This is a genomic window from Microbacterium sp. SLBN-111 (assembly GCF_049739645.1).
Classification (GTDB): Bacteria; Actinomycetota; Actinomycetes; order Actinomycetales; family Microbacteriaceae; genus Microbacterium.
Genome location: NZ_JBMGQH010000001.1, coordinates 737992 through 795662, shown reverse-complemented (window position 1 = coordinate 795662; position 57671 = coordinate 737992). Strand labels below are relative to the sequence as shown.

The window sequence follows — 57671 nt, the reverse complement described above, 5'->3', positions numbered from 1 at the left end:
GCCTCGCCCCCGGCCAGGGGCGCCCGGTGCGCCTGATCGTGATGAACCCCGCGGCGCACGCGGCGTGGGAGGTCACCGGCTGGACCTCGGGCATCGACCGCGCCGAGGCCTCGCTGGCATCCTGGAGCCCCGTGGATGCCAAGCGCCCCGGCGTCTCGAGCGATGAGGCGCGCGCGATCGCCCGCGCCGCGCGCGAGCACCCCCTGCTCAAGGAGGCCCTCGCCAAGCGCGGCATCACCGACACCACGCACGTGTGGGTCGACCCCGAGTCCATCACCGGGTTCGAGCCCGAGGACCTCGCCGACCGCCGTCTGTCGTGGGGGACCGTCTGGTACCGCGAGAGCGCCGACGACAACGGCTACGCGCGTCCGGTCGCAGGGCTCGTGCCGATCCTCGACCTCGAGACGCTCGACATCATCCGGCTCGAGGACCACGGCGTCCTCCCGATGGCGAGCGAGGGCGGCAACTATCGCTCGGGCACCTGGGGTCCCGACCGCCACGTCGCGCCGCTCGAGATCACGCAGCCCGAGGGCCCCGGCTTCACCGTCGAGGGTCACAAGGTCACGTGGCAGAACTGGTCGTTCCGCATCGGCTTCACGCACCGCGAGGGACTCGTCCTGCACGACATCGCCTACCGTGACGGCGACGTCGAGCGTCCCGTCCTCCGCCGCGCCGCGGTCAACGAGATGTACGTGCCGTACCTCGACTCCGACCCGACGGCGTACCGCAAGAACTTCTTCGACTGGGGCGAGTACGGGGCCGGTCCCCTCACGGCATCCCTGGAACTCGGATGCGACTGCCTCGGCGAGATCCACTACTTCGACGCCCACGTGCTCGACGGCGTCGGCGAGGCGCAGACCATCACGAACGGCGTGTGCCTGCACGAGGAGGACTCGTCGATCCTTTGGAAGCACGTCAACACCCGCACGGGCGAGGCGGACGTCCGCCGCTCGCGGCGCCTCGTCATCTCGTTCTTCGCCACCGTCGCGAACTACGACTACGGCTTCTACTGGTCGCTCTACCAGGACGGCTCGATCGAACTGGAGATCAAGCTCACCGGCATCCTGTCGGTGTCCGGGATCGACGACGGCAAGATGCCCGCGTACGGTCGCATGGTCAGCCCGAACGTCCAGGCCCCCACGCACCAGCACTACTTCGCGGTGCGCATGGACACCGCGATCGACGGACCGAAGAACCGCCTGGTCGAGGTGCACGCCGAGGTCGAGGAGGACGAGGAGCTCAACCCCTGGGGCAACGCGGTCAAGATGGTCTCCGAAGTAATCGCGTCCGAGAAGGATGCCGGTCGGATGGCCGACGCGTCCCGCGCCGTGCACTGGCGGGTGGAGAACACCGAGCGCACCAACCGTTTCGGCGAGAGCACCGCGTACCGCCTGTCGGCGATGCACACGACGCGTCTGTTCGCGAAGCCCGGCAGCATCGTCGCGCGCAAGGCGCCGTTCGTCTCGAAGCACCTCTGGGCCACCGCGTACGACCCGAACGAGCGCTTCATCACGGGCGACTACCCCAACCAGGCTCCGCTCGAGGCCGAGGGCATCACGGCCTGGCAGCAGGCCGATCGCCCGCTCGACGGCGCCGAGCTCGTGCTGTGGCCGATCGTCGGCGTGCACCACTACCCGAAGCCCGAGGAGTGGCCGATCATGCCGGTGCACCGCATCGGTCTGCGCTTCGAGCCGGACGGCTTCTTCACGCGGAACCCGTCGCTCGACCTGCCGCCGTCTTCGGGCGGCGATCACTGCCACGCTCCGAGCGCCGGGTCCGGCGGGGCGGTGGCCGAGGGCCACGCGTTCCACGGGCACGACGCCGGCGGGCACGAGCACCACGACCACTCCGGGCACGGACACCACGGGCACGAGCACCACGGGCACTGATGGGGGAGGTCCTGCACGTCGGCGCGCTGGTGGCGACGGCGGCGGGCGCGTGCTGCGTCGCCGCCGACCGCCCCGCCGCGCGCGTGCGTGAGCTGTTCATCGCGGCGCTCATGCTCCTCGCGATGGGCGACATGGTCGTCGGCGGCGGTCGCGTGCCGCCGGTGTTCTGGGCGGCGGCGCTGCTGTTCGCGGCGCTCGTCGCGGTTGCTCCGGGGCGCGCGCGGCGGGGGAACGACCGGCGGATGCGGGCGTTCGACGCGCTCGGCGCCGTGCTCATGGCATCCCTTCTGCTGGCCGCGCACGTCCCGGCATCCCCGGGCTCGTCCCATCACGGGGCGGGGGCCATGCCGTTGGTGGTGCTGACCCTCGCCGGGGTGGCCGCGTACGCCGTCGGCGGCGTGGTACTGTTCGCCACGGCGCACCGCGACCGGCCGCTCGTCACACGGCTGCCGCCGCTCGCGATGGGAGCCTCGGCCGTGCTGATGGCGGCGCCGCTCGTGGTCGGCTGAGGGAGCCACTTACCACGACCCGCGTGGTCCCGGAGCGGTCATCGCCGACCTTCCGCCGCGCGCCGGGGCGCGTTTCGCGCGTCTCCGGAGAGAAAAAGCGACACCGTCGTACCCATTTGTCGCCAATCCGCGAGCGCGTCTTGCGAGGGCATCGGTGCCGCCTCAGGCTGGTGGCCACGATTCGCAGCCGCGTTCTGAAAGACGTCTCGCGGGCTGGATCACGACCCCTGAGGAATCATCGATGGATACTCACGAACCCCAGATCTCCCTCGATCTCCGCGAGGCGCGAACCGGGGGGCGTTCATGAGGAGCGGTGCACTGTCGGGTCAGCGCCCATCCATCGCCGGTACGGCGCTGGTGCCGTCGCCGACGCTGTCGGCGGGCCTGGTGCCCGCGCCTCGGCTGAGGCAGACGGTCGGCCGCGGTCGAGTTCGAGTCGTGGTGGTGGACGCCTTCGGGATGCCGCCTCAGTACCTTGCGCCTCTGCCCTCGGGCACCCGTGTCACGGAGGTGCGCTCCCTCGTCGATCCGTCGGGTGTCCGCGTTCTCTTCGCGCTCGAAGCGACGGGTGTCCTGCGCCGCCTGGTGCCGGGGCAGGAGGACTGGGACGAGGTGGCCCGCGGCATCCGCGGGTATCGTGCCGACGGTGACGACGGGCATGAGCCCGGTCCCGAGGTCGTGGCCGAGTCGATCCCCCGCCGTGCCCGCCCCGCGCGCGTGCGGACCGCGACGCTCCCGAACGGCCGCACCGCCGTCTACGCGCTCGGGGCCGACGCGCGGCTCTACGCCCGTGGCTCGACGTCCCGGCGTTGGCGGGTCGTCAGGGAGAACGTCGCCGCGTTCGATGTGTTGCCCCACGGCGCGGCCGTCGTGGCGAGCCGATAGCCCATGTCCGCACCCGCCGACACTCGCTCCCTCGATCGTCTCCTCGCCGCGCGCGACGCCGGCGGGGGTCATGCGGTGCTGCGGGTTCTGGCGGATCACTGGGACGAGCTGCGGAGCGAGCACCCGAGGGAACTTCTCCTCACCCTGGACGCCATGTCGGAGCAGGTGCTCCGCGGGAACCCGCAGCTGCGCCACTACCGCCGATATCTCGAGGACCATCTCGATCAGGCCACCGTCCGCGGGGTCTCCGGCGGCGGGCCGCTGCACCGACTTCGGTCGCTCACGCGGCATGCCGTCGCCGCCCGCACACTCGGACGGACGGCGATCGCCGCCCGACGCGTGGACGCCGCGCGCCACTTCCTGTCGACCCTTCCTCGTGACGTCGTGGCCGGGCTCGCGCCCTCGCTTCCGTCCCTGCAGTACGAGTGGGCGGCGACGTACGTGCAGGTCGGACGGTTCTCGGACGCGCTCGCGCAGTTCACCGACGCTCTGGAGTCGGCGCGTCGAGCGGGCGATCGCGGGTCGGCTGCCGCCTCGGGCGGTGGCGCGGCGCTGCTGTCCGTACTGGAGGGGCGCGGGCGGGATGCGTCCGCCGTCCTCGACGCGGTCGCTCCGGGGTCGGGATCGGACGTGGCGGATCCGTCGTCGGGACCGGGCCTGATCGCGCAGGCGTGGATCCACCTGGACCGGCTGGATCACACGCGCGCCTCCGCCCTGCTCGCCGGGGTGTGCATCGCCGACACCCCGGCGTATTGGGTGCCGTACTTCGTCGCCCGCATCTCGCTGGCCGCCGCGCGGCGGGAGGGGCGAGAGGCCCTCCTGGCCGACTTCGACGGCTTCGTCCACTCGCTCGCGGCGCGGGGCGCCGGATCCTCCGCGCACGCCGAGATGGTCGCGGCCGTGCGCCAGCTCCTGATCGTCCAGCTCCAACGGCCCGCGCAGAGCGGCAGCGAGCCCACGGCGGACGCGGCATCGGACCGTACGTGGCTCCTCCCGCAGTTGGAAGCGATCGTCCGGGCGCGCCATCTCGTCGACCGCGGGCGGGCGGATCAGGCGCGCAAGGTCCTGCCTCCCCTCCTCGAGGTCGACGAGTCCGTTCCGCGTGTCCTCATCCCCGCCCTGCTCCTGGCCGCCGAGATCGATCCCGGTCGGAACGTGGACGCGCACCTCCGGCGAGCCGCGCGGCTCGCGCTCTCGCACGGTCACTTCTCACCGTTCCTGAACAGCCCTCCGGAGATCCGTCGGCAGGCGGCGGATGTCGTCGCCGCCGGGGGAGAGGAAGAAATGGCCGATCGCATCCGGTCGCTCCCGCCCCGCACGCTCGTGCGAGACCCGGGTGAGCTGAGCGGACGGGAGATGGATGTCGTCGAGCTCGCGGTGGACGGGTTGAAGAACCTCGAGATCGCCGCCCGGCTCCACCTCAGCCCCAACACGGTCAAGTCGCACCTGCGCAGCGCTTACGGGAAGCTCGGTGTGTCGACGAAGAAGCACCTGGCCGAGCGCTTGGGCGCGCGGGCGTAGGTACAGGCGCCCGGTGACGGACGTGTCCGCAGGCGTCCCGCCGGTGACTTACTGAGACTGACGTGACACCAGGTGTCACGCTGGTCTCAGTGGGACCTAGCCCGTGAACACCGTCGCGGAGCGCCGCTCGTACCAGCGGGCCAGCTGCTCGCCGGCCTTCAGGACGTGCTCGCGCATCTCGCGGCGGGCGGCTTCGGCGTCGCCGCGCTCGATCGCGTCGATGATGCGGACGTGCTCCTGGAAGTTCTCCTCGCGGTGGCGGTCGTCGCCCACGAGCAGCTGAGCCGAGACGTTGCGGGGGAAGGTCTCGTTGATCTCCTCGATCGCGCGGGCGAGGCGCGCGTTGGCGGAGACCTGCGCGATCGTGTTGTGGAACACGTCGTTCTCGCGGCGGCTGGCGAGGGCCGGGTCGCTCTGGCCGCGCTCGCGCTCGACGGAGCGGTCGTACATGTCCTGGTTGGCCGCGCGGAGGCGCGTCACGTCGTTGCGCGAGATGCGCTCGACGGCGCGGGCCGCCGCGAGGGCTTCGAGCTCGGCGCGCACCTCGTAGGCCTCGCGCACCTCCCACGGCGCCGGCACGCGGACGACGGCACCGCGGTTGGGCAGCACCTCGATGAGGCCGCCGGTCTGAAGCTGGCGCAGCGCTTCGCGCACGGGGGTGCGGCTGACGCCGAAGTCGTTGGCAAGCTCCGCCTGCCGTAGCTGCGCGCCGATGGGGATGTCGCCGGACATGATGCGTTCCCGGATCTTGGCGGCGATCTCGTCGACGAGCGCGTGCCCCCCGGCCGCCGTGATCTCGGTTTCCCCCCGTGCGGCCATGGTGCCCCTCTCGGTCGATCGTGGTCGCGATCCCACGAGGTGCGAACCTAGCAGAACGGGTGACGGATGCCACGCAATCCACGCGGTACTGGCTCCCAGGCGAATGATTCGGGATCCAATATGCATCTGTTAGGATCCAAACATGACGACTCGAGAGGATGCCGGAGAGCTGCGCGCTCGCGTGCGCTCCCTGACCCTCGAGACCGCCGACGTGATGTCCGTGGAACTCGAGGGCATCGACGGACCGCTGCCCGAATGGACGCCCGGCGCCCACATCGACCTCGCCCTTCCCGGCGCCCCCGTCCGCCAGTACTCGCTGTGCGGCGAGCCCGGCTCGGCGCGCTACCGCATCGCCGTCCTGCGCGAGGAGCAGAGCCGCGGCGGTTCCCGAGCCGTGCACGAGCGCCTCCGCCCGGGCGACGTCGTGTCGCTCCGCGGTCCCCGCAATCATTTCGGCCTCGTCCCCGCCGACGAGTACCTGTTCCTCGCGGGCGGCATCGGCATCACGCCGGTTCTGCCCATGGTGCGCGCCGCCGCCGCGGCGGGCGTGCCGTGGCGGGTGCTGTACCTCGGTGCCTCGCGCACCCGCATGGCCTTCCTCGACGTCCTCGCCACGATCCCCGGGGGAGCCGTCGATGTCGTCGCCCGTGACGAGGGCGTCCGCGCCGACCTCGAGGCCGAGCTCGCGGCCCACCCGAACGCCGCGGTCTACGCGTGCGGCCCGGCGCGCATGCTCGAAGAGGTCACGCGCATCGTGCCCGAGGCATCCGGTCGTCTGCACCTGGAGTACTTCACCGCGCCAGTCGTGGAGTACGAACCCGGCGGGCCGTTCGCCGTGCGCCTCGCGCTCACGGGCGTCGAGGTGACCGTCGAACCCGAGCAGACCGTGCTCGAGGTGCTGCGCGGGGCGGGAGTCGAGGTGCTCTCCGACTGCGAAGAGGGCATCTGCGGCAGCTGCGAGACGGGCGTGCTCGAGGGCGAGGTGGAGCACCGCGACTTCGTCCTGACGGCCCAGGAGCGGGCCGCCAACGACTGCATGATGGTGTGCGTCTCGCGTTCGGCGTGCCCCGTCCTCGTCCTCCAGGCCTGACCCGCCCGGAACACCCACGAAACCGACCACGACAGAGCACGAGAGGCGACGGCGATGCTGAAGCAGGAAGACAACGAGAAGATCACCCGGTCCGGTCCCGGCACTCCGCTCGGCAACCTGCTGCGCTCGTACTGGCAGCCCGCCGCGCTCGTGTCCGAGATGCCGGGGGAGCGGCCGGTGAAGGCCGTCCGCATCATGAGCGAGGACCTCGTGCTGTTCAAGAAGCGCGAGGGCTGGGGTCTCATCAGCCGCTACTGCGCCCACCGCGGGGTCGACCTGTCGTACGGCCGCCTCGAGGAGGACGGCATCCGGTGCCTGTATCACGGGTGGCTCTACGACGGTGAGGGCAAGTGCGTCGAGCAGCCGGCCGAGCCCGAGCACAGCCAGTTCCTCGGCAAGATCCGCATCGCCAACTACCCGTGCGTGGAGAAGAACGGGATCATCTTCACCTACATGGGCGCGGGCGACCCGCCGCCGTTCCCGGACTACGACTGCTTCATCGCGCCGGAGGAGTACACCTTCGCCTTCAAGGGCATGTGGGAGTGCAACTGGCTGCAGGGCCTCGAGGGCGGCATCGACCCGAGCCACGTGTCGTTCCTGCACCGCTTCATTCAGGAGGACCCGCGCGAGATGTACGGGCAGCAGTTCGCCGAGGAGGTCGAGGGCACCGGCAAGAAGCTCTCGATGCTCGTGGGCGAGAGCTACCGTCCCGACATCGAGGTCGAGAGCGCCGAGCACGGCCTCCGCGTCTTCGCGCTGCGCCAGCTCACCGAGGACATCAAGCACGTCCGCGTGACGAACCTCATGTTCCCCAATGCCTTCGTCGTGCCGTTCGGCAACACCAAGGTGTTCACGCAGTGGCACGTGCCGATCGACGACGAGCACCACTACTGGTACATGATCTGGTACGACTTCGCCGAGGTCACCGACAAGGAGACCCTGCTGCAGCAGCGGCTCGAGGGCGTGACGCTGCCGGACTACCGGCCGATCCGCAACCGCGACAACAACTGGGGTTTCGACCCGCAGGAGCAGAAGGACCTCACGTACACGGGCATGGGCCTCGACATCAACGTCCACGACCAGTGGGCAGTGGAGAGCATGGGTCCGATCCAGGACCGCACGGTCGAGCGCCTCGGCGTCTCGGACCGCGCCGTCACCGCCAACCGCCGCCTGCTCCTCCGCGCGATCGATTCGTTCGCCGCGGGCGGGCGGACGCCCTCGCACCCCGTGAGCGACGAGGAGGCCGCGAAGCTCACCGGGCCGCTCGCGATGGACACGATCGCGGCCAACGACGCGTGGCAGGAGCGCTGGGTCCAGCGCGAGCAGGAGCGCCGCTCCGCCTCGCCGTGGGCCGCCCCGAAGGCGACCGCCGAGGAGACCGTCGATGCGTGAGCGCAACGTCGACGAACGCCCCGTCTCGGAGAGCGGCGGCGGCATCTCGGCGCGGCCGATGCTCGCGGCCGACCGGGAGGGCTTCGTGCACCGGCACGGGCTGTGGAGCGAGGCGAAGTACGCCGCCGCGGGTCAGATGCGCCGCGTCGTGGACGAGCTCGGCATCGACATGGTCCGCTTCTCGTTCGTCGACCAGCACGGCATCCTGCGCGGCAAGACCATCGCGCGCGGAGGACTCGCCGCCGCCCTCCGCTCGGGCGTGACGGCACCGAGTTCGCTGCTGCTGAAGGACACGTCGGGGCAGTCCGTCTTCTCGGTGTTCAGCGCCGAGACGGGCGTCGGGGTCGGCGGGTTCAGCGGCGCCGGCGACATCGTGCTGGTGCCCGACCCCACGACGTTCCGCGTGCTGCCGTGGGCGCCGGGGACCGCCTGGATCCTGTGCGACCTGCACTTCCCGGACGGCAGCCCCGTGCCGTTCTGCACCCGCACGATCCTCCGCAACGAGCTGACCACGCTCGCCTCGCGCGGCTACGACATGACCGTCGGCGCCGAGCTGGAGTTCCACGTCTTCCGCGCCGAGGACGCCGCCCTCGGCACCGAGCACGTCGGTGCGCCCGGCCGCCCGGGTGCCCCTTCGCTCGCGGCCCCGACCACGCGCGGATCGCAGCTGCTGCTCGAGGAGGGGCTCGACCGCATGCAGCCCCTCGTCGACGCGCTGTACCGTGGGCTGACGCTGCTCGACCTGCCGCTGCGCTCGATCGAGCTGGAGTTCGGCCCCAGCCAGTTCGAGATCACGATGGAGGCCGGCTCGGCCGCCGAGATCGCGGATGCCATCGTCCTGTGCCGCACCGCCGTCCGGCGCATCGCCGCGGGCCTCGGGTATCACGCGACGTTCATGTCGCGCCCGCAGGGCGCCGAGGGCGCGTCCACCGGGTGGCACCTCCACCAGTCGCTCACCGAGCGGGCGACCGGTCGCGGCGCGTTCGTCCCCGACGCCCCTGGCACGACGCTGTCGCTGCTCGGCTCGGCGTACCTGGGTGGCCTGCTCGCGCACGCCGGTGCCGCGGCCGCGTTCACGACCCCGACGGTCAACGGCTACAAGCGCTACCAGCCGAACTCGCTCGCGCCCGACCGCATCGCGTGGGGCATCGACAACAAGGGCGCGATGGTCCGCGCCGTCGGTGGCGTGGGCGACCCCGCGACGCGCCTGGAGAACCGCTCGGGCGAGCCCGCGGCCAACCCCTACCTGTACATCGCGTCGCAGCTGATCAGCGGCGTCGACGGCATCGACCGGGGTCTCATCCCGCCGGCGCCGACCACCGACCCGTACCGCACGGACGCCCCGTCGCTCCCGGCCTCCCTGGGTGCCGCCATCGACGCGTTCGAGGCAGACGCGGTGTTCCGCGCCGCGCTCGGCGACGTCGTCGTCGACTGGTACGCGACCATCAAGAGGGCGGAGTTCGCCCGCTACCTTCGCCACGTCTCCGACTGGGAGCAGCGCGAGTACTTCGAGATCTTCTGAGGACCCCCATGAGCCTTCGCCCCACCGTCACCGCGCTGCCGGAGTACGAACCGTTCCTCCTCGGCAGAGAGTGGATGCCGCTCGGCGAGCGCCCCGCGCGCGCGGTGATCGACCCCGCCACCGGGGAAGTGCTCACGACCGTGGCCGACGCCACGGCCGCCGACGTCGACGCCGCGGTCGCGCTCGCCGTCGCGACGCACGCCGACCGCCGCTGGCGCGGGCTCGCGCCGCTCGAGCGCGCGCGGATCCTCAACCGGGTCGCCGATCTCATCGAGGAGCGGCTCGAAGAGCTCGCGGTGCTCGAGACGCGCGACAACGGCAAGCCGATCGAGCGCTCCCGCGCCGACACCGCGATGGCGGCGCGCACGTTCCGGCACTTCGCCGGGGCGCCGTCGCGCCTGGGCGGCACGGTCGTCTCGGTCGACGGCGGAGGGCACCACGTCTACACCGTGCAGGAACCGGTCGGCCCGGTGGCGATCATCCTGCCGTGGAACTTCCCGATCATGACCGCCGCGTTCAAGCTCGCCCCGGCGCTCGCCGCGGGCTGCCCCGTGGTCGCCAAACCCGCGGAGGACACCCCGCTCACGCTCCTGCGCCTCGGCGGCATCCTGATCGAGGCGGGCGTTCCCGCCGGAACCGTGAGCATCCTCACGGGCGACGGGTCGGTCGGCGCCGCGCTCACCGCGCACCCCGGCATCGCGAAGATCACCTTCACCGGCTCGACCGAGGTGGGGCGTCTGGTCGCCCACGCCGCGGCCGACGACTTCACGCGCGTGACGCTGGAGCTCGGCGGCAAGAGCCCGAACATCGTGTTCGAGGACGCCGACCTGGATGCCGCGGTCCTCACCGCGATGCGAGCGTCGTTCGGCCACTCGGGGCAGATGTGCACCGCGGGGAGCCGCCTGCTCGTGCAGCGCTCGATCCTCGCCGAGATGACCGAGCGGATGACGGCGGCCGTGGGCCGCGTCCCCGTCGGCGACGGCCTCGACGGCGGCATCACGGTCGGTCCGCTCGTGTCGGAGGAGCAGCGCGAGCGCGTACTCGGCTACATCCGCGCCGGTGTCGACGAGGGCGCGACGCTCCTCGCCGGCGGCGGGGTCCGCCAGCCCGGGTTCTACGTCGAGCCGACCCTGTTCGCCGGCGTCACCAATGACATGCGCATCGCCCGCGAGGAGATCTTCGGACCCGTCGTCGGCATCATCCCCTTCGACGACGAGGCGGATGCCATCCGCATCGCCAACGACACCGCGTACGGCCTCGCGGCGGGAGTGTGGACCCGGGACCTCGGCCGGGCGCACCGCATGGCGGCCGCGCTGGACGCCGGCACGGTGTGGATCAACACGTACAACCTGTTCGACCCGGCGCTGTCGTTCGGCGGCACGGGGGAGTCGGGGCTCGGCCGCGACCTCGGGGAAGAGGGCCTGCGCGGGTTCCTGGAGACCAAGAGCGTCGTCATCGCGATCCCGGAGGCCTGACTCGCATGCTCACCGTCCACGGCGTCTCGGGACCGATCGCCCCCGAGCAGCTCGGCGTCACGCTGCCGCACGAGCACGTCTACATCAACATGACGCGCACGACCCCGCAGGACGGCTACCTCGCGGTCGAGGAGGAGATGCTCGCCGAGCTGGCGCTGTTCCGCGCCGCGGGCGGTTCGACGCTCATCGACCTCACGAACGGCGAACTCAGCGACTACGCGGCGCCGTTCGGCGAGAGCGACGACATCACGGAGCTGCAGCAGAACCGGCGGACCGGGTCGCGCTCGATCGCGAACGTCCGGGCGACGCGACGGGCCGCGGAGGCCAGTGGCATCCAGGTCATCCTCGGGACCGGCCACTACTACGACACCTACCTCGACAAGGAGTGGTTCGACCGGACGCCGACGAACACCCTGGCCGACTTCCTCATCGCCGACCTCCTCGACGAGATCCCCGGCACGGGGGTGCGCGCGGGCGTGATCGGCGAGATCGCCTCGGACCTGTCGCACATCACCGCGGTCGAGGAGCGGTCGTTCCGCGCCGCCGCCCGCGCGGGACGCGAGACGGGCGCCCTCATCACGACCCACGCCGCGTCGTTCCCGACGGGCCTCGCACAGCTCGAGATCCTGACCGAGGAGGGCGTCGACCCGTCGCGCGTCGTGATCGGCCACGCCGACACGGTCAAGAGCGTCGACTACTCGCTCGAGCTGCTGCGTCGCGGGGCGTTCGTGGAGTACGACTGTCTGATGACCTGCCGCGTGGGCGGGACGCTCGTGCGCCACCAGATCGACCGGCGTATCGACTACCTCCGTCGCATCATCGACGCCGGCTACGCCGACCGGGTCCTCCTGTCGCACGACGTGTGCCAGCGGTCGCACCTGCGCGCGTACGGCGGCCCGGGATACACGTTCCTCTTCGAGGAGTTCCGGCAGATCGCCGTCGAATCCGGCATCGCGCCCGAGGTCCTCGACGCCATCCATCGCGACAACCCGCGTCGCGCCGTTTTCGGGGAGTGACCGATGCCCATCCACACCGTCCTGGGGCCCATCGACGCCGCCGACCTGGGCCGCACGTCGATGCACGAGCACCTGCTGAGCGACCTGCGCATCTGGGCGAAGACGCCCACCGAGCTGCCGCCCGAGGGTGTGCCAATGGGCCCGGAACTCATGGCGTACCTGCGCTGGAACTTCCTCTCGATCCCCGAGAACATCGTCCTGCACGACCCCGAAGTCGCCGCCGAGGAGTTGGCGCACGTCGTGACGTCCGGGGGATCGGGCGTCGTCGAGCTCACCCTCGACGGCATGGGCCGGCGTCTGGCCGAACTCCCCGAGATCTCCCGCCGCTCCGGCGTGCACGTCATGGTCGGGGCCGGGTTCTACGTCGAGCCGACGATGCCGGACGACGTCCGGACCGCCGACGTCGACACCCTCACCGAGCTGCTGCTGACGCAGCTGCGCGAGGGCATCGACGGCACCGGCATCCGCCCCGCCCTCCTCGGCGAGATCGGCACGAGCTACCCCGTGACGGATGCCGAGTGGCGCTCGCTCCGCGCCGCGGCGCGCGCCGGGGCCGAGACGGGGGCAACCGTCTACACCCACCAGTCGTTCCGCGGCATGGCCGGGACCGAGGTGCTCGAGGTGCTGGTCGAGGAGGGGATGTCGCCCGACCGCGTGATCATCGGCCACCTCGACGAGTACTGGGACCAGGCCTACCACCGCGACATCGCGCAGGCCGGGGCCGTGCTCGCGTACGACACCTTCGGGTCGGACTTCTACTACGGCGGAGCCGACCTCCGGAACCCGACGGATGCCGAGCGCCTCGACATGGTCGAGTGGCTGCTGTCCGAGGGCTACGGCGACCAGCTCGTCATCGCGCAGGACGTGTGGGCGCAGGCCAACCTCCGCCGCAACGGCGGGCGCGGCTACGACCACCTGTTCGCCCGCATCGGCCCCGCGATCGCGAAGATCGCCGGCGACCCGGCGGTCGCCGACCAGATCCTCATCCACACCCCCCGGCGGTTGCTCGACCGTCCGACGCTCTAGGAGCCCTCATGACCGACATCGCCCCCATCGGCCCCGCCCACCTGGTCGGCCGCACCGTCCTGATCGTCGTCGACATCCAGGGCGGCGCCGGCACCACCCCGCCCGAGGAGGGCGGGATCCCCGTGCTCATGGGCGGTCGCGCCGAGCGCCGCGAGCGCGTCCGCGCGCTCGTCGACAGCGCCCGCGCGGCCGACGTCCCCGTCGTGTGGATCCAGGAGGTGCACAAGCGCTCGCTCGTCGACATCGGGCGCGAGCTCGACGGCTCCGAGGGCCCGCACTGCATCGAGGGCGACCCCGACACCGAGATCGCGGCGTGGCTCGACCCGCAGCCCGAGGAGTTCCTCATCCGCAAGCGCCGCTACTCGGCGTTCTTCGGCACCGAACTCGAGATCGTGCTGAAGGCGTACAAGGCCGACACGGTCGTGCTCGTCGGCGGTCTCACCGACGTCTGCATCCACTACACCGCGGTCGACGCGCACCAGCACGACTACCGCGTGCGGGTCGTGACCGATTGCGTCGCCGGGTCCACGCAGCGCGCGCACGACAACGCCCTCGAAGCGGTCCAGTACCTGCAGCGCGACGCCCTCGTGACAGCGGCCGAGGTGACCGCGTCCTTCGACGCCGCCGTGGTGCCCGCGTGACGAGCGGCCTGCCCCGCGAAGCGGCGTACGTCGTCGTGGGCGGCGGTACGGCGGGGAGCGTCGTCGCCGCGCGCCTCGCGGAGGCGGGCCACGAGGTGCTCCTGCTCGAGGCCGGACCCGACTTCGGACCCGAGGGGGATCCGGCCTGGCCGGCGGACCTCCTCGACGCGACGCGGCTGGGCCGCTCGCACGACTGGGGGTACGACTCCGGCGACACCTACCCGTGGACGGTCGGGTTCGAGCGCGCCCGCGCCATCGGCGGCTCGAGCGACGTCAACGGCTGCACCCAGACGTGGGGGCACCGCCGCGACTACGACGCGTGGGCCGAGGCGGGCCTCACCGGGTGGACCGCGGACGACCTGCTGCCGCTGTTCCAGGAGGGCATGCGCCGCCTGCGCGTGCACCGCTTCACCGCCGATGAGCTCACACCCTGGCAGCACGCCTGGTACGACGCCGCCCCCGCGGTCGGGATGCCGCGGGTCGAGACGCTGAATGACCTCGACGAGGCGGCGGGCTTCGCGCCCGAGGACATGAACATCCAGGACGGGGTCCGCATCAACGCGGCCTTCGGGTACCTCGACCCTGTCCGCTCCCTCCCGAACCTCACCATCGTCGGCGAGGCGCTCGTGGACCGGGTCGTCGTCACGCACGGCCGTGCGACGGGCGTCGTGGTGCACCACCGCGGCGAGGTCGTCGAGGTCCGGGCGGGCACGGTCGTCCTCGCCGGCGGCGCCTACAACTCCCCGACGATCTTGCTGCGCTCGGGCATCGGACCGTCCGCGCAGCTCGCGCCGCTCGGCATCCCGGTCGTCCAGCACCTCCCCGGCGTCGGCGAGAACCTCCACGACCAGCCGTTCCTCCTCCTGAGCTGGGAGGGGTCCGAGCGGATGAGCGCGGGAATGGATGCCGCCCGCGCGGCGGGGTGGGCTCCCGACGAGCAGGCGATGGGCAAGGCCGCCTCCAGCGTCGAGACCGAGGCGTTCGACCTGCACTTCCTGCCGTACAGCCCCACCCACCGGGGCGACGAGAAGCGGTGGAGCATCGGGACCTCGGCGCTCCTCCCGCGCTCGCGCGGGTTCGTGCGGATCCGCAGCACCGACCCCGAGGCCAAGCCGATCATCGACCACCGGTTCCTCACCGACCCCGAGGGCCTCGACGTCGCGATGCTCATCGACGGCGCGGAAATCCTGCGCGACCTCGCCGCGACTCCCGCGCTCGCGCCGCTCGTGGGCCGCGAGATCCACCCCGGCCCCGACACCTTCACGCGGGAAGCGCTCGCGGCCCACCTGTACGCGCACCCCGACAACTACTGGCATCCGGTCGGAACGTGCCGGATGGGCGTCGACGGCGACCCGCTCGCGGTCGTCGACGCCCGCGGCCGGGTCCACGGCGTGGAGGGCCTGCGGGTCGCGGACTGCGCGATCATGCCCCGCGTGCCCCGCGCCACGACCGCCATGCCCGCCGTCGTGGTGGGAGAGAACATCGCCCGAATGCTGATCGAGGATGCCGCATGAGCCTGTCGCACCTGACCCGCCGTTCCGCGTCCGCCCTGGCGGAGGCGATCCGCCGCCGCGAGGTGTCGTCCGAGGAGGTCGTGCGCGCGCACCTCGAGCGCATCGACGCCATCAACCCGTCGGTCAACGCGATCGTGTCGTATCGCCCCGAAGAGGCGATCGACCGCGCGCGCGAGCTCGACGCGCTCCAGGCGCGCGGGCTCTCGATGGGCCCGCTGCACGGACTGCCGTTCGCGGTGAAGGACCTGATGGATGTCGCGGGGCTCCCCACGACGCACGGATCGCGCATCCACGTCGGCACGGTGGCCACCGCCGACAGCGTCATCTCGGGGCGCATCCGCAGTGCCGGGGGCGTCTTCGTCGGGAAGACGAACACGCCGGAGTTCGGTGTCGGCTCCCACACGTTCAACGACGTCTTCGGGATCACACGCAACCCGTACGACCTGTCCCGCTCGGCGGGCGGCAGCAGCGGAGGGGCCGCCGCCGCGGTGACCAGCGGCATGCTGCCCATGGCCGACGGATCCGACCTCGGCGGCAGCATCCGCAACCCCGCGTCGTTCGGCAACCTCGTGGGGCTCCGTCCGACCGCGGGCCGCGTCGCCTCGGCCCGGCCCGGCAACGCGTGGGACCCCGGTTCCGTCCTCGGCCCGCTCGCGCGCACCGTGCGCGACACCGCCCTGCTGATGTCGGTGATCTCGGCGCCGGAGCGTCGGGCGCCGCTGTCCATCGACGAGGATCCCGCGCTGTTCCTGTCGCTGCAGCCCCGGCCGTTCGCCGGCGCTCGTATCGCCTACAGCGCTGATCTCGGCGGCCTGCCCCTCGACCCGCAGGTGCGGGCTGCGACCGAGGCGGCGGCGCGTCTGGCCGCCGACCTCGGCGCCGAGGTCACCCCGGTCGACATCGACCTGTCCGAGGCCGACCTCGTGTTCGAGACGTTCCGCTCGCTGGAGTTCCTCGACGCGCACGGCGAGGAGGCCGCGGAGCACCCCGACCTCGTCAAGCAGACGCTCAAGGACGACATCGCGTGGGCCGGCGGCTTCACGGCCGAGACGATCACGCGCGCCGCCGGGGCCCGCACGCGGCTGTTCCGCCGGTTCCAGGCGCTGTTCGAGGACGTCGACCTGTTGCTCGCACCCTGTGTGCAGGTGCTGCCCTTCCCGGTCGAGTGGGAGTACCCGACCGAGATCGACGGCGTCGCGATGGACCGCTACTACGCGTGGCAGCGGTCCTGCAGCCGGATCACCGCGACGGCGATGCCCGCCCTGTCGCTGCCCTTCTCGTTCTCGACCGAGGGGCTGCCGATCGGCGTGCAGTTCGTCGGTCCGTACCGCGCCGACCGCACACTGCTGGAGTTCGGTCTCACCTGGGAGGGCGCGGCCGCCGACACGATGGCGCGCCGCCCGGCCCTGTAAACCACCGCCGCCCGAGGAGCCCCGCATGACCCCGTCCCCCCGGAACGACGCCCCCACCCTGCTGATCGCGCCCGTCCGCACGATGGACCCCGACCGGCCGCACGCCGAGGCGTTCGCGGTGCACGGGGGCCGTATCCTCGCGGTCGGCGACCTCGACGATGTGCGCGCGGCGCTCCCGGCCGAGTACGAGACCGAGGAGCTCGACGGCGTCGTGCTCCCGGGGCTCATCGACGCCCACCTGCACATGCAGCGCGGCGGCCTGAAGGGCAGCGAGCACGTCACCGCCGACGTCGACATCGACGGCTACATCGACGCGATGGCCCGCACGTTCGACGACGAGGACTGGACCGGCGCCGAACCGCCCACGCTCGACCAGCGCGTCGCCGGCCTCGACCTCGTGCAGCCGCTCTTCCACGCCCTGGGCTTCACCGGGATCGTCGACCCCGCCGTCACGCCCGACGAGATGCGCGGCTACCAGGAGGCGCACCGCCGCGGACGGCTCACCATGCGGACCGTCGCGATGCCGTACCTCGAGATCGGCTCGCCCGACACGCCCGACGTCGACGCCGTGATCGCCCACCTCGCGGGGACCGGGGTATCGACGGGCTTCGGCGACGACGTCCTGCGCCTCGGCCCGATCAAGGTGTACGCCGACGGCGAGGCACTCAAGGGCCAAGCCCTCCTGGATGAGCCGTGGGATGCCACCGGCTACCGCGGAGAGCAGCGGATCCCGGATGCCGAGTACGCCCGTCTCGTCGCGTTCTGCGCCGCGAACGGGTGGGGCGTCGGCACGCACGCCGTCGGGGGAGCCGCGATCGGGCTCGTCGCGCGGGAGTACGCGCGCGCCGGCGCCGCGGTCGCGGAGAACCGCTACCAGGTCATCCACGGCTACCTCGAGCCGAGCGCCGAGACGATGCGTCTGGCCGGGAGCGTGGGGACCGTGGCATCCCTCCAGCCCTCGATCATCTGGCACAACGGCGTCGGCCTGCGCGAGAAGCTGGGGGACCGCGCCGAACGCGCCAACCCCATGCGGTCGTGGATCGACGCGGGCGCGGTGCTCGCGCTCGGGTCGGACGGGCCGTACTTCGCCTTCGACCCCCGCCACCTCATGTGGCAGGCCGTGACCCGGCACGTCGCGAACGCGACCGAGCCGCTCGACCCGTCCGAGGCGATCACGGTCGACGAGGCGCTCGCCGGGTACACGACCGGCGCGGCGTACGCGAGTCTCGCCGAGCACGACCGTGGCATGATCCGCCCGGGCATGCTCGCCGACTGGGCGCTGTGGTCGGCGGATCCCGTGGATGCCGGTGTCGAGGCGCTCCGCGAACTGCGCGTGCGCCGCACGGTCGTCGGCGGACGCACCGTGTACCGAGCGGCCGGCGCGTGATCGAGACCGTCCTCGGCCCCGTCCCCGCGGAGGGGTGGGGACCGACGTCGACCAACGAGCATCTGCTCACCGACTCCCGCGGGCTCGCCCGCCCCCTCCCGGACGGCTCGTTCCTGGACGGTCCACCGCGTCTGGAGACGTGGGGCGACCTCCGCTGGAACTGGATGTCGATGCCCGACAACCTCACGCTCGACGAGCCGGGCGCGGCCGTCGAGGAACTCGCCGCCGCTCGAACCGCGGGCCTGCACGCGGTCGTGGAGGCCACGTCGTGGGGCATGGGGCCGCGGCACGCGGATCTGCCGGACATCTCCCGCCGCAGCGGCGTGCAGATCGTCGCGGCCTACGGCTCCTACATCGACAAGACCCTTCCGGCATGGTGGCGCGACCTCCACGAGAGCGAGATGTTCGAGCTCTTCCGGACGGCGCTGACGGATGCCGTGCCCGGGACGTCGTTCCGCGCCGGACTCCTCGGGCTCCTCGGCACGAGCGCGGAGATCACCGCGGCCGAGGGGCGAGCCCTCCGCGCCGCGGGACGCGCCGCCGCCGCGGCCGGAGCGTCGGTGAGCATTCGCCTGGATGCCGCCGCCCGCCGCGGCCCCGAGGTCGCCGGCATCCTGACCGCCGCAGGCCTCGCGCCCGAGCGCATCCTCTTCTGCAACATCGACAAGGTGCTCGACCTGCATTACGTGTGCGAGGTCGTGGACACCGGCGCGGTGGTCGAATTCGCGTTCGGCAGCGACCACTCGTTCGGCGGCGGGATCCGCGACCACACCGACCGCGAGCGCCTCGACTTCCTCGGCGCGCTCGTCGCCGCCCGCCCCGATGCCGCGATCACGCTCAGCTGCTCCGTCTGGACGAAGGGGCAGCTGACGCGCTACGGCGGCATGGGCTACGGCCACGTGCTCACGCGCATCGCCCCGCTCCTCGCGGGCCTCGGCGTCGACGACGCCCGCCTTCACGACATGCTCGTCGCGCGCCCCGTCGCGCTCCTGGACAGGACGGAGATCCTCTCATGACCCCCACCGACCCGCCCCTGCACCGACGGAGCGCGCGTGAGCTCGCCGCCGGCATCCGGTCCCGCGAGTTCTCCGCCGAAGAGGTCATGCGCGCGCACCTCGCGCGGATCGAGGAGCACAACCCCGCGGTCGCCGCGATCGTCACGATGGTGCCCGAGTCCGAGGCGCTCGCCCTGGCGCGCGAGGCCGACGCCGCCGTCGCGCGCGGCGACGAGCTGGGGCTCCTGCACGGTCTGCCGACCGCGGTGAAGGACCTGCTGGACGTCGAGGGGCTCCCCACCCGGCACGGCTCGCGGATCCACGCCGACGCGCCGCCCGCCCGCGCCGACGCGATGGTCGTCGGACGGATGCGACGCGCGGGAGCGCTCGTCATCGGCAAGACGAACACCCCCGAGGCCGGTCTCGGCACGCTGACGTTCAGCTCGATCGCCGACACGTGCCGCAACCCCTACGACCTCTCGCGTCACGCGGGCGGATCGAGCGGTGGGGCCGCGGCCGCGGTCGCGGCGGGGATGCTGCCGTTCGCGGACGGCTCCGACAGCGGCGGCAGCCTGCGGTATCCCGCGGCCTTCTGCAACGTCGTGGGCCTGCGGCCGACGCCCGGTCGCGTCGCGAGCGGACGGCTCGACAACGGCTGGACCGCCCACGGGGTGCTCGGCCCGATGGCGCGCACGAGCGACGACGTCGCCTACGCCCTCGCGGCGATGGCGGGTCCCGACCCGATGGCACCCCTGTCGATCGCGGAGGACCCGGCCGTCTTCGCCTCCCTGACGCCGCGGCATCCGGGGTCCGTCCGGATCGGGTGGAGCAGCGATGCGGGCGGAGTGCCGATCTCGGCCGAGGTCGCCGCCGTGCACGCCCGCACGCGCGACGCGCTCGCCGCCGCGGGGTACGAGATCGTCGACCTGGATCTCGAGCTCGCGGATGCCGAGGCCGCCTGGGAGACCGTCGAGATGTACAACTTCTTCGCCTCGTACCGCGGAGAGGCGGCCACCCATCCCGACCTCATGCGCCCCGACCTGCTGCGCAACGTCCGGCAGGGGGAGCGCATCACGGCGGCAGAGCTGGCCGACGCCCTGCGCACGCGCACCGAGGTCTTCCGCCGGACCGAGCGGCTGTTCGCCGACGTCGACGTCCTCATCGCCCCCGCGACGCCCGTCGTGGCGCCGCCGGCCGAGGTCGAGTGGGTCGAGCGCGTGGGCGACGCCGTCTACGATCGCTATTTCCGGTGGCAGATGCTCGCGAACCGCTTCACGGTCACGGCGCACCCGGTCGCCGTCACCCCGGCCGGATTCCACGGGCACCTGCCCGTGGGCATGCAGGTCGTCGGCCGCCACCGCGGCGAGGCCGAGCTGCTCTCGATCACCGCGGGGATCGAAGCGGTGCTCGGCCTGACCGCCCGCGGGCCGCTGGACTGAGCGACCTTTTACATCTCGGAAACATGCTTGGTACACAGCAGCGGATCCAATCCTGCAAAATTGGATCCAGTTCCACCCGAGATATATCCATGATCCTCCACCCGGCCGCCGCGCCCCGCACGCAACCCGAATGCGTCGTGTCCGGCCCACCCTTCCGCACAGCACGAGGAGTACTCCAGTCATGAAGATCCCGAACCGTTCCCGGCGGCTCGCCGCCACTCTCGCGGGACTCGCCGCGGTGAGCGTCCTCGCGGCCGGTTGCGCCGGCTCGTCCGACAGCGAGCCCGCTTCCTCCGGCAGCTCCGCGGCCCTCAGCGGTCAGGTCGTCTGGGCCGACTACGGCGGGCCGACGAACGAGAGCCGTCAGGTCTCCTACTTCGACAGCTTCATCGACGAGACGGGTGTCGACGTCGTCTCCACGAGCATCGAGGACTCGGTCTACAAGAGCGAGCTCAAGGGCGAGGCCGGCGACTACGACGTCTTCCAGGCCGGCATCTCCGACATCCTGCCGAACCTCGACAACCTCGCGACGGTCCCCGCGGACGCCCAGGGCAGCCTCCTCCCGGAGAACGTGCGTCCGTACTACATGGGCGGCTTCGTCTTCGGTATCGCGCAGGGCTGGCTGACCTCGACGTTCCCCAATGGCGGTCCGCAGAACTGGGCCGACTTCTTCGACACCACGAAGTTCCCCGGCAAGCGCGCGTGGCCCGGTGACCCGGGCTCGTACGACTCGTCCTACGAGATCGCGCTCCTCGCCGACGGCGTCAAGTTCGACGACCTCTACCCGCTCGACATCCCGCGGGCGGAGAAGAAGCTGAACACGATCCGCGACAGCCTCGTCTTCTACCAGTCCTACCCGGAGACGCAGCAGCTGCTCACCAGTGGCAGCGCGGCGATCGCCGTCACCGTGACTGGCCAGTTCCGCGCGCTGCAGAACGCCGGCCAGGACGTCACCGTCCAGTGGAACCAGGCCTTCGCGATCCCGTCGGGCTTCGTGTCGCCGAAGTCGTCGAAGAACCCCGACGCCGTCGCCGCTCTCGCCGCGTGGATGAACGACCCCGCGCGCCAGGCCGTTTTCACCCAGCGCACCGGGTACGGTCCGGTCAACCCCGCCGTCTTCGACGAGCTGCCCGATGACGTCAAGGCGCAGGTGGTCAACGCCCCCGACCACAAGAACCTGCTGTCGTACGGCGAGGAGTGGCGTGCCGAGAATGCCGACCTGCTGCTGAACTCGTACACCGCGTGGCTCGCGGGCTAAGTCCGACCCCCTAGGCGAAAGGCGTCTCCCCTCGCGGGGAGGCGCCTTTCCGTCGTTTCCAGGTGCGCTGTTACGCGCAGGAAACACGGCACGCCTACAATCGGATCCAGAACGGTTCACTTTGGATCCAAGCATCCGAATCCCGAGAGCCGTCTGCACGCGGGGAAACGCCCCCGCAATGTCGACCGAGGAGCATGTGCGCGTGAGTAGTGCGAGCGTGGCCACCAGGATCCCGCGGGTGCGTTCCGCCCGCGCGGGAGACCGAGGATTCAGTCGGGCGGAGGTGCGGTGGCTCATGTGGCCGCCCCTCGTGTTCTTCGCGATCGCGCTCGGCGTCCCGATGATCGCCCTCGTGGCGATGTCTTTGGAGGGGGGCGGAGCCGCGTACGCCGGGATGTTCGACGTGCCCGCGTTCCTCAGCTCGCTCGGCCGTACCGTCGTGATCGCCCTGGTCACGATGATCCTGACGATGATCCTCGGTGCCGCCTACGCCCTCGCCATGGTCGCCTCCCCGGCCTGGCTCCGCGCGCTGCTGCTGGTGGCGCTCATGCTGTCGCTCTGGACCTCGGTCATGGTGCGCTCCTTCGGGTGGGTCCTGCTCGAACTCCCCAAGGGAGCGATCCACTGGTTCCTCGGGCTCATCGGGCTCGGTGACCAGCCGGTCGAGATCTACCAGACCGTCGCGGGCATGTACCCCGCCATGATCGCGGTCATGCTGCCCTTCGCCGTCCTCCCTGTGATGAGCGCGCTGCAGTCGATCGACAAGGAGCAGCTGAACGCCGCGACGATCTTCGGTGCCGGCCCACTGCTGACCTTCCGCACGGTCACCTGGCCGCACATCGTGCCGTCGATCATCAGCGGCGGCGTCCTCGTGTTCGTGATGTCGCTCGGCTTCTACGTCACGCCGCTGCTCCTCGGCGGCCCCGCGAACATGACGGTCTCCGGAGTGATCAACGCGCAGATGAGCAAGGCCGACCGCCCCGACCTGGCGGCCGCGATGAGCATCCTGCTCGTGGGCGGGACGATGCTCATCTACCTGGTCGCCGATCGCCTGTTCAAGGTGAGCGAGAAGTGGGGCTGACATGACGACCACCGTTGCCCGCAGCCTCGGCGCCTGGCGCTTCCCCGTCATCGTCGTCGCGCTCCTCGCGAGCCTGCTGCTGATCGTTCCGTTCCTGATCCTCGTGTCCACGTCGTGGACCGAGGGGAGCTTCATCCTCTTCCCGCCCGACGGCTTCTCGCTGCAGTGGTACGAGAAGGTCCTCGGCAACCGCCGCTGGATGAACGCGTTCACGTTCTCGCTGTGGGAGAGCGCCGCCGCGACGCTCATCGCCACCGTCCTCGGCACGCTCGGAGCGGTCGGCCTCACACGGGTGCGGCGCCGCGCTGCGCAGCGCTGGATCCGCACGCTCTTCATCGTCCCGATCGCCCTGCCCCCGATCGCGTACGCGGTCGGCCTGTACGGTGCCGGCTCGGAGTTCTCGTTCCTCCGCGGCTCCGTCCTCACGCTCGTCCTCGGGCACGCGCTCCTCGCGCTGCCGTACGTGTTCGTCATCGTCTCCGGCGGCGTCGCGCGCATCGACCCGGCGCTCCGCCCGGCGGCGTGGACGCTCGGCGCCCGCTGGCCCCTCGTGCTGTGGAAGATCGAGCTGCCGGCGCTGCTGCCCTACATCCTGTCGGGGGCGCTGTTCGCCTTCATCGTCGTCTTCGACGAGGTGGTGCTCGCCGTGTTCCTGCTCCCGCCCGGGGTCCAGACGCTGCCGCTGAAGATGCTCAGCGCGGCCTCGGAGGCGTTCTCGCCCGAACTCACGGCGGCATCCACCCTCGTCTCCGTCCTCGCGATCGTGGTGCTCGCGATCGTCCCGCTCGTCATCGGTCGCGGAACGCGCCGGGCGGGGGCGCGCCGCGCCCGCGCCGCCGCGGTCCGCCCGGAAGGAGTCATCGAATGACCATCGCCCTCTCCATCACCGACGTCGAGGTCACCCTCGGCGCCAACCACGTGCTCAAGGGCGTGTCCCTGGACGTGCAGCCCGGCGAGTTCGTGACGCTCCTCGGCGCGAGCGGCAGTGGCAAGTCGACGCTGCTCAACGTCATCGCAGGACTCCAGTCGGTGGATGCCGGACACGTGGCGTTCGACGGAAAGAACGTCGAGCGTCTCGCCCCGCAGAAGCGCAACGTCGGCGTCGTCTTCCAGTCGTACGCCCTGTTCCCGCACCTCTCGATCGGCGAGAACGTGGCGTTCCCGTTGTCGGCCGCACGCCGACCGCGCGCGGAGAGGCGCAAGGTCGCGGAGGAGATGCTCGCTCTGGTGCAGCTGCCCGGCATGGCCGACCGCTCGCCGGCGTCCCTCTCCGGCGGACAGCGCCAGCGCGTGGCCCTGGCCCGCGCACTCGCCGCGAACCCCGGCATCCTGCTCCTCGACGAGCCGATGGCAGCCCTCGACAAGCAGCTGCGCGAGCAGATGCAGGTCGAGATCACCCGCATCCAGCGTCAGGTCGGGATCACCACGGTCTCGGTCACGCACGACCAGACCGAGGCGCTGACGATGTCGGACCGCGTCGCGATCATGCACGAGGGCCGCCTGGTCCAGGTCGCGACCCCCGAGGATCTCTACCGTCGCCCGGTGAACGCGTACGTCGCGAGCTTCCTCGGCGAGGCGAACCTCCTGCCCGTCTCGGACGGTGCGCTCATCGACGACTCGACGGGACAGATCGTGGATGCCACGGCGGTCCTGCGCCCCGAGGACATGACGGTCCTCGCGCCCGAGGAGGCCGCGACGGCCTGGGCCGTCGAGGGCACGGTGCGGCTCGTGAGCTTCCAGGGCTCGCGCTACCGCCTCGAGCTCACCACCGCGTACGGCCGAAAGGTCGTGGCGTCGCTCTCCCCGTCGACCGACCTGTCGGCCCTCGCCGTGGGATCCGTGGTGCGCCTGGCGTGCCGCAACCCCGAGCGCGTCCACCTCATCGAGGCCGTCGCGACCGCGGCGATCCCCGTCCCGGTGTGAGTCCCGCCCCACTTCTTCTTCCCCCCACCTCAGGAGTTCCCGTGATCATCGACGCCTACAACACGACCCAGGACGTCCGCGGCCGGTCCGACTACCTCACCGGCGCACGCCCCGGTGAGGAGCCGCCGGCCCACGTCCCGTTCGATCCGCAGCGGATCCTCTCGCGGATGGATGCCGCGGGCGTCGACATGGCGATGGTGTGCTCGCTCGCGCAGCGCATCGAGAACGACTTCATCATCGGGCTGCAGGACGCCCACCCCGACCGCTTCATCGGGTTCGGGCAGGTGATGCCGCAGGCCGATGACGCGGTCGAGGAGATCCAACGACTGGCGGATGCCGGCATCCGGGGTCTCAAACTCCACCCGAGCATGCACGGGTACCACGTCGCCGACCACGGTCTGCTCGACCCGGTGTTCCGCGCGTGCGCCGCGAACGGCATGGCGGTTATCATCAACGCGCTCGACGACGCCTTCTGCGCGCCGTTCTCGATCGAGGAGATCGCGAAAGACCACCCCGATGTGCCGACGATCATCGCGCACATGGGCGCGGTCTGGAACGTGCCCGAGGCGATCATCGTGGCCGAGCGCCGCGAGAACGTGTACCTCGAGACCTCCGCGACCCTCATGGCCGACGTCAAGCGCGCGTACGCGCGGCTCGGGCCGGAGAAGATCCTCATGGGCTCGGAGTGGCCGGGGTCGGACTTCGACCTCGAGCGCATGAAGATCGCGAAGGCGATCCCGGATGCCGCCGACCGCGCGCTCGTCGAGGGCGGCAACTACGCGCGCATCATGCGTATCGCGGTGCCGGTGTGACTTCACGGCCCCCGCTCGTGCGTCCCGCCGACATGTCGGACGCGGATGCCGAGCTGCTCGAGGCTGCGCGGACCCAGCTCGACGCGGTGTACCGCGCGGGGCGGCACGAGGTCGTCGCCGCGTTCCGGCTCGCCGACGGGCGGATCGTCACGGGCGTGCACGTCGACGGGTCGGCGCGGCGGTCCGCGGTGTGCGCCGAGGGCGTCGCCGCGGGCAACGTGATCGCGGCCGGCGGGACAGTGATGGCCGGGGTGAGCGTGCTGCGCCGCCCCGGCGGCACCGAGCACGTGATCGAGCCCTGCGGCGTGTGCGCGGAGCTGCTCACCGACTACTGGCCCGACGCCCGCGTCTGGATCACCCGCGGCGCCGACACCGTTGCTGTGGCCATGAGCGACCTGCTGCCGGCGAAGCGTCTGCGCGGCTGGTGAGCGGGCGCCGGCACGCCGCGGCGACCGACCACCTGCTCCGACAAGAAAATCAGCCCGAGCCGTGAGGCGAGCGGGCTGATCGTGATGAGCTCAACATAGCAGCGTGGTTCCGTGCGGGGAGTCCGCGCGCGCAGTCAGGCGGCAGGATCGCGGGGCTCCACGGCATCCGTCCGGGTCCGGGGTGAGTCGTCGCGCGTGAAGATCGTCAGGACGGCCAGGGCCACCAGCTGCAGCCCGGCGACGAGGAGGAACGCCCACATCGAGGGGGCGACGGCGATCACGGCGCCACCGATCACCGCGCCTCCGCCGTAGCCGATGCTCGTGAAGCTCGAGAAGAGGCCCACGCCCAGGGCGCGGTTCTCGGGGTGTAACCCGCGTGTGGCGAGCATCGTCAACGACGGGTAGAGCGGAGAGAACCCCACGCCGATCAGCGCCGCGCCCACGGACGCGACCCAGAAATCGGTCGCCAGGGCGAGGGTGATCAAGCCCGCAGTGAGGGCGACGAGCGAGATCGCGGTCGCCCGCAGCGGACCGAGCCGGTCGGGCAGGTTCGCCAGGAACAGGCGCGCGACGATCACCGACACGGCGAAGACGGCGAACACGGACGCCGCCCCGGTGATCCCCGTCGCCGGGATGCCGGCGGCGGAGAGGTGCACGATGAGGAACCCGAGCATGAGTCCCTCGCCGCACCACGCCGCCGCCGCGACGACGCCGGGGCTCCACACCGCCACGAACGCCCGCCACAGGGCCCGGAGACCGCGCGGGCGGGGAGCGGCGTCGGAGCGCGGCGCGGGGCGCGGCACGCGGGGGAGCGCGAGGATGAGGAGGCCCGTGGCGAGCTCGAGGCCGGCGCACACGAGGAACACCGTCCGCGGATCCGCGACCGCGTCGACCGCGGTGCCGAGGGGCGGGCCGAGTGCAAGTCCGATCCAGACGCTGAGGCCGTAGATGCTCAGCGCCTTCCCGCGCTGTCCCGGTGCGGCCATGGTCACGAGCCACGCCATGAGCAGTGTGACCGCGGCCGACCCGCCGAGACCGAACAGGAGGCGGCTGAGACCCGCGCCCCACACGGTCGGGACGCTCACGAGCAGCACCATCGCGGCGGTCGCGACGGCGCTGCCGATCACCGCGACGAGACGGTAGCCGAAGCGGTCGCCGAGCACGCCCGCCACCGGCATCGACAGCATCGAAGCCACCGCGGCGAGCGAGATGAGCGCACCGGCGAGCTCGGTCCCGCCCCCGAGGACGTCCGTGACGTAGACGGGGATCAGGGGCGTGCTGGCGGAGTTCGTGATGCCGCCGAGCGTCGATGCGGCGAAGATGAGCCAGAACGGCACCGTCCGCGTGATGTCCCGCGCGCCGTTCATGCGCTCAGGGCGTCGGGCGCGCACTCCAGGCTGAGCCACAGTTCGAAGCAGTTGTTGCGCGACAGGCTCGTCGCCCCGATCGAGGCGCGGCCCACGCTCCCGACCTCGTCGCCGAAGACGTCGAGGAAGAGGTCGGTCGCGCCGTTGGAGACGAGGTGCAGGTCCTCGAAACCGGGCGGGCAGACCACGAAGCACAGCGCGCGCGAGAGGCTCACGACGTTGTCGAGCGAACCGACGGCGTACCGGATCATGCCGAGGGTGTGGATGGCAGTGAGTCGCGCGGACGCGTAGCCCTCCTCGACCGTGACGTCCACGCTCACGACACCGGGGTTCAGCCGGTCGCCCGCCCGGTTCTCGGGTGTGAGTCCCGCCAGCTCGATGAGCGAGCCGATGCGGTGGAACGGCTTCATCCGGCCATAGCGGATGCCGAAGGGCGGGTCGCTGTAGTCGGGGATCTCGAGTCCGAGTTCACGTACGCGTGCTTCTGCCGATGTCATCTCGCGCCTTTCGTCGGTTGTATCCTATCTCACAAGAAATGGATCCATTGAGACGAGGAGACCCCATGGCGTGGAGTGCGGAGCAGCGTGTCAAGGAAATGGGGCTGGTGATCCCGGACTACTCCGATCCGCCCTACGGCGAGCGCTACGCCACGATGAAGGCGTTCCACCACCTCGGGCGCACTCTCACGATCAGCGGCATCACGCCCGAGGACCGCCAGGGCAACAAGGTGTTCCCGGGGCGCGTCGGTGAGACCGTGACGCTCGAGCAGGGCTACGAGGCCGCGCGGTACGCCGCCATCAACGTCCTCGGGCTCATCCGTTTCGCCGTGGGGTCGCTCGACGAGGTGTCGGCCTTCATCCGCACGCTGACGTTCGTCTGCGTCGCCCCCGACTTCACGGATGTCAACCTCGTCACGAACGGCGCCGCCGACCTCTTCGTCGAGGTGTTCGGGCAGCGGATCGGTCGCTCCACCTCCGCGGGGATCGGTGTGACGAGCCTGTCGGGCAACAACGTGTTCGAGATGGTCACGGTCGTCGAGACCCGGCATCCGGCCCCGGAGGTCGACGATGAGGATTGACACCCACCTGCACCTGTACGCCGACCCGGCGCAGGGCCTCCACGACCTCACTGCGTACCCGATCGTCGAGTACGGCGAGAAGCCCGACGTGACCTTCGCCGGGCTCGCGGGCACCGTCGCGGACGCGCTCGCGACCCTCGAGGCCGAGGGGTTCGACTACGCCGCGGTGCTCGGCAGCTTCGAGCTGCCCGACCTTCCCCACCCGCCCGGCGGGGCGGACTACTGGCCCGCGGTCCCGCTGCACGCCGCCCTTCGCGACGAGCTCGTCGCCTACAACCGGTGGCTGTGCGACGTGGGGGCGCAGCACACGCGCCTGCTACCGTTCCTCGCCGCCAACCCCGCGGTCATGACGTCGGGCGAGGTGTACGCGCACTTCGCGGAGATGTTCGGCGATCACGGTGCGCGCGGGCTGAAGCTGCACCCGATTGCCATCCGCACGTTCCCCGACGACCCGGGTCTCGCCGGTGCGTACGACGCGCTCGAGGAGGCCGGTGCCCCGGTCGTCTTCCACGGCGGCCCCGACGTCCGCGGCTTCGGCTGGGCCGACCCGAAGCGCATCGCCGCGGTGGCCGGGGAACGTCCCGGACTGGCGGTCGTCATGGCGCACCTGGGCGGTGCGGCCTGGCGCGACGTCGAGGCGCTCGCCGAGGCGCAGCCGACCCTGCGCTTCGACCTGTCCGAGATCGTGCACTGGATCGGCGCGCCGCTGGCGCCGACGGCCGCGCAGGTCGTCGCCCTCGTCCGCGCCATCGGCGTGGAGCGGGTCGTCCTCGGGTCGGACTTCCCCTGGTACACGCCGGGGGCGACGGCGGCGGTGGTCGAGGAACTCCCCGGGCTCTCGGCATCCGAAGCTGCCGCGATCATCGGCGAGAACGCCGCGCGCCTCCTGCGCCTGGGCTGACCGGCCCCGGGCTGTCGCTGCACAACTCCCGCAGTTCCGGCGTCGGATGCCGACCCGGGGTGGTTGCGGCGAGGTTCCGCCGGAGTTGTGCCGGACGGCGGCTCCGGCCCGGGCTTCACGCCCGCTGACCGGTCCCGGCCGCACCGGCTGCACAACTCCGGCGTCCCCGCCCCGGGGCCCCGCCGCGGATCGCCGAGGGGCGGTTTCGCCGGAGTTGTGCAGGCAGCCCGGCGCTCAGGCTGCGGGCTTGTAGACCACGTACAGCTTGCGGACCGGCTCGATGACGGTCCAGACGCCGGTCCAGCCGATCGGGAAATACGCGGCGCTGCCGGCGGTGAGCTCGACCGCCTCCTCGCCGTCGCGCTGCACGGTCATGCGGCCCGCGAGGATGTGGACGATCTCGCCGCGGGTGAGGAACTCCCAGCGCGACGTGCCGGGGTCGCTCTCCCACACGCCGGAGATGATCGTGCGGTCGTCGTTCACGAACTGCACCTTGCCACGGACGATGATCTCGCCCGACAGCGGTTCGGCGTTCGGCGGGGCGAGGGGTTTGGCCTCGAGCTCGGCGGGATCCAGTTCGGCGGGTCTCATCACGAAAGTCATGTTTGGATCCTAAATGGGCCAGAATGGATCCGCAATGAAGGGAGTGCGCATGATCGAGACCGTCCTGGGCCCCGTCCCGGCCGCGACACTGGGGCCGACGTCGATGCACGATCACGTGCTCGCGGACTCCGCGCGCCTGCAGCGGCCGGGCGAGCAACCTCCGCCCCCGGGGCCTGCCACCGTGCGGCCCGAGACGCGCGACTATCTGCGCCGCAACATGCTCGCGTTCGCCGACAACCTGCGCCTGGACGACCCGGATGCCGCGGTCGACGAGCTCCGCGCGGCGGCGGCCGCGGGCCAGCGCGCGCTCGTCGAGTGCACGTCGTGGGGGCTCGGCCCCGACCACGCACGGCTGCCCGACATCGCCCGGCGGTCCGGGATGACGATCGTCGTCGCGTACGGCACGTACATCCGCGCGACGCTGCCGCCCGAGATCGCCGCCCTCGACGAGGACGGACTCCACGCCCTCTTCTCGGTAGCCCTCGAGGACGCGGTGCCCGGCACGGACTACCGCGCGGGGCTCCTCGGCATCCTGGGCACCACCGCCGGACTTCCCGGGGCCGAGCGCGGGATGCTGCGCGCGGCCGCCGCGGCCGCCGCGGCCGCCGGGCGGGCCGGCGCGAGCGTCTCGGTGCGGCTCGACCCCGACGCGCGCGACGGCGTCGCGGTGCTCGACGAGCTCGGCCGAGCGGGCCTACCCGTGGAGCGCGTGATCTTCACCAACGCGGACGAGTTCCTGGATGCCGCCTACTGGCGCGAGCTGTCGGACTCGGGCGCGACGCTCGAGATGTGCTTCGGGACCGAAGACGTGCACCTCGGTCGGGTCCACAACCCGACGGACGCGGAGCGCGCGCGCTTCTTCGTGGATGCCGTGATGGCGCGGCCGGACGCCCGGTACGTGCTCGGGCAGTCGGTGTGGACCAAGGCACAGCTCGCGAGGTACGGCGGGCACGGGTACGGCCGGCTGCTCGGGGCGATCGTGCCGGAACTCCGCGAGTATCTCGGCGAGGAGCGGGTGGAGCAGATGCTCGTCGACGAACCCCGGCGCCTCCTCGATCGCGGAGCGGGGCGCCCCGACGCCTGAGCGGCATCCGGGCGCCCCGTGCGCGGATCAGACGACGTTCGCCGTCTCCGCCGGAAGAAGGAGCGTCGGGGCGGGGGCGGCCTCGCGTCCCTCGAACGGCACCGGCTGGCAGACGAGGTAGTAGTCGCCCGGCTCGGTGTCGGCGAGGTTCGCGTTCTCCAGGATCACGACGCCGGCGTTGCACAGGATGACGTGCGTGGGCCACTCGACCGTGTGGTCGGGGGCTTCCATCGTCATGTAGTCGTTCGCGGCGAAGACGACGCCGTGGTCGACGAGCCACTGCGCGCCCGACGGCCCCAGCCCGACCCAGGTGGCGCTCTTCTCGTTGCGGGTCAGGGCGTCGATGGAGTTGCGCGTCTTGAAGAGCACGCGCGTCGCGCCTTCCGCGCCCGCGGCGATCAGGTCGGCGTCGGTGATCTCCTTCTCGACGTGCCGCAGGTCCAGCACGCGCGCGAGGCCGACGGTGTGGCTGAGGGGCAGCGAGTCGACGGTCGTCCCGCCGGGCACGAAGTGGCTCGGGGCGTCGACGTGGGTGCCGGTGTGCGCACCGATGAGCCAGCGAGACACCTCGCTCGGGCTGGTGTCGGAGATCTCCTCCACCATCTCGTACGTCGGTCGGCGGCCCCAGTGCAGCATCTCGGGGTGGACGGGAATGCTCAGGTCGATGATGGTCACGAGGAGCACCTTAGCGTTCGGGATCCGATCTGCGCATCTTTGGATCCATAAATCATGCGGACACCTCGACCTCTTCGCTCTCCGACGCCTTGCGCTCGGCGGCGAGGTCGGCGAGGACCGCCGCCTCCCGGTCGAGCTCGGACTCGCGACGCGGGACCGCGAAAGCCAGCGCGACGTACGTGCCGAAGCCGACGAGCGCCGCGACGAGCGTGGCCCAGCCGTCGAAGTCCGCCCCGATCAGGTCGTTCGGGATGTACAGGATGTCGTTCGGCACGCCGTACAGCGTCGGGGTGAGGGCGAGCAGGATCATGCGGACGACGAAGCCGACGGCCATCGCGCCGAGCGCCGCGACCGTGCCCGGGCGCTTCCAGAACACCCCGATGACGAACGGCGCCGCGAGGCACGCGAGCATCAGGTCGAAGGCGAGGGTGAGCAGGATGCCGGTCTGGCTGACGCGGATCGCGAGGAAGGCGCCGGCGATCACGAACGGGATCATCGCGAGGCGCGTCCAGCGCAGCAGCGGGTCGGGACCCGTTCCGGTGTGCCGGCGGACGGTGAAGATGTTGCGGACGGCGATCGCCGACGTCGCGAGCATCGCACCCGAGGCCGTCGAGAAGGAGGCCGCGACGATGCCCGAGAGGACGAGGATCGCGATGATCGGCGGCGCGTAGTCGCCGAGCAGCTGGTAGAGCACCGGGCCGTTCTCGACCGAGAGGCCGAGGGCCGACGACACGCTCAGCGACACGATCGCGAACACGGATCCGATGGCGGCGGTCAGGCCCGCCGCGACGAAGCAGGAGCGCTGCGCGACCGTCGGGCTCTTCGCGCCGAAGATGCGCTGCATGAAGTCGATCGCGACGATGTCGCCGATCGCGAGCGAGATGAGCGTCGCCCAGTTGATCGGGGCTCCGGCGGCCGGGTCGGTGAGCTGCTGGAGGTCGAACGGTCCCATGCCCTCGGGGATGACGATGCCGTACGACACCGCGACCCACGCGAGCAGCACGATGGCCGCGATGACGGTGATCGTCGTCTGGATCGCCGCGGTGTAGGCATCCGAGAAGAGGCCGCCGGCGACCGTGTACGCGAGCACGAGGGCGACCGCGAGCACCACGCCCCACGCGTACGGGATGTTCGCGAAGCGCTCGAGCAGGAACCCGCACGCGACGAGGTTGCCCGCGAGCAGGAACGTGAACGACACGATCATGAGGACGGATGCCAACAGCTCCACGGAGCGTCCGTACCTGAGGCGGAAGAAGTCGCCGAGCGTGAACAGCTTCATGGCGTTCATGCGCTTGGCGAGGAAGAGCCCCGTCAGCAGGAGGCAGATCGCGAGGCCGATGGCGAGCGACGCGCCCGACCAGAAGCCGAACTGCGAGGTGAGGTCGGTGTTGCCGACGGTGGCGTTGGCGTCGACCGCGGCGGCCGTGAGGCTGACGGCGACGAGGGGGACGCCCAGGCGGCGTCCGGCGACGAGGTAGTTCGCACTGTCTCCGTCGACCTTGCGCGCGACGACGATGCCGACGACGAGGATGAGGACGACGCTCAGCGCGACTCCGAAGATGATCATGGCGGGCTCCCGGCGATGAGGGGCGGTTCGGGTTTCTGTTGCTTGACAGAAACGATCCGCTCGCCGAGGTCGCGCGTGGTTTCGGCTGTGTAAAAGGCGCGTGAAATCGCCCGCGATGTGGGGGCGACCCGCGGTCCGCGCTGCGCCGGGGTTCGCGAGACCGCACGCTGCTGACAACTCGGTTGCGGCCTGCAATGGGTTTGTCGGCTGGGTGCAGCCTCGCGGGCGAGGTGCCCCTGCGGGTCGCGCAAGATGTACATCTTGAGGCAAATCGGCGATAATAGACGTATGAGCCACGTAGCCATCAGCGACGCCCGAGGGCGTCTCGCCGCGATCGTCGACGATGCGCGCACCGAACCGGTGTATCTCACGCGCCGCGACCGCCCCGTTGCCGCGGTCGTGGATGCCACGCAGTTCGAGCGGCTGCTCGAGGATGCCGAGGAGCTCGCGGACATTCGTGCGGTCGATGCGGCGTGGGAAGAGGCCGATCGGTTGGGCGAAACGCCCGTCCCCTGGGACGACGTCAAGCGCGACCTCGGTCTGATTTCGTGACCTATCGGATCCAGGTCCTCCCGTCAGCGGTCCGTGCCATCCGGAAGCTCCCCCCGGAGGCGAAGCGTCGCATCCAAGCCGTCATCGAGCTGCTCGCGGACGAACCGCGTCCGCCCGCGGCGAAGAAGTTGACGGCCCGCCCCGAGTGGCGGGTGCGCACCGGCGACTACCGCGTGCTCTATCGCATCCAGGACGACGTGCTCACCGTGGTGGTCGTTCACGCCGGCCATCGCCGCGAGGTCTACGACAAGTAAGTCGGCGTCAGCCCAGCGCCGACAGGACCCCGGGCCCCAGCGCGGCCGCGCGCTCGCGCGTCGCGGCGTCGAGGTCGAGGACGCGCAATGCGGCGGCGGCGATGGTCGTGGCATCCAGGGTCGCCGTCTGTCCGCCCTTGCGCTGCAGGATCACGCTCTCGACCAGCGCCAGCACGAGGGAGGCGCCCGCAGCCGCGGTCTCGGGCGCGACGCCGCACGCGGCCACGAGCGTGCGGTAGGTCGTCTCGAGCTCGCTGCGGCGTTCGCGGAACGGCTCGAAGGCCGCGTCCGACACCTCGGGCAGCAGGTACAGGCCGCCGGTGTTGTGCGGGGCTTCGGCGAGCAGCGTGACGTCCGCGACGCACAGCGCCCACAGGCGCGCGGCGGGTTCCTCGTCGCGCGCGAGGAGCTCGGCGGCGACGTCGAGCGAGGGCTGCACGGTGTCGAGCAGCAGCGCAAGGAGGATGTCCTGCTTCCGCGCGAAGTGGTGGTAGAGCGTCGCCTGACGGATGCCGGCGGCCTCGGCGATCGCGTGCGTGCTGGCCGAGGCGTACCCGCGCGTGCCGAAGAGGGCGGCCGCGGCGGCCAGGACGTCGGCGCGCGTGCCGAGTCCGGTGGGGGAGGAGCCGGATGCCCGGGGTCGTCCGGTTCTCGTCGGCGCCATGCCCCCACCGTACCCGGACGGTCCTGTAACGCCGCCGAAACGCGCGCCTGTTCTAATACCTGTCAAGCGACAGAAAGAGGCTGCACATGGAAGGTCGTGTCGACGCGCTCGGCAACGTGGGGCGCGCCCGTGAGGACGCCCGCGCCCGCGCCGCACAGTCGGAATGGATGCCGTATCTCCCGCCCTCCACGGCGCCCTTCGCGCCGGACGGGGTCGCCGCGGAGGACCTGCGCTGGGCCGAGACGGTGGCCCCGGGCGGCTACACGCACCTGCGCGTCGCCCGCGGCACGCGCCTGCGCTTCACGGATCCGACCGGCGACGCGTGCGCCACCGTGCTCCTCTTCAACGCCGTGGAACCCGGCGAGCGCCTCAACGTCGCCGACACGCAGAAGATCCCGTGGCAGGCCTACCTCGGCGAGGGTCACCCGCTGCTCTCGGGCGACGGCCGCGTCCTCGCGACGGTCGCCGCCGACACCTCGGGCCACCACGACGCGTTCTGCGGCACTTCCACCGACGCCTGGAACGAGCAGCGCTACGGCGACGCCGCCCCCGAGGGACCCTCGCCGTCGGGCCACGGTCTGCTGCGCCTAGCGGCGAGCAAGCACGGCCTGACCGTGCGCGACCTGCCGCCCTCGGTGTCGTTCTTCCAGGGCGTGCGCGCGAACCCCGAGGGCGACCTCGAGTGGATCGGTTCCGCCGGGCCGGGGGCCTCCGTCGACCTGGTCGCCGAGCTGCCGCTCATCGTGCTGGTCGCGAACGTCCCGCACCCGCTCGACCCGCGCGACGACTACGTCGTCGGCCCGCTGCAGGTCACCGCGTGGGCGTCTCGGCCGACGGGCGAAGGGGACGCCGTGTTCTCCCTCACCCCCGAGCGCGAGCGCGCCTACCGCAACAGCATCACGTACGCCGCCCTGGCCGGGCTCTGAGCAGGAGACGTCATGATCACCACCGTTCCCGAACGTCCCGTCCACGCCGGCGGCGTCCCCCTCGACTGGTCCGAACCGCTCGTTCCCGGAGAGGTCGTGCTCGACGAGCGCGTCGCGCCGCGCGGACCGTGGTCGGGCATCGTCCGCGCCGGCGACGTCCTGACGATCGTCGACGTGGGCGGCAACCAGTCCGCCGACTTCCTCGTCTACGCCGCCGACGACACCGACGAGCGCTACAGCGCCGCCGACACGATCGCGTGGCAGCGCAACGTCTACGTCCGCACCGGCACGGTGCTGCGGAGCAACCTCGGCCTCCCGCTCATGACCGTGGTCGGCAACGAGGTCGATCGGCAGGACACGATCGGTGGGGCCTGCTCGAAGGAGTCGAACACCCTCCGCTACGGCCACCACACCCTCTACCAGCACGGCTGCCGCGAGAACTTCCTCGCCGAGGCCGCGCGCTACGGCCTCGGTGCCCGCGACCTCGTGTCGAACCTCAACTGGTTCATGAACGTGCCGGTCGAGGAGGACGGGTCGCTCGGCATCGTCGACGGCATGTCGGCGCCCGGCAAGCGCGTGGCCCTCCGCGCCGAGCGCGACGTCCTCGTGATCGTGTCCAACTGCCCGCAGATGAACAACCCGTGCAACGACTTCAGCTGCACGCCGCTGCGCATGGTGGTGACGCGCCCGTGACCGGTTTCGACACGCTCCTCGTCGCCAACCGGGGCGAGATCGCCCGCCGCATCCTGCGCTCCGCGCGCGAACGCGGCCTCCGGACGGTCGCGGTGTTCTCCGACGCCGACCGCGCCGCGCCCCACGTCCGCGAGGCCGACGAGGCCGTGCGCCTCGGTCCCGCGCCCGCCGCGGAGTCGTACCTGAGAGTGGATGCCATCCTGGCCGCCGCCCGCGCCACGGGCGCCGGGGCGATCCACCCCGGGTACGGGTTCCTCGCCGAGAACGCCGACGCGGCACGCGCGGTCGAGGCGGCGGGGCTCGCGTGGGTCGGTCCGACGCCCGAGCAGCTCGAGGCCTTCGGCCTGAAGCACCGCGCGCGGGCGCTGGCGGAGGCCGCGGGCGTGCCGCTCCTCCCCGGCACCGGCGTGCTCGAGTCGGTCGAGGAGGCCGAGGCCGCGGCATCCGTCATCGGATATCCCGTGATGCTCAAGGCCACCGGCGGTGGGGGAGGCATCGGGATGCGCGTGTGCGCGGATGCCACCGAGCTCCGCGCCGCGTACGACGCGGTGGTCCGCCAGGCCGAGGCGAGTTTTGGAACGCCCGGGGTGTTCCTGGAGAAGTTCGTGCGCCCCGCCCGGCACGTCGAGGTGCAGCTGTTCGGCGACGGCGCGGGCCGCGTCGCGGTCCTCGGCGACCGCGACTGCTCGCTGCAGCGTCGCAACCAGAAGGTCGTCGAGGAGGCGCCAGCGCCCGGACTCCCGCAGGAGGTGCGCGCCGAACTCCACCGCACCGCGGCGGCCCTGGCATCCGGCATCCGATACCGCTCCGCCGGGACGGCCGAGTTCGTCTACGACCCCGTCGCCGAGCGTGCCTACTTCCTCGAGGTCAACGCGCGCCTGCAGGTCGAGCACCCTGTCACGGAGGCGGTGTTCGGCGTCGACCTCGTCGGCCTGATGCTCGACCTCGCCGGCGGCGGCCCCGCCGCGGTGCCGGACGCGCTGTTCGCGGAAGCCCGCGAACCCCGCGGACACGCGGTCGAGGCCCGCATCTACGCCGAGGACCCCGACCGCGGCAACACCCCGTCCACCGGACTCGTCACCGCCGTGCAGCTGCCCGAGGGCGATGGCATCCGGGTCGATGCGTGGGTCGAGGCCGGCAGCGAGGTCTCGCCGTTCTACGACCCGCTGCTGGGCAAGGTCATCGCGTACGGCGCCGACCGCGACGCGGCCCTCGACCGGCTGTCCGCCGCGCTCGCCGACACGCGCATCGACGGCATCGTCACCGGCGCCGGCATGATCCGCGAGGTCGTGAACGACCCGCGCGTCCGCACCGTGGCGCACGACACCGGGACCCTCGACGACGCGCGCGACCCCGACCCGCGCATCGACGTCGTGGATGCCGGCATGCTTACGACCGTCCAGGACCTCCCGGGACGCGTCGGGTACTGGCAGATCGGCGTCCCGCCGTCCGGACCCATGGATGCCGTGTCCTTCCGCGAGGCCAACCTCGCCGTCGGCAACCCCGAGGGCGCACCGGGACTCGAGATCACGCTCACCGGTCCGACCTTGCGCTTCAGCGTGGAGACCGTCGTCGCCGTGACCGGAGCACCGGTGACGGTCGAGGTCGACGGCGTCGCCGCCGCGCAGTGGGAGCCGATCGAGGTTCCCGTGGGCGGCGTGCTGCGCATCGGCACCGCCGAGGGCCCGGGCATGCGCGTGTTCCTCGCCGTGCGCGGCGGCATCGACGTGCCGTCGTACCTCGGGAGCGCGTCGACCTTCACGCTCGGCGGGTTCGGCGGGCACGGCGGCCGCGCGCTCGTGACCGGCGACGTGCTGCGCCCCGGCGCCGCCGCGGTCGCCGACCCGGCGCCGATCCCCGCGGAACGGCGCCCGCACCTCGACACGACGTGGGTCCTCGCGGTGACGGAGGGGCCGCACGGCGCCCCCGAGTTCTTCACGCGCGCCGACATCGACGCCCTGTACGCCGCGGAGTACCGCGTCCAGGTCAACTCCGCCCGCACCGGCGTGCGGCTCACCGGCCCGAAGCCGACGTGGGCGCGCACCGACGGCGGCGAGGCGGGGCTGCACCCGTCGAACATCCACGACACGCCCTACGCCGTGGGCGCGCTCGACTTCACCGGCGACACCCCCGTGCTCCTCGGCCCCGATGGTCCGAGCCTCGGCGGGTTCGTGTGCCCGGTGGTCGTGGCATCCGGGGATCTCTGGAAGCTCGGGCAGCTGCGGCCGGGAGACGTCGTGCGGTTCGCGCCGGTGCGCGAGGCCGATGCGGCGACGCTCGACCCGGCGATCGCCGCCCCCGCGCTCGTCGGCACGGGCGACGGCGACGACGGCGTGATCGCCGTCCGCGATGCCGAGATCGAGGGTGAGCGCGTCCTCCGCCCGCGGACGACGTACCGCCGCGACGGCGACGACAACGTCCTCGTCGAGTTCGGCGACCAGGTGCTCGACCTGGGCCTGCGCATGCGCGTGCACGCGCTGCAGGAACGCCTCGCGGAAGAGGCGCCGAAGGGGATCCTCGACGTCACCCCCGGCATCCGATCCCTCCAGGTGCACACGGATGCCTCGGTGCTGCGCGCGTCGCAGCTCGTGGGGCTGCTGCGCGAGCTCGACGACGACCTGCCGCCCACGTCCGAGCTCGTCGTGCCGTCGCGCGAGGTGCGCCTGCCGTTGTCGTGGGACGATCCCGCGACGCGTCTGGCGATCGAGCGGTACATGGCGGGTGTCCGCGACGACGCCCCGTGGACGCCGTGGAACATCGAGTTCATCCGACGCATCAACGGCCTCGACAGCGTCGACGACGTCTACCGCACCGTGTTCGACGCACAGTACCTCGTGATGGGGCTCGGCGACGTGTACCTCGGCGCGCCCGTCGCGACGCCGCTCGACCCGCGCCACCGCCTCGTCACCACGAAGTACAACCCGGCGCGCACGTGGACGGCCGAGAACTCGGTCGGCATCGGCGGCGCGTACATGTGCATCTACGGCATGGAGGGCCCCGGCGGGTACCAGTTCGTCGGCCGCACCGTGCAGATCTGGAACCGCTTCCGCCGTGGCGGGCTGTTCACCGAGAACCCGTGGGCACTCCGGTTCTTCGACCGCATCCGCTGGTACCCCGTGTCGGCCGAGGAACTCCTCGACCTCCGGGCCGACGTGGATGCCGGGCGTGGAAACTTCGAGACCGTGGAGGGCGAGTTCGCCCTCGCGGAGTACGAGCGGTTCCTCGCCGCCGAGGCGCCCGGGATCGAGGCGTTCCGCGAGCGCCAGCGCCGCGCCTTCGACGAGGAGCGCGAGCGGTGGCGGGCCAGCGGCGAATTCGACCGCGTCGACGAGGCACCGGCCGCGGCCCCGACCGCGGGCCACGAACTGCCGCCCGGAACGGTCGGGGTGACCGCGCCGTTCGCCGCCGCCGTTTGGCGCGTGGATGCCGCTCAGGGAGCCGCCGTGCAGAAGGAAGACAGGATGATCGTGCTGGAGGCGATGAAGATGGAGACCCCGATCGGGTCGCCGGTGACGGGGACCGTCGCCGAGGTGTTCGTGCGACCCGGCGAGACCGTCGCCGCCGGCCAGCTGCTGGCTGCCGTGGCGGTGGACGCGTGAGCGCCGTCGAGCGGGTCCGCGCCGCGTACGCCCGGATGCGGGAGGTCGACCGCCCCGAGGTGTGGATCACGATCCGCGACGAGGACGACGCGCTCGCCGAGGCGGCCGAGGTCGACCTCGGCGTCGCGGCGGGGGAGCGCCTGCCGCTCGCCGGAACCGTCGTCGCGGTGAAGGACAACATCGACGTCGAGGGGATGCCGACGACGGCCGGGAGCCGCGCGTACGCGTACCGCCCCGAGCGCGACGCGACCGCCGTCGCGCGCCTTCGCGCGGCCGGGGCCGTGGTGATCGGCAAGACGAACCTCGATCAGTTCGCCACCGGCCTCGTCGGGACCCGGAGCCCCTTCGGCGCCGTCCGCAACGCGTGGGACCCGACCCGCATCTCCGGCGGCTCGAGCTCCGGATCGGCCGTCGCCGTGGCGCTCGGGATCGTCGACCTCGCGCTCGGTACCGACACCGCCGGGTCCGGCCGCGTGCCCGCGGCGCTCAACGGCATCGTGGGCGTCAAGCCGACGGTCGGGCTCGTGCCCGCCACCGGCGTCGTGCCGGCGTGCCGCACGCTCGACTGCGTCACGGTGTTCGCGCGCGACCTGACGAGCGCCCGCGCCGCGGCCGAGCTCATGGCCGGCCCCGACGGGATCGACCCGCTCGGCCGCGAGGACCGCCCCGCCCCGCCGCTCGACGCGCGCCCGCGCGTGGCCGTTCCGACGCCGGAGCACCTCGAGGGTCTCGCCGACGGCTGGGCCGAGGCCTTTGCCGGTGTCGTCGCGGCGCTCGCCGCCTCGGGTGTCGAGATCGTCGAGGTCGACATCGCGCCGCTCCTCGAGGCAGCATCGCTGCTGTACGGCGGCGCGTTCGTCGCGGAGCGCACGGCCGCGGTCGGCGACTTCATCGCCGCCCACCCCGAGCTCGTCGGCACCGACCTCGACCCGACGGTCGCCGGCATCGTGCTCGGCGGGGCCGAGGCGCGGGCCGCGGACTACTTCCGCGACCGCGAGCGTCTCGATCGCCTCGGGGCCGAGGGGCTGCGCCGACTCGACGGGACCGTGGCGCTGCTCACGCCCACGACCACGTGGCATCCGACCCTTGACGAAGTCGCCGCCGACCCGGTCGGCGCGAACAGCCGCATGGGCCGGTACACGAATTTCGCGAACCTCCTCGACCGGAGCGCCCTGGCCGTGCCCGCGGGCGTCGTCGGCGGCCGCGCCTTCGGCGTGATGCTCACCGGTGCCCCGTTCGCCGATCGCACGCTCGCGCAGCTCGCCGAGCGCATCCAGGCGCCGTCCGTCGACCTCCTCGTCGTGGGCGCGCACCTGCGCGGACAGCCGCTGAACCACCAGCTCGTCGCCGCGGGCGGAACGTTCGTCGCCGAGGTGGAGACCGCCGCACAGTATCGGCTGTACGCCCTTGACACGGTGCCCCCGAAGCCCGGCCTCGCGCGCGTGGCCGAGGGCGGCGCGGCGATCGCGGGGGAGGTGTGGCGGCTTCCGGCCGCGGGCTTCGGACGCTTCGTCGCGGATCTGCCCGCGCCCATGGGCATCGGCTCCGCCGTCCTCGCGGACGGGTCGAGCGTCGCCGGATTCCTGTGCGAGGCCGTCGCCCTTGAGGGTGCGTCCGACATCACTGCCCACGGCGGTTGGCGCGCGTACCGGGCGGCGACGGCGTGAGCTCCACGGTCATCGATCACGCCGACCTGCCGCCGCTGCGGTTGAGCGGGCGGCCGCGCCGTCTCGTCCCGATGGTCGTGGCGTACGAGCCGATCCCCGAGGCCGTGTCCCTGCACGGCGGCAGCAGCTTCCGGTTCCTCATGGAGCCGGTGACGGCGGTCGCGGTCGTGTTCGACGAGGGGTGGGTGATCGTCGACGGCGGGTTCGACCCGGCGCGTATCCGCGACCGCGCCACGCGCACGGCATCCTTCGACTACGAGAACTACACGCCGATCGTCCCGCCCGGCGACCCGCTGGTCGACCAGATCGCCGAGGCCGGGCTCGACCTCGCCGATCTCGCGGCGGCGCTGCTCACGCACTCGCACTTCGATCACACGGGTGCCGCGCGCCTGCTCGCCCCCGACCAGCCGCTGCTGCTGCAGCGCAGGGAGTGGCAGCACGTCAACGAGACGACCGACGCCCGCGGGAACTTCCTGTTCCGCGCCGACCTCGACCGCGACGGCCTCACGCTCGGCCTGCTCGACGGCGATACGCCGCTGGCCGCGGGTCTGACCGCGATCGACACGTCCGGACACACCCCGGGGCACCAGTCCTTCGCGGTGGAGCTGCCCGAGCGCACCGTCGTCCTGGCCGGAGACGCCGCGGATCTGCTCGACAACGTCGAGCGCGAGGTCCGCTGCGGCTCGACGGTAGGACCCGAGGGCCCCGCCGCCGCGGATCGCGCGATCGCCCGCCTGGCCTCCCTCCACCGCGCCGAGTCGTCCGAGGTGTGGCCCGCCCACGACCCCGACTTCCCGGTCTGGTCGGCTCTGGTCCGCTCCCGCTGACCCCGCTGCATGGGGCGTGAGTCGCCAAGATTTGTCGCCTCCGCCGCCGGCGAAGCGACAAATCCTGGCGACTCACGCGCGCGAAGCGTGGGTAGCGTGAGGGACGTGGACCTCAACGCCGACCTGGGAGAAACGCGGGACGGGATGCCGACCGCCGACGACGAAGCGATGTTCGCTCTCGTCAGCAGCGCCTCCGTCGCGTGCGGCGGGCACGCGGGCGACGACGCCTCGATGCGGGCCTCGGTCGAGCGCGCGGCGCGCTTCGGCGTCGCCGTCGGCGCCCACCCGTCGTACGAGGACCGCGCGAACTTCGGCCGCGTCCGCCGCGACCCGCCCGCCGCCGAGCTGCGCGCGAGCGTCGCCCGACAGCTCGACGCCCTCGAGGCCGCCGGCGCCGACCTGCGGTACGTGAAACCGCACGGCGCGCTGTATCACGCGGTCTCCGCCGACCCGGTGCAGGCCGCCGCGGTCGTCGCCGCGATCGCCGACCACTCCGCCCGCCTCGGCCGACCGCTGCCCGTGCTCGGTCTCCCCGGCGCGATCGTCGAGGCCGCGGCATCCGCGGGACTCCCGTTCGTGCAGGAGGCGTTCCTCGACCGCGGGTACACCGCGCGCGGCGGCCTCGTGCCGCGCGACCAGCCGGGGGCGCTCATCGACGACCCCGCCCGCGTCGCCGACCGCGCGCTGCGGCTCGCCCTCGAGGGGACGGTGGATGCCATCGACGGCACGACCCTGACCGTGGATGCCGCGTCCCTGTGCCTGCACGGAGACACCCCCGCTGCGGTCGCTATGGCCCGGGCGGTCCGCGCCGCGCTCGACGACGCAGGGATAGAGGTACGCGCGCCGTGGTGACGCTGCGGCCGATGGGCGAGCGGGCGCTGCTCGCCGAGGTCGACGACCTCGCCGGGGTTCTGCGGCTCCACACCTCGCTCGCCGCGCACCCGCCCGCCGGGATCGACGACCTCGTCCCGGCCGCCCGGACGGTGCTCGTGGGCTTCGATCCGGCGCGCATCGCCCTCGCCGCGGTCCGCGCGTGGGTGCTCTCGGCGGCCACCTCGGCCCCGGATGCCGGGACGCCCGCGGCGCTCGTCGAGATCCCCGTCCGGTACGACGGCGCCGACCTCGACGAGACCGCCGCGCTCCTCGGCATCCGTCCCGCGGAGCTCGTCGCCCGGCACGCCGCCGCGCCCTGGCGCGTCGCCTTCACGGGGTTCGCCCCCGGGTTCGCGTACCTCGTGAGCGACGCGTGGCCCCACGACGTCCCGCGGCTCCCGCAGCCGCGCACGCGCGTCCCCGCGGGCTCGGTCGGCCTCGCGGGCGAGTTCACCGGGGCGTATCCTCGCGAAACTCCCGGCGGCTGGCGCCTCATCGGAACGACCGACGCCCCGCTCTTCGCCCCCGATTCCCCCGACCCGGTGCTCCTCACCCCCGGTGCCCGCGTCCGCTTCGTCCCCTCGCGCTCGCACGTCTCCGCGCCCGGAGCACCCACCGCGGGAGGGGATTCGGCGAGCGGAGGACCGGATGCCGCGGCGGCATCCTCCGTTCGCGGTATCTCCTCCGTTGCGCTCGGGACCCCCGCCCTCCGCGTCCTCGCCCCCGGCGCGTTCGCGACGGTGCAGGACCTCGGCCGCCCCGGCCGCGCCGCGCTCGGCGTCGCCCGCTCCGGCGCGCTCGACCGCGCGGCCCTCCGCTCCGCCAACCGCCTCGTCGGCAACGACCCCTCCGCGGCGGGCGTCGAGATCGTGCTCGGCGGCTTCCGCGCCGTCGCCGAACGCGACACGTGGGTCGCCGTCACGGGCGCTCTCGCCGATCTCCACATCGACGGACGGGCGGTGGATGCCTTCACCCCCCTGCTCCTCCCCGCCGGTGCCGAGCTGTCGATCGGTATCGCCCGCGCGGGCGCCCGGTTCGTGCTCGCGGTGCGCGGCGGGGTCGCGGCGCCGGAGGCGCTGGAGTCGCGCTCGACCGACGTGCTCGCGGCGCTCGGACCGCCCGCGCTGCGCGCCGGAGACGTCCTGCGCGTGGGGGAGGCGCGGCATCCGATCCCCGCCGTGGACTTCTTCCCGTGGGCCGTTCCTGGTTCCACGGTGGAGGTCGACCTCGCGCCCGGGCCCCGCGCCGACTGGTTCACCCCGACGGCGCGCCAGACCCTGCGGGACGCGACCTGGACGGTCTCGAGCGACGCCGACCGGGTCGGCATCCGCCTCGACGGTCCGGAGTTGGAGCGGGTGCGGCACGGGGAACTGCCGAGCGAGGGCATGCGACCCGGCGCGCTCCAGGTGCCGCCGCACGGGCGTCCGGTCGTCCTGCTCGCCGACGGTCCCGTCACCGGCGGGTACCCCGTCGTCGCGGTGGTCACGGATGCCACGCTCGACCGTCTCGCGCAGGTGCGGCCCGGCGATCAGGTGCGATTCCGCGGGTCTCGCTAGGGTCGGGGGAGGGAATCCCGGAGGAGCGCTCGCGGTTATACCGCAGGTACGCAAAGTCGTCAAGAATTCGACTGGACACGGCGCGTCCTCCCGCGTATGCTTGGACTTTGCGCTCCTCGATTCCCCCTGCCCTCATATGGTGGTCGGCTGAGCCTGCCCGTCCCCGCTTCACCGCGGTGTGCGACTCGCAGGTTATCGGGGCAGGAACGCACTCCACCTGACGACAAGGAATCACGAGCCCCTCGCCCGGGCTTCTGGAGGTTATTCCCTTGGCTGCTGCGAGCAACGCATCCACCACCACCCCGAAGAGCGGACGCGGCGCATCCCGCCTCTCGTTCGCGAAGATCTCCGACAAGCTGACCGTTCCCGATCTGCTCGCGCTGCAGACCGAGTCGTTCGACTGGCTGGTCGGTAACGACGCATGGAAGGCGCGCGTCGCCGAGGCGCAGGCCGCCGGCCGCACCGACGTGCCCGAGATCAGCGGCCTCGAGGAGATCTTCGAGGAGATCTCTCCGATCGAGGACTTGAGCGAGACCATGCAGCTCTCGTTCACGAACCCGTACCTCGAGCCCGAGAAGTACTCGATCGAAGAGTGCAAGGAGCGCGGCAAGACCTACGCCGCCCCGCTGTACGTCGAGGCCGAGTTCATGAACCACCAGACCGGTGAGATCAAGACCCAGACGGTCTTCATGGGCGACTTCCCGCTCCAGACCGACAAGGGCACGTTCATCATCAACGGCACCGAGCGTGTCGTCGTGTCGCAGCTCGTGCGTTCGCCCGGTGTCTACTTCGACAAGACGCCCGACAAGACCTCCGACAAGGACATCGTGTCCGCTCGCGTGATCCCCTCGCGCGGTGCCTGGCTCGAGTTCGAGATCGACAAGCGCGACCAGGTCGGCGTGCGCATCGACCGCAAGCGCAAGCAGTCGGTCACCGTGTTCCTCAAGGCCCTCGGCCTCACGAGCGAGGACATCCTCGCCGAGTTCGCCGGCTTCGACTCCATCGAAGAGACGCTGTCGAAGGACACGATCCTCACGAAGGAAGACGCGCTCCGCGACATCTACCGCAAGCTCCGTCCGGGCGAGCAGGTCGCCGCCGAGGCCGCCCGCGCGCTGCTCGACAACTTCTACTTCAACCCGAAGCGCTACGACCTGGCGAAGGTGGGTCGCTACAAGATCAACCAGAAGCTCGGCCTCGACCAGCCGCTGTCCGACTCCGTGCTGACGGTCGACGACATCGTCGCCACGATCAAGTACCTCGTGCGTCTGCACCGCGGCGACACCACGTTCGACGGTGTCCGTCACGGCCAGCCCGCCGAGATCCGTCTCGACGTGGACGACATCGACAACTTCGGCAACCGTCGCATCCGCGCGGTCGGCGAGCTCATCCAGAACCAGGTCCGCACCGGTCTGTCGCGCATGGAGCGCGTCGTCCGCGAGCGCATGACCACGCAGGACATCGAGGCGATCACGCCGCAGACCCTGATCAACGTGCGCCCCGTCGTGGCCGCGATCAAGGAGTTCTTCGGCACGTCGCAGCTGTCGCAGTTCATGGACCAGAACAACCCGCTCGCCGGTCTGACCCACAAGCGTCGCCTCTCGGCGCTGGGCCCCGGTGGTCTGTCCCGTGAGCGTGCCGGCGTCGAGGTCCGCGACGTCCACCCGTCGCACTACGGCCGCATGTGCCCGATCGAGACGCCGGAAGGCCCGAACATCGGTCTGATCGGTTCGCTCGCCTCGTTCGCGCGCATCAACGCGTTCGGTTTCATCGAGACCCCGTACCGACGCGTCGTCGACGGTCGCGTGACCGACACGATCGACTACCTCACCGCGAGCGAGGAGGCCGACCACATCGTGGCGCAGGCCGGTGTCGCGCTCAAGGCCGACGGCCACTTCGTCGAGGACCGCATCCTCGCCCGTCGCGGCCAGGGTGGCGAGGTCGACCTGTTCCCGATCGAGGAGATCGGCTACATGGACGTCTCGCCGCGCCAGATGGTGTCGGTGGCGACCTCGCTCATCCCCTTCCTCGAGCACGACGACGCCAACCGCGCCCTCATGGGTGCGAACATGCAGCGCCAGGCCGTGCCGCTCGTCCGCAGCGAGTCGCCCATCGTGGGTACCGGTATGGAGGGCTTCGCCGCGATCGACGCCGGTGACGTCGTCACCGCCGAGAAGTCGGGTGTCGTCCTGGAGGTCTCGGCCGACGTCGTGACGATCCAGCTCGACGAGGGCGGCACGCAGGACTACTTCCTCCGCAAGTTCGACCGCTCGAACCAGGGCACGTCGTACAACCAGCGCGTGGTCGTCTCCGCGGGCGACCGCATCGAGGCCGGCGAAGTCATCGCCGACGGTCCCGCGACCGAGAACGGCGAGCTCGCCCTCGGCAAGAACCTCCTCGTCGCCTTCATGACGTGGGAGGGTCACAACTTCGAGGACGCGATCATCCTCAGCCAGGACCTCGTGAAGGACGACACGCTGTCGTCGATCCACATCGAGGAGTACGAGGTCGACGCGCGCGACACCAAGCTCGGCAAGGAGGAGATCACCCGTGACCTCCCCAACGTCAGCCCCGACCTGCTGAAGGACCTCGACGAGCGCGGCATCGTCCGCATCGGCGCCGAGGTGCGTCCCGGCGACATCCTCGTCGGCAAGGTCACGCCCAAGGGTGAGACCGAGCTGTCGGCCGAGGAGCGTCTGCTCCGCGCGATCTTCAACGAGAAGAGCCGCGAAGTCCGTGACACCTCGCTGAAGGTGCCCCACGGCGAGCAGGGCACGATCATCGCCGTCAAGGAGTTCAACGCCGAGGACGGCGACGACGAGCTCGGCTCGGGCGTCAACCGTCGCGTCGTGGTCTACATCGCCCAGAAGCGCAAGATCACCGAGGGCGACAAGCTCGCCGGCCGCCACGGCAACAAGGGTGTCATCGCCAAGATCCTCCCGATCGAGGACATGCCCTTCCTCGCCGACGGCACCCCCGTCGACGTCGTGCTCAACCCGCTCGGCATCCCGGGTCGAATGAACTTCGGCCAGGTCCTCGAGCTCCACCTCGGCTGGATCGCCCAGCAGGGCTGGAAGGTCGAGGGCACGCCCGAGTGGGCGGCGCACCTGCCCGAGCAGGCCCGCGAGGCCGCGCCCGGCACCAAGGTCGCGACCCCCGTGTTCGACGGCGCCTTCGAGGACGAGATCGCGGGTCTGCTCGACTCGACGATCCCGAACCGCGACGGCGAGCGTCTGATCGACTCCACCGGAAAGACCATCCTGTTCGACGGTCGCCACGGAGAGCCGTTCCCGGCGCCCATCTCGGTCGGCTACATGTACATCCTGAAGCTGCACCACCTCGTCGACGACAAGATCCACGCACGCTCGACGGGCCCCTACTCGATGATCACCCAGCAGCCGCTCGGCGGTAAGGCCCAGTTCGGTGGCCAGCGCTTCGGTGAGATGGAGGTGTGGGCGCTCGAGGCCTACGGTGCCGCGTACGCGCTGCAGGAGCTCCTCACGATCAAGTCCGACGACATCCTCGGCCGCGTCAAGGTGTACGAGGCGATCGTCAAGGGCGAGAACATCCAGGAGCCCGGCATCCCCGAGTCCTTCAAGGTGCTCATGAAGGAGATGCAGTCGCTCTGCCTGAACGTCGAGGTCCTCTCGGCCGACGGCACGGCGGTCAACCTCCGTGACACCGACGACGACGCCTTCCGCGCCGCCGAAGAGCTCGGTATCAACATCTCCAGCCGCTTCGAGTCCTCGTCCATCGACGAGATCTGACCCGGCCAGGCAACGAACAGAATTCCGACACAGGAGAACCAGTGCTCGAATCAACCACTTTCGATCAGCTTCGTATCGGCCTGGCCACCGCCGACGACATCCGTCGTTGGTCCTTCGGTGAGGTCAAGAAGCCCGAAACCATCAACTACCGCACCCTGAAGCCCGAGAAGGACGGTCTGTTCGGCGAGCAGATCTTCGGACCTTCCCGTGACTGGGAGTGCGCGTGCGGCAAGTACAAGCGCGTCCGCTTCAAGGGCATCGTCTGCGAGCGCTGCGGCGTCGAGGTCACCAAGTCCTCGGTCCGTCGCGAGCGCATGGGCCACATCGAGCTCGCCGCTCCCGTGACCCACATCTGGTACTTCAAGGGCGTGCCCTCGCGCCTCGGCTACCTGCTGGACATGGCGCCGAAGGACCTCGAGAAGGTTATCTACTTCGCCGCCTACATGGTCATCTCGGTCGACGAGGATGCTCGTCACCGCGACCTGGCGACGCAGGAGAACAACATCCGTCTCGAGCTGAAGACGCTCGGCGACCGTCGCGACTCGCGCATCGCCGCCCGTCTGGCGAAGCTGGAGGAGGAGCTCGCGGCCCTGGAGGCCGAGGGTGCCAAGGCCGACCAGAAGAAGAAGGTCAAGGACGCCGCCGAGAAGGACATGACCTCGATCCGCAAGAACGCGGACGAGCAGATCGCCAAGCTCGAGCGCGTGTGGGAGGACTTCCGCACGCTCGAGGTCGGCGCCCTGAAGCCCGAGGACGACGTCTTCCACGAGCTGCAGGACCGCTTCGGTCAGTACTTCGAGGCCCACATGGGCGCGGAGTCGATCAAGCGTCGCCTCGAGACCTTCGACCTGCAGGCCGAGGCCGACAGCCTCCACCTGCAGATCTCCGAGGGCAAGGGTCAGCGCAAGATCCGCGCGATCAAGCGCCTGAAGGTCGTCAACTCGTTCCTGCAGACCGGTATGTCGCCGGCCTCGATGGTGCTCGACGTCGTTCCGGTGATCCCGCCGGAGCTGCGCCCGATGGTCCAGCTCGACGGTGGCCGTTTCGCCACCTCCGACCTGAACGACCTCTACCGTCGCGTGATCAACCGCAACAACCGCCTCCGTCGCCTCATCGACCTCGGTGCCCCCGAGATCATCGTGAACAACGAGAAGCGCATGCTGCAGGAGGCCGTCGACGCACTGTTCGACAACGGCCGCCGCGGTCGTCCCGTCACGGGTACCGGCAACCGCGCCCTGAAGTCCCTGAGCGACATGCTCAAGGGAAAGCAGGGTCGTTTCCGCCAGAACCTGCTCGGCAAGCGCGTGGACTACTCGGGCCGTTCGGTCATCATCGTCGGACCCCAGCTGAAGCTGCACCAGTGCGGTCTGCCCAAGCAGATGGCGCTCGAGCTCTTCAAGCCGTTCGTGATCAAGCGCCTGATCGACCTCGGTCACTCGCAGAACATCAAGGCCGCCAAGCGCGCCGTCGAGCGCTACCGTCCCGAGGTCTGGGACGTGCTCGAGGAGATCATCCGCGAGCGTCCCGTGCTGCTGAACCGTGCACCCACCCTGCACCGTCTCGGCATCCAGGCGTTCGAGCCCCAGCTCGTCGAGGGCAAGGCGATCCAGCTGCACCCGCTCGTCTGCGCGGCGTTCAACGCCGACTTCGACGGTGACCAGATGGCCGTGCACCTGCCGCTGTCGGTCGAGGCCCAGGCCGAGGCCCGCGTGCTGATGCTCGCGTCGAACAACATCCTGAAGCCGTCGGACGGCCGCCCGGTGACCTTGCCCTCGCAGGACATGATCATCGGTCTCCACCACCTCACCACCCTCAAGGAGGGTGCCGTGGGCGAGGGCCGTGCGTTCGGTTCGGTGGGCGAGGCGATCCTGGCCAAGGACGAGGGCACCCTCGACCTGCAGGCCAAGGCGCGCATCCGCATCCCCGGCCTGACGTTCCTCGAGGGCCAGGCGCCCGAGGGCTACGAGCAGCACGGTCTCGTGGATGCCTCGCTCGGCCAGGCGATCTTCAACGACACGCTCCCCAAGGGCTACCCGTTCGTCCGCGAGCAGGCCGACAAGGGCAAGCTGTCGCAGATCGTCAACAAGCTGGCGGAGGAGTACCCGAAGGTCGAGGTCGCTGCATCGCTCGACCGGATCAAGGACGCCGGTTTCTACTGGGCCACGCGTTCGGGTGTGACGGTCGCGCTGAGCGACATCCTCACGCCCCCGAACAAGGGCGAGATCGTCGCGGGCTACGAGAAGCAGGCCGCGAAGGTCCAGGCGCAGTACGAGAAGGGTCTGACCACCGACGCCGAGCGTCGTCAGGAGCTCATCAAGATCTGGACCGAGGCCACGGATGCCGTCCAGAAGGCGATGCGCGACAACTTCCCGGCCGACAACACCATCAACCGCATGGTCTCGTCGGGCGCCCGTGGTAACTGGCTGCAGATCCGCAACATCGCGGGTATGCGTGGTCTGGTGAACAACCCGAAGGGTGAGATCATCCCGCGTCCGATCATCTCCTCGTACCGCGAGGGTCTGTCGGTCGCCGAGTACTTCATCGCGACGCACGGTGCCCGTAAGGGTCTGGCCGACACGGCCCTCCGTACGGCCGACTCGGGTTACCTCACGCGTCGTCTGGTGGACGTCTCGCAGGACGTCATCATCCGCGAGGAGGACTGCGGCACGTCGAAGGGCCTCGAGCTCCCGATCGCCGCGGTCGACTCGACCGGCACCCTCGTCAAGGACGCCAACGTCGAGAACTCGGTCTTCGCTCGCACGCTCGCCACGGCGGTCGTCGACGCGCAGGGCACGGTGCTGGCCGAGGCCGGCGACGACGTGGGCGACGTGCTCATCGACAAGCTGGTCGCCGGTGGGGTCGAGACCATCAAGGTCCGCTCGGTCCTCACGTGCGACTCGGCCGTCGGTGTGTGCGCGAAGTGCTACGGCCGTTCGCTCGCGACCGGAAAGATCGTCGACATCGGCGAGGCCGTCGGCATCATCGCGGCCCAGTCGATCGGTGAGCCCGGCACCCAGCTGACGATGCGTACCTTCCACACCGGTGGTTCCGCGTCGGCCGACGACATCACGCAGGGTCTGCCCCGCGTGCAGGAGCTGTTCGAGGCCCGTACCCCCAAGGGTGCGTCGCCGATCGCCGAGGCCGACGGCCGCATCACGATCGACGAGACCGACAAGGCCAAGAAGGTCATCCTCACGCCCGACAACGGTGACGAGCCGGTCGTGTACCCGGTCCTGAAGCGTGCGACCCTCCTCGTCGAGGACGGCCAGCACGTCAAGGTCGGCGAGCCCCTCCAGGTCGGAACGCTCGACCCCAAGGAGGTCATGCGCGTGCAGGGTGCCCGCGAGGTGCAGAAGTACCTCGTGAACGGCGTCCAGGGCGTGTACCGCTCGCAGGGTGTGCCGATCCACGACAAGCACATCGAGGTCATCGTGCGCCAGATGCTGCGCAAGGTCACCGTCGTCGACCACGGCGACACCGACCTGCTGCCGGGTGAGCTGGTGGACTTCAAGCGCTACCAGACCATCAACCGCGAGGCGGTCGGCGAGGGCAAGCGTCCCGCGTCGGGTCGTCCCGAGCTGATGGGTATCACCAAGGCGTCGCTGGCGACCGAGTCGTGGCTGTCGGCCGCGTCCTTCCAGGAGACCACCCGCGTCCTGACGCAGGCGGCCATGGAGGGCAAGAGCGACCCGCTGGTCGGCCTCAAGGAGAACGTCATCATCGGAAAGCTCATCCCCGCCGGAACGGGTCTTGCGAAGTACCGCAACGTCACCGTCGAGGCGACGGAGGAGGCCAAGAGCGAGCGGTACCCCAACCGCATCTTCGCCTCGGACGGCGCGTACAGCGACGCCGACCTGAGCTACGTCGATTTCGACAGCTTCTCGACGGACGACTTCACGCCCGGCACTTATAACTGATCGAGGGATGCCGCACCCCGGTGCGGCATCCTGATCCCCGAAGGCCCTCGGCTCACGCCGGGGGCCTTCGTCGTGCCCGGGGCGTTTCCGACGGATGACGTGTCGTGTTGCGCGGCGTGTCGGGGAGGCTGCGCGCGGGGTCCCCTCACCTACCGTGGTGGGGGAGGAACGGATGGCTCGAGTCGGTGGCCGCAGTGCGTGGATCGCGTGGCCGGTGGGCGTGCTGTGCGCTGCGGTCGTGGCGGCCCTGCTCGTGCTGGCCGCGCCGGGTCTGCCGGGGACGGTGACGTTCGTCGGCGACACGCTCCGCGCGGGTTCGACGACCCCGCCCTGGACCGACGCTCCGCGCGTGCCCGGCCCGGCGACGACCTGCCGCGACCTGTACACGCAGCCGATGTGGTCCGAACTGGTGTGGTCGCCGGAGGCGCTGCTGACGCAGCGGCACACCGGGCCGCTGTCCACGCCCGAGGCGGTCGCCGCGGCCGCGCCGACTCCCGTGATCACGTGCCACTGGCGGGGCGAGGGCGGGCGCTGGCTCGAGAGCAGCGTGGCCACGGTGTCCGCCGACGGTGCCGCTGCCGTCCAAGCGACGTTGTCCGGTCAGGGCTTCGCGTGCGCGACCGACGCCGACACGGTCCACTGCGAGCGCACGGCCGACGGCGTCACCGAGGTCCACGATCTCCGCGGCGACCGGTGGGTGTCGTCGACGTTCTCGGGATGGATGCCGGACGGGTACACCGCGATCGTGGCATCTCGCGCCTTCGGCGAGTGACGGGGCGTCGTCAGCCGTAGATCGCGGCGATGATGCTCGCGGTGTAGCCCGTCGGGGCGAGGTTCGAGTACTGCGTGTCGATGAGGACGTCGTTGCGCCAGAACAGGGTGCGGCCGTCGTTGACGGCGTACGTCGTGTTGATCCAGGTCTTCTCGCAACGGGTGCCCTCGTCGGGGGTGTAGCAGCTGAAGCCCTGGGTGTTGACGAGGTCGTTGAGCATGTCGAGCGCGGGGCCGCGGTCCATGCGCGAGATCCGCGTGACGAGACCCGTGGTGTCGGCCGCGGGGTCGCGCCAGATGCAGATGAGCGACCCGTCGGGCTGGACCCCGGACGCGCCGAGCTTCGGATCATTGAGCGGAATGGAGCCGAGCTGCGACAGCACGTCTGCGGTGAGGATCGTGCGGCAATCGGTCGGAATGGATGCCGGGGCCACGGTCGGCGTGATCGTCGGTATCGGGGTGCCGGTGGGTGTGGAGGAGACCACCGGCGACGCTGCGGTCGGCCCCGGCGCGGCATCCGGATCGGGGGCGCACGCGCTGAGGGCGAGTGCCGCGGCCAGCGCGAGCACCGCGGCGAGAGCCGTGGATGTCGGTCGACCGGTCATGCCGCCCACCCTAGGCGGCACCGCCGACACGGTCGAGACCGACACACGACGGCACGCCTCCGCGGCGCGGGCCGCCGCGCGGGTTAGCCTGGCGCCGCACCATATCTGCGCGCGTGAGGAGACCCCGATGAGCGACCCCCAGTCGTACGGCGACCCCGTCGACGAGCCCAAGGAAGAGGCGCACGACGTCGTCGGCCGTGCCCACGAGGGGCTCGCCGACGCCGAGGCCGCCCGCCGCGACGCGGTCGAGCCGGAGGAAGCCGCTGCGGCGTGGAAGGAGCGCGAGTCCGAGCAGGCCGCCGCGACTCCCGCCGCCGCGACCACGGTGCACGACGCCTCGCCGGTCGAGCCGAGCACGCCGACGGCCGTCTCGGCGCCCGCCGCGCACCGCTCCGTCGACCTCGAGGACGAGGACGCCCGCTGGGCCGCGTACGCTGCGTCGGCCGAGCCCGAGGCCGCGACGACGTCCGCCCCCGCCGCCGAGCCGGTCCGTGACGAGTACCGCACCGACGCGACGGTTCCCGCCGCTGCGGTTGCCGGCGCGGCTTCAGCCGCCCCCACCGTCGCGTACGCCGATGAGACGCGTCCGGTCGGCGCCGCGCAGCCGATCTTCGTCCAGGCGCCCGAGGCCCCGCGTCCGCGCGGCAACCGCGGTGCCGCCGGTGCCATCGGCCTTCTCGCGGCGCTCGTGTTCGCCGTTCTCTACCTCGCCGCGACGCTCGGTCTCGGTCTGCTCCTCGGCAGGATCCAGGTCGACGGTCTCGCGGATGCCGCTCTCTCGGCGCTCGGCACGTGGACGCTGTGGGTTCCCACGGTGGCGTTCTTCGTCGGATTCTGGTTCCTCGGTTCGATCATCAACCGGGGTGGCTGGGGTCACTGGGTCGTCTGGGGTCTTATCGTTGGCGTGATCTCGTGGGGCGGCTTCGTCCTGGGTGCGCTCTTCGCCGCTCCGTTCTGGATGCTGACCGCCCGCCAGGGGATCGACGTCGTCCAGGCGAGCGTGCTCGCCCCGCTCGCGATCGTCGCCTTCGTGCTCGGCCGCGAGCTGACCGTGTGGTTCGGCGCGTGGGTCGCCCGTCGCGGTCGCCGCGTCACCGAGCTCAACGACGAGGCGCAGCGCGAGTACGAGCGCACGCTCGAAGCGGGCCCGGTCCTCTCGCAGTGACCCGGATGCCATGACAGACACGCCGCGGCCGGCGGGGGTGACCCCGCCGGCCGCCGTCGTTTTCGCGACGGCGACGTTCCTCGCGCTGGCCATCGGTGGCCTCGGCGTGGCCAGCCTGCTCCTGGACGCCGACGTCATCCCGGTTCGCGGCCTCGGGCCGCTGCCGGGGGTCGGCGGCATGCTGCTGGCCCTGCTGCTCTTCGCGGGGGTGCTGCTGTGGGGGCTTCGCGCCGAACCCGCAGGGTACGTGACCGCGGTGCCGTGCGCGATCGGGGCGTACGTCGGCGAGACGCTCGGCATCGCGATCGGCGCGGCCGTGACCGGGGGCGACCTCGCCCGGGGCCTCGCCGCGGCGGCGGCCGTCGCGCTCGGGTGGCCGGGTGCCGTGATCGCCGTGTCGGGGCTGCTCGCCGGAGCGTTCGGCGTGCTGCTCGTGCGCCGCCGCGGCGAGGGCCCGCACTGGCGCTGGGAACGCGACGACGACGACGATCGATGACCCGGGAGTCGTGGCATCCGCCCGTTCGGACACGCGGCGGGCTAGCTTAGGGGTGTGGAGCGGTCGCTCGAGACCCAGGTCGGCCAGGCGGTGGACGCTTGGCTCGCCTGGCTGCCCCGGTGGGAGCCGGCCCACCACCGCGGCCGCGTCGCTCCGTGCCGACGCTGCTTCGGGTCGCCGGTGCTGTCGGCCGCGGGTCTCGGCTCCGACGTGCCGCACGGCGTGCAGCACGGACTGTCGACGCGCGTGAAGACCATCGTCGATCACGCCGTCGCGGAGTACACCTCGCGCAACCTCCCGATGCTCCAGGCCGAGCTCGACCAGCAGGCCGCGCGCAATCGGCGCCGGTCGTACCGTCCGTCCGAGGGCCTGGAACCGGAATTCGAGGGGATGCCACTCGACCCCGAGCCCGAACCCGACGCGCCGTTCCTCTTCACGCTGACGGGTCTGGCCGCCGAGGAGGAGGCGGAACTCCCCGCTCTCCCGCCACTGTCGGATGCCGCGAAGGCCGCGCTCCGGCAGGAGGTGGGGCTCGCCGACGACTACGCGAACATGATCGGCCGCGAGGTCTGCGCGATGCTCCTGCACCACCGGCTCCGCATCCAGGCCGCCGTCGCGGAGTACGTCGAGCCGCAGATCGCGGCCCTGCTCGACGATCTCTCCCGGTCGCTCGACGCGCCCTTCGATCCGCGCGACCCGGGGCCGATGGCATCCTGAGCTCCGTCCACAAGGCCTCGGGGCGCCTCAGCGGCTTTTGTTAGAGTTGCGAACTGTCCGCGCGAGGTGTGGCGGATGCGAGTTCCGGGGAGGGGGCCACGATGCCGCAGCGCCTGCCCTCGACGCCCCCGATCCTCCCGGGCCTGGCCTACATCCGACCGCTCGGGTCGGGCGGCTTCGCCGACGTCTTCCTCTACGGGCAGGACATGCCGCGCCGTGACGTCGCGGTGAAGGTGCTCCCGAGCGACGTGCGCGACCCCGACCTCCTGCGCATGTTCAACGCCGAGGCCGACGTGCTCGCGCACCTGTCGGCGCACCCGTCGATCGTCACGGTGTACCAGGCCGGGATCTCGGCCGACGGTCGCCCGTACATCGTCATGGAGTACTGCCCCGGGTCGCTCGCGCAGCGCTATCGGGTCGAGCGGATGCCGGTGGCCGAGGTGCTGTCGATCGGCGTGCGCATGTCCGGCGCGCTGGAGTCCGCGCACCACGCCGGCCTCGTGCACCGCGACGTGAAGCCCAGCAACATCCTCGTCACCACGTTCGGCGCGCCGGTGCTCGCGGACTTCGGCATCTCGTCCTCTCTCGTGCGGCAGGGCGTCGACGAGATGCTCGCGATGAGCGTGCCGTGGAGCGCGCCCGAGGTGATCGCGGAGCAGACCGCGGGAACCGTGTCGAGCGAGGTGTGGAGCCTCGGGGCCACCGTGTACTCGCTGCTCGCCGGGCACAGCCCGTTCGAGCGGCGCGAGCGCGGGCAGAACTCCCGCGAGCAGCTGCGCCGCCGGATCGCTCGGGCGTCGTACACCGAGATCGCCCGCACCGACGTGCCGCCGTCGCTGCAGGCCGTCCTCGCGCGGGCGATGTCCCGCAACCCCGCGGACCGATACGCGAGCGCGCGCGCCTTAGGCGAGGCGCTGCAGCAGGTGCAGACCGAGCTCGGGCTGCCGGCGACGCCGCTGGAGGTGCCGGCGGCCGAGTGGGCGCCGACGGCGCGCGCGGTCGACTTCGCCGACGGCACGTTGCGCGGCCCCGCCCGCTCGCGGATCGAGCGCGAGGGCGTGCGCAAGTCGCGCGGGCCGTCGGGGGTCGCGGGTCTGGTCCGCGACGAGGACACCGACATCTCCGCCCCGACGCGTGCCGCGCATCGCGTCCTGCCGTGGGTGCTCGCCGGGGCGACGCTCGTGGTCGCCGCCGCGATCGTCGTGGCCGCCCTCGTGGCCACCGGGGTCGTGCGATGAGACGACGCACCATCGCGGGGCTGACGTCCGCCCTCGCCGCCGCCGCGCTCGTCGTGACGGCGAGCATCGTCTGGCCCG

The 57671-nt window shown here is 71.5% G+C and carries 50 protein-coding genes (2 of these 50 only partly in view); 42 read left to right on the top strand and 8 right to left on the bottom strand.

The window, feature by feature from the left end:
• The 4 genes from RKD05_RS03750 to RKD05_RS03735 form a co-directional block, all read left to right on the top strand.
• Positions 1-1889, top strand: partial view of a primary-amine oxidase gene (locus RKD05_RS03750; protein WP_424711762.1) — the 3' portion only. It extends 139 nt beyond the left edge of the window; only the last 1889 of its 2028 coding nucleotides appear in the window; its start codon lies off the left edge, out of view; it ends in the stop codon at positions 1887-1889.
• Entirely contained in the window at positions 1889-2398 is a 510-nt protein-coding gene (locus RKD05_RS03745) for a hypothetical protein (RefSeq protein WP_424708113.1), read from the top strand. Before RKD05_RS03750 ends, RKD05_RS03745 begins: the two co-directional genes overlap by 1 nt.
• Positions 2399-2701: 303 nt before the next feature.
• Entirely contained in the window at positions 2702-3283 is a 582-nt protein-coding gene (locus RKD05_RS03740; protein ID WP_424708111.1) for a hypothetical protein, read from the top strand.
• A 3-nt stretch (positions 3284-3286) separates the two neighbouring features.
• On the top strand, positions 3287-4804 hold the full coding sequence (locus RKD05_RS03735) for a helix-turn-helix transcriptional regulator (RefSeq protein WP_424708109.1): 1518 nt from the start codon (positions 3287-3289) through the stop codon (positions 4802-4804).
• A gap of 96 nt (positions 4805-4900) precedes the next feature.
• Here the strand turns inward: RKD05_RS03735 and RKD05_RS03730 are convergent, their stop codons facing one another.
• A complete protein-coding gene (locus tag RKD05_RS03730; protein WP_424708108.1) occupies positions 4901-5623 on the bottom strand; it encodes a GntR family transcriptional regulator in 723 nt (240 codons plus the stop codon).
• A gap of 142 nt (positions 5624-5765) precedes the next feature.
• Here RKD05_RS03730 and RKD05_RS03725 point away from each other — a divergent pair, with 142 nt between their 5' ends.
• The 18 genes from RKD05_RS03725 to RKD05_RS03640 all read left to right on the top strand — a co-directional run bounded on the left by RKD05_RS03725 (position 5766) and on the right by RKD05_RS03640 (position 26034).
• Positions 5766-6713 carry a PDR/VanB family oxidoreductase gene (locus RKD05_RS03725; RefSeq protein ID WP_424708107.1) on the top strand — a complete coding sequence of 316 codons (948 nt, stop codon included), beginning with the start codon at positions 5766-5768 and terminating at the stop codon, positions 6711-6713.
• 54 nt (positions 6714-6767) lie between these two features.
• Positions 6768-8105 (top strand): Rieske 2Fe-2S domain-containing protein, encoded by a 1338-nt coding sequence (locus RKD05_RS03720; protein ID WP_424708106.1) that lies wholly within the window; start codon positions 6768-6770, stop codon positions 8103-8105.
• A complete protein-coding gene (locus RKD05_RS03715; protein ID WP_424708104.1) occupies positions 8098-9627 on the top strand; it encodes a glutamine synthetase family protein in 1530 nt (509 codons plus the stop codon). The genes RKD05_RS03720 and RKD05_RS03715 overlap by 8 nt, the downstream gene beginning before the upstream one ends.
• Before the next feature lie 8 nt (positions 9628-9635).
• Positions 9636-11102, top strand: coding sequence for an aldehyde dehydrogenase family protein (locus RKD05_RS03710; protein WP_424708102.1), 1467 nt, complete (start codon positions 9636-9638; stop codon positions 11100-11102).
• 5 nt (positions 11103-11107) lie between these two features.
• Positions 11108-12118, top strand: coding sequence for a phosphotriesterase family protein (locus RKD05_RS03705; RefSeq protein ID WP_424708100.1), 1011 nt, complete (start codon positions 11108-11110; stop codon positions 12116-12118).
• Positions 12119-12121: 3 nt separating this feature from the next.
• Positions 12122-13144: a phosphotriesterase family protein gene (locus RKD05_RS03700; protein WP_424708098.1), complete on the top strand. Its 1023-nt coding sequence runs from the start codon at positions 12122-12124 to the stop codon at positions 13142-13144.
• A gap of 8 nt (positions 13145-13152) precedes the next feature.
• Positions 13153-13785, top strand: coding sequence for a cysteine hydrolase family protein (locus RKD05_RS03695; protein ID WP_424708097.1), 633 nt, complete (start codon positions 13153-13155; stop codon positions 13783-13785).
• The gene (locus RKD05_RS03690; protein ID WP_424708096.1) at positions 13782-15299 is read left to right on the top strand and encodes a GMC family oxidoreductase; all 1518 of its coding nucleotides are present in this window, start codon (positions 13782-13784) and stop codon (positions 15297-15299) included. The genes RKD05_RS03695 and RKD05_RS03690 overlap by 4 nt, the downstream gene beginning before the upstream one ends.
• The gene (locus RKD05_RS03685; RefSeq protein WP_424708094.1) at positions 15296-16711 is read left to right on the top strand and encodes an amidase family protein; all 1416 of its coding nucleotides are present in this window, start codon (positions 15296-15298) and stop codon (positions 16709-16711) included. The genes RKD05_RS03690 and RKD05_RS03685 overlap by 4 nt, the downstream gene beginning before the upstream one ends.
• 25 nt (positions 16712-16736) lie before the next feature.
• A complete protein-coding gene (locus tag RKD05_RS03680) occupies positions 16737-18098 on the top strand; it encodes an amidohydrolase (protein WP_424708092.1) in 1362 nt (453 codons plus the stop codon).
• Positions 18095-19114 (top strand): hypothetical protein, encoded by a 1020-nt coding sequence (locus tag RKD05_RS03675; protein ID WP_424708090.1) that lies wholly within the window; start codon positions 18095-18097, stop codon positions 19112-19114. Before RKD05_RS03680 ends, RKD05_RS03675 begins: the two co-directional genes overlap by 4 nt.
• Entirely contained in the window at positions 19111-20532 is a 1422-nt protein-coding gene (locus RKD05_RS03670) for an amidase (protein ID WP_424708089.1), read from the top strand. The genes RKD05_RS03675 and RKD05_RS03670 overlap by 4 nt, the downstream gene beginning before the upstream one ends.
• A 181-nt stretch (positions 20533-20713) precedes the next feature.
• Entirely contained in the window at positions 20714-21790 is a 1077-nt protein-coding gene (locus RKD05_RS03665; RefSeq protein WP_424708087.1) for an extracellular solute-binding protein, read from the top strand.
• Positions 21791-22028: 238 nt separating this feature from the next.
• Positions 22029-22871 (top strand): ABC transporter permease, encoded by an 843-nt coding sequence (locus tag RKD05_RS03660; protein WP_197462555.1) that lies wholly within the window; start codon positions 22029-22031, stop codon positions 22869-22871.
• Position 22872: 1 nt separating this feature from the next.
• On the top strand, positions 22873-23739 hold the full coding sequence (locus tag RKD05_RS03655) for an ABC transporter permease (RefSeq protein WP_424708086.1): 867 nt from the start codon (positions 22873-22875) through the stop codon (positions 23737-23739).
• Complete coding sequence (locus RKD05_RS03650) at positions 23736-24794, top strand: ABC transporter ATP-binding protein (RefSeq protein ID WP_424708084.1); 1059 nt, start codon at positions 23736-23738, stop codon at positions 24792-24794. The genes RKD05_RS03655 and RKD05_RS03650 overlap by 4 nt, the downstream gene beginning before the upstream one ends.
• A 41-nt stretch (positions 24795-24835) precedes the next feature.
• Complete coding sequence (locus tag RKD05_RS03645) at positions 24836-25606, top strand: amidohydrolase family protein (protein ID WP_077050697.1); 771 nt, start codon at positions 24836-24838, stop codon at positions 25604-25606.
• Complete coding sequence (locus RKD05_RS03640; protein WP_424708083.1) at positions 25603-26034, top strand: hypothetical protein; 432 nt, start codon at positions 25603-25605, stop codon at positions 26032-26034. The genes RKD05_RS03645 and RKD05_RS03640 overlap by 4 nt, the downstream gene beginning before the upstream one ends.
• A gap of 134 nt (positions 26035-26168) precedes the next feature.
• Here RKD05_RS03640 and RKD05_RS03635 read toward each other — a convergent pair whose 3' ends face one another.
• Positions 26169-27401: an MFS transporter gene (locus tag RKD05_RS03635; protein WP_424708081.1), complete on the bottom strand. Its 1233-nt coding sequence runs from the start codon at positions 27399-27401 to the stop codon at positions 26169-26171.
• Entirely contained in the window at positions 27398-27898 is a 501-nt protein-coding gene (locus RKD05_RS03630) for a RidA family protein (RefSeq protein WP_424708079.1), read from the bottom strand. The genes RKD05_RS03635 and RKD05_RS03630 overlap by 4 nt, the downstream gene beginning before the upstream one ends.
• A 65-nt stretch (positions 27899-27963) precedes the next feature.
• On the opposite strand from RKD05_RS03630, the gene RKD05_RS03625 reads away from it, so the two are divergent.
• A complete protein-coding gene (locus tag RKD05_RS03625; protein ID WP_424708077.1) occupies positions 27964-28479 on the top strand; it encodes a RidA family protein in 516 nt (171 codons plus the stop codon).
• Positions 28469-29380 (top strand): amidohydrolase family protein, encoded by a 912-nt coding sequence (locus RKD05_RS03620; RefSeq protein WP_424708075.1) that lies wholly within the window; start codon positions 28469-28471, stop codon positions 29378-29380. The genes RKD05_RS03625 and RKD05_RS03620 overlap by 11 nt, the downstream gene beginning before the upstream one ends.
• Before the next feature lie 234 nt (positions 29381-29614).
• Here RKD05_RS03620 and RKD05_RS03615 read toward each other — a convergent pair whose 3' ends face one another.
• The gene (locus tag RKD05_RS03615; RefSeq protein ID WP_424708074.1) at positions 29615-29983 is read right to left on the bottom strand and encodes a cupin domain-containing protein; all 369 of its coding nucleotides are present in this window, start codon (positions 29981-29983) and stop codon (positions 29615-29617) included.
• Between the two features lie 49 nt (positions 29984-30032).
• Between RKD05_RS03615 and RKD05_RS03610 the strand changes: the two genes are divergently transcribed.
• On the top strand, positions 30033-31067 hold the full coding sequence (locus RKD05_RS03610) for a hypothetical protein (protein ID WP_424708072.1): 1035 nt from the start codon (positions 30033-30035) through the stop codon (positions 31065-31067).
• 27 nt (positions 31068-31094) lie between these two features.
• On the opposite strand, the gene RKD05_RS03605 is transcribed toward RKD05_RS03610, so the two are convergent.
• Positions 31095-31742, bottom strand: coding sequence for a cyclase family protein (locus tag RKD05_RS03605; protein ID WP_424708071.1), 648 nt, complete (start codon positions 31740-31742; stop codon positions 31095-31097).
• A gap of 52 nt (positions 31743-31794) precedes the next feature.
• Positions 31795-33309, bottom strand: a complete 1515-nt coding sequence (locus tag RKD05_RS03600; RefSeq protein ID WP_424708069.1) for a sodium:solute symporter family protein — start codon at positions 33307-33309, stop codon at positions 31795-31797.
• A 288-nt stretch (positions 33310-33597) separates the two neighbouring features.
• Here RKD05_RS03600 and RKD05_RS03595 point away from each other — a divergent pair, with 288 nt between their 5' ends.
• Both RKD05_RS03595 and RKD05_RS03590 read left to right on the top strand, forming a co-directional pair.
• The gene (locus RKD05_RS03595) at positions 33598-33861 is read left to right on the top strand and encodes a type II toxin-antitoxin system Phd/YefM family antitoxin (protein WP_424708068.1); all 264 of its coding nucleotides are present in this window, start codon (positions 33598-33600) and stop codon (positions 33859-33861) included.
• Complete coding sequence (locus RKD05_RS03590) at positions 33858-34115, top strand: type II toxin-antitoxin system RelE family toxin (protein ID WP_424708066.1); 258 nt, start codon at positions 33858-33860, stop codon at positions 34113-34115. The genes RKD05_RS03595 and RKD05_RS03590 overlap by 4 nt, the downstream gene beginning before the upstream one ends.
• Positions 34116-34122: 7 nt before the next feature.
• On the opposite strand, the gene RKD05_RS03585 is transcribed toward RKD05_RS03590, so the two are convergent.
• A complete protein-coding gene (locus RKD05_RS03585; protein ID WP_424708064.1) occupies positions 34123-34779 on the bottom strand; it encodes a TetR/AcrR family transcriptional regulator in 657 nt (218 codons plus the stop codon).
• Between the two features lie 86 nt (positions 34780-34865).
• Between RKD05_RS03585 and RKD05_RS03580 the strand changes: the two genes are divergently transcribed.
• The 10 genes from RKD05_RS03580 to RKD05_RS03535 all read left to right on the top strand — a co-directional run bounded on the left by RKD05_RS03580 (position 34866) and on the right by RKD05_RS03535 (position 53373).
• A complete protein-coding gene (locus tag RKD05_RS03580) occupies positions 34866-35705 on the top strand; it encodes an urea amidolyase associated protein UAAP1 (RefSeq protein WP_424708062.1) in 840 nt (279 codons plus the stop codon).
• A 12-nt stretch (positions 35706-35717) separates the two neighbouring features.
• A complete protein-coding gene (locus RKD05_RS03575) occupies positions 35718-36398 on the top strand; it encodes an urea amidolyase associated protein UAAP2 (RefSeq protein ID WP_424708060.1) in 681 nt (226 codons plus the stop codon).
• Positions 36395-39997 carry an urea carboxylase gene (gene uca, locus RKD05_RS03570; protein ID WP_424708059.1) on the top strand — a complete coding sequence of 1201 codons (3603 nt, stop codon included), beginning with the start codon at positions 36395-36397 and terminating at the stop codon, positions 39995-39997. Before RKD05_RS03575 ends, uca begins: the two co-directional genes overlap by 4 nt.
• Entirely contained in the window at positions 39994-41664 is a 1671-nt protein-coding gene (locus RKD05_RS03565) for an allophanate hydrolase (protein ID WP_424708057.1), read from the top strand. Before uca ends, RKD05_RS03565 begins: the two co-directional genes overlap by 4 nt.
• The gene (locus RKD05_RS03560; protein ID WP_424708056.1) at positions 41661-42491 is read left to right on the top strand and encodes an MBL fold metallo-hydrolase; all 831 of its coding nucleotides are present in this window, start codon (positions 41661-41663) and stop codon (positions 42489-42491) included. Before RKD05_RS03565 ends, RKD05_RS03560 begins: the two co-directional genes overlap by 4 nt.
• A 96-nt stretch (positions 42492-42587) precedes the next feature.
• On the top strand, positions 42588-43343 hold the full coding sequence (locus tag RKD05_RS03555; RefSeq protein ID WP_424708055.1) for a 5-oxoprolinase subunit PxpA: 756 nt from the start codon (positions 42588-42590) through the stop codon (positions 43341-43343).
• Complete coding sequence (locus RKD05_RS03550; protein WP_424708053.1) at positions 43340-44920, top strand: 5-oxoprolinase/urea amidolyase family protein; 1581 nt, start codon at positions 43340-43342, stop codon at positions 44918-44920. The genes RKD05_RS03555 and RKD05_RS03550 overlap by 4 nt, the downstream gene beginning before the upstream one ends.
• A gap of 269 nt (positions 44921-45189) precedes the next feature.
• Complete coding sequence (rpoB, locus tag RKD05_RS03545) at positions 45190-48684, top strand: DNA-directed RNA polymerase subunit beta (protein WP_424708051.1); 3495 nt, start codon at positions 45190-45192, stop codon at positions 48682-48684.
• Positions 48685-48725: 41 nt separating this feature from the next.
• Positions 48726-52601 carry a DNA-directed RNA polymerase subunit beta' gene (rpoC, locus tag RKD05_RS03540; protein ID WP_424708049.1) on the top strand — a complete coding sequence of 1292 codons (3876 nt, stop codon included), beginning with the start codon at positions 48726-48728 and terminating at the stop codon, positions 52599-52601.
• Between the two features lie 172 nt (positions 52602-52773).
• Positions 52774-53373 (top strand): hypothetical protein, encoded by a 600-nt coding sequence (locus RKD05_RS03535; RefSeq protein WP_424708048.1) that lies wholly within the window; start codon positions 52774-52776, stop codon positions 53371-53373.
• Between the two features lie 10 nt (positions 53374-53383).
• Here RKD05_RS03535 and RKD05_RS03530 read toward each other — a convergent pair whose 3' ends face one another.
• Positions 53384-53977: a hypothetical protein gene (locus RKD05_RS03530; RefSeq protein ID WP_424708046.1), complete on the bottom strand. Its 594-nt coding sequence runs from the start codon at positions 53975-53977 to the stop codon at positions 53384-53386.
• 127 nt (positions 53978-54104) lie between these two features.
• On the opposite strand from RKD05_RS03530, the gene RKD05_RS03525 reads away from it, so the two are divergent.
• The 5 genes from RKD05_RS03525 to RKD05_RS03505 all read left to right on the top strand — a co-directional run.
• A complete protein-coding gene (locus tag RKD05_RS03525) occupies positions 54105-55142 on the top strand; it encodes an ABC transporter (RefSeq protein ID WP_424708045.1) in 1038 nt (345 codons plus the stop codon).
• 10 nt (positions 55143-55152) lie between these two features.
• On the top strand, positions 55153-55638 hold the full coding sequence (locus RKD05_RS03520) for a hypothetical protein (RefSeq protein ID WP_424708044.1): 486 nt from the start codon (positions 55153-55155) through the stop codon (positions 55636-55638).
• A 54-nt stretch (positions 55639-55692) separates the two neighbouring features.
• A complete protein-coding gene (locus tag RKD05_RS03515; protein ID WP_424708042.1) occupies positions 55693-56355 on the top strand; it encodes a spermidine/putrescine ABC transporter substrate-binding protein in 663 nt (220 codons plus the stop codon).
• 101 nt (positions 56356-56456) lie between these two features.
• Positions 56457-57593, top strand: coding sequence for a serine/threonine-protein kinase (locus RKD05_RS03510; RefSeq protein WP_424708041.1), 1137 nt, complete (start codon positions 56457-56459; stop codon positions 57591-57593).
• Positions 57590-57671 carry the beginning of an Ig-like domain-containing protein gene (locus RKD05_RS03505; RefSeq protein WP_424708039.1) on the top strand. It continues 5888 nt past the right edge of the window, so only the first 82 of its 5970 coding nucleotides appear in the window; it begins with the start codon at positions 57590-57592; the stop codon falls past the right edge of the window. Before RKD05_RS03510 ends, RKD05_RS03505 begins: the two co-directional genes overlap by 4 nt.

Bases quoted from the DNA above. Each gene is read 5' to 3' on its own strand.
- RKD05_RS03700 (WP_424708098.1), top strand. From the start codon at position 12,122: ATGCCCATCCACACCGTCCTGGGGCCCATCGACGCCGCCGACCTGGGC.
- RKD05_RS03650 (WP_424708084.1), top strand. From the start codon at position 23,736: ATGACCATCGCCCTCTCCATCACCGACGTCGAGGTCACCCTCGGCGCC.
- RKD05_RS03585 (WP_424708064.1), bottom strand. From the start codon at position 34,779: ATGGCGCCGACGAGAACCGGACGACCCCGGGCATCCGGCTCCTCCCCC.
- RKD05_RS03520 (WP_424708044.1), top strand. From the start codon at position 55,153: ATGACAGACACGCCGCGGCCGGCGGGGGTGACCCCGCCGGCCGCCGTC.
- RKD05_RS03625 (WP_424708077.1), top strand. From the start codon at position 27,964: ATGGCGTGGAGTGCGGAGCAGCGTGTCAAGGAAATGGGGCTGGTGATC.
- RKD05_RS03610 (WP_424708072.1), top strand. From the start codon at position 30,033: ATGATCGAGACCGTCCTGGGCCCCGTCCCGGCCGCGACACTGGGGCCG.
- RKD05_RS03575 (WP_424708060.1), top strand. From the start codon at position 35,718: ATGATCACCACCGTTCCCGAACGTCCCGTCCACGCCGGCGGCGTCCCC.
- RKD05_RS03735 (WP_424708109.1), top strand. From the start codon at position 3,287: ATGTCCGCACCCGCCGACACTCGCTCCCTCGATCGTCTCCTCGCCGCG.
- RKD05_RS03525 (WP_424708045.1), top strand. From the start codon at position 54,105: ATGAGCGACCCCCAGTCGTACGGCGACCCCGTCGACGAGCCCAAGGAA.
- RKD05_RS03740 (WP_424708111.1), top strand. From the start codon at position 2,702: ATGAGGAGCGGTGCACTGTCGGGTCAGCGCCCATCCATCGCCGGTACG.
- RKD05_RS03670 (WP_424708089.1), top strand. From the start codon at position 19,111: ATGACCCCCACCGACCCGCCCCTGCACCGACGGAGCGCGCGTGAGCTC.
- RKD05_RS03720 (WP_424708106.1), top strand. From the start codon at position 6,768: ATGCTGAAGCAGGAAGACAACGAGAAGATCACCCGGTCCGGTCCCGGC.
- RKD05_RS03705 (WP_424708100.1), top strand. From the start codon at position 11,108: ATGCTCACCGTCCACGGCGTCTCGGGACCGATCGCCCCCGAGCAGCTC.
- RKD05_RS03595 (WP_424708068.1), top strand. From the start codon at position 33,598: ATGAGCCACGTAGCCATCAGCGACGCCCGAGGGCGTCTCGCCGCGATC.
- RKD05_RS03655 (WP_424708086.1), top strand. From the start codon at position 22,873: ATGACGACCACCGTTGCCCGCAGCCTCGGCGCCTGGCGCTTCCCCGTC.
- RKD05_RS03630 (WP_424708079.1), bottom strand. From the start codon at position 27,898: ATGACATCGGCAGAAGCACGCGTACGTGAACTCGGACTCGAGATCCCC.
- RKD05_RS03745 (WP_424708113.1), top strand. From the start codon at position 1,889: ATGGGGGAGGTCCTGCACGTCGGCGCGCTGGTGGCGACGGCGGCGGGC.
- RKD05_RS03530 (WP_424708046.1), bottom strand. From the start codon at position 53,977: ATGACCGGTCGACCGACATCCACGGCTCTCGCCGCGGTGCTCGCGCTG.
- RKD05_RS03680 (WP_424708092.1), top strand. From the start codon at position 16,737: ATGACCCCGTCCCCCCGGAACGACGCCCCCACCCTGCTGATCGCGCCC.
- RKD05_RS03725 (WP_424708107.1), top strand. From the start codon at position 5,766: ATGACGACTCGAGAGGATGCCGGAGAGCTGCGCGCTCGCGTGCGCTCC.
- RKD05_RS03685 (WP_424708094.1), top strand. From the start codon at position 15,296: ATGAGCCTGTCGCACCTGACCCGCCGTTCCGCGTCCGCCCTGGCGGAG.
- RKD05_RS03620 (WP_424708075.1), top strand. From the start codon at position 28,469: ATGAGGATTGACACCCACCTGCACCTGTACGCCGACCCGGCGCAGGGC.
- RKD05_RS03715 (WP_424708104.1), top strand. From the start codon at position 8,098: ATGCGTGAGCGCAACGTCGACGAACGCCCCGTCTCGGAGAGCGGCGGC.
- RKD05_RS03635 (WP_424708081.1), bottom strand. From the start codon at position 27,401: ATGAACGGCGCGCGGGACATCACGCGGACGGTGCCGTTCTGGCTCATC.
- RKD05_RS03580 (WP_424708062.1), top strand. From the start codon at position 34,866: ATGGAAGGTCGTGTCGACGCGCTCGGCAACGTGGGGCGCGCCCGTGAG.
- RKD05_RS03710 (WP_424708102.1), top strand. From the start codon at position 9,636: ATGAGCCTTCGCCCCACCGTCACCGCGCTGCCGGAGTACGAACCGTTC.
- RKD05_RS03510 (WP_424708041.1), top strand. From the start codon at position 56,457: ATGCCGCAGCGCCTGCCCTCGACGCCCCCGATCCTCCCGGGCCTGGCC.
- RKD05_RS03535 (WP_424708048.1), top strand. From the start codon at position 52,774: ATGGCTCGAGTCGGTGGCCGCAGTGCGTGGATCGCGTGGCCGGTGGGC.
- RKD05_RS03600 (WP_424708069.1), bottom strand. From the start codon at position 33,309: ATGATCATCTTCGGAGTCGCGCTGAGCGTCGTCCTCATCCTCGTCGTC.
- RKD05_RS03730 (WP_424708108.1), bottom strand. From the start codon at position 5,623: ATGGCCGCACGGGGGGAAACCGAGATCACGGCGGCCGGGGGGCACGCG.
- RKD05_RS03695 (WP_424708097.1), top strand. From the start codon at position 13,153: ATGACCGACATCGCCCCCATCGGCCCCGCCCACCTGGTCGGCCGCACC.
- RKD05_RS03615 (WP_424708074.1), bottom strand. From the start codon at position 29,983: ATGACTTTCGTGATGAGACCCGCCGAACTGGATCCCGCCGAGCTCGAG.
- RKD05_RS03665 (WP_424708087.1), top strand. From the start codon at position 20,714: ATGAAGATCCCGAACCGTTCCCGGCGGCTCGCCGCCACTCTCGCGGGA.